This window comes from Pseudoxanthomonas sp. LjRoot127, assembly GCF_964253495.1.
Classification (GTDB): domain Bacteria; phylum Pseudomonadota; class Gammaproteobacteria; order Xanthomonadales; family Xanthomonadaceae; genus Pseudoxanthomonas_A.
Genome location: NZ_CAXUQR020000001.1, coordinates 678145 through 731565 on the forward strand (window position 1 = coordinate 678145; position 53421 = coordinate 731565).

At 68.5% G+C, this 53421-nt stretch carries 62 protein-coding genes (1 of these 62 only partly in view); 41 read left to right on the forward strand and 21 right to left on the reverse strand.

The window, feature by feature from the left end:
• Window positions 1–237: 237 nt before the first annotated feature.
• The gene (locus ACSQ19_RS03230) at window positions 238–1644 is read right to left on the reverse strand and encodes a mannose-1-phosphate guanylyltransferase/mannose-6-phosphate isomerase (protein WP_435999973.1); all 1407 of its coding nucleotides are present in this window, start codon (window positions 1642–1644) and stop codon (window positions 238–240) included.
• A gap of 71 nt (window positions 1645–1715) precedes the next feature.
• Between ACSQ19_RS03230 and ACSQ19_RS03235 the strand changes: the two genes are divergently transcribed.
• The 5 genes from ACSQ19_RS03235 to ACSQ19_RS03255 are packed head-to-tail and all read left to right on the forward strand — an operon-like array spanning window position 1716 to window position 5285.
• The gene (locus tag ACSQ19_RS03235; protein WP_435999975.1) at window positions 1716–2732 is read left to right on the forward strand and encodes an aminoglycoside phosphotransferase family protein; all 1017 of its coding nucleotides are present in this window, start codon (window positions 1716–1718) and stop codon (window positions 2730–2732) included.
• Window positions 2729–3436 (forward strand): N-acetylmuramate alpha-1-phosphate uridylyltransferase MurU, encoded by a 708-nt coding sequence (gene murU / locus ACSQ19_RS03240; RefSeq protein ID WP_435999977.1) that lies wholly within the window; start codon window positions 2729–2731, stop codon window positions 3434–3436. The genes ACSQ19_RS03235 and murU overlap by 4 nt, the downstream gene beginning before the upstream one ends.
• Before the next feature lie 41 nt (window positions 3437–3477).
• Window positions 3478–4026: an RNA polymerase sigma factor gene (locus tag ACSQ19_RS03245; protein WP_435999979.1), complete on the forward strand. Its 549-nt coding sequence runs from the start codon at window positions 3478–3480 to the stop codon at window positions 4024–4026.
• Entirely contained in the window at window positions 4016–4399 is a 384-nt protein-coding gene (locus ACSQ19_RS03250) for a hypothetical protein (protein WP_435999981.1), read from the forward strand. Before ACSQ19_RS03245 ends, ACSQ19_RS03250 begins: the two co-directional genes overlap by 11 nt.
• A gap of 10 nt (window positions 4400–4409) precedes the next feature.
• Window positions 4410–5285: a hypothetical protein gene (locus ACSQ19_RS03255; protein WP_435999983.1), complete on the forward strand. Its 876-nt coding sequence runs from the start codon at window positions 4410–4412 to the stop codon at window positions 5283–5285.
• Window position 5286: 1 nt separating this feature from the next.
• On the opposite strand, the gene hda is transcribed toward ACSQ19_RS03255, so the two are convergent.
• Genes hda through ACSQ19_RS03270 form a run of 3 tightly spaced genes read right to left on the reverse strand, consistent with a single transcriptional unit; the run spans window position 5287 to window position 8281 of the window.
• Window positions 5287–6021, reverse strand: a complete 735-nt coding sequence (gene hda / locus ACSQ19_RS03260; protein ID WP_299346126.1) for a DnaA regulatory inactivator Hda — start codon at window positions 6019–6021, stop codon at window positions 5287–5289.
• Window positions 6018–7181: an AI-2E family transporter gene (locus ACSQ19_RS03265; protein WP_299346124.1), complete on the reverse strand. Its 1164-nt coding sequence runs from the start codon at window positions 7179–7181 to the stop codon at window positions 6018–6020. Before ACSQ19_RS03265 ends, hda begins: the two co-directional genes overlap by 4 nt.
• A gap of 14 nt (window positions 7182–7195) precedes the next feature.
• Complete coding sequence (locus ACSQ19_RS03270) at window positions 7196–8281, reverse strand: DUF2066 domain-containing protein (RefSeq protein WP_435999986.1); 1086 nt, start codon at window positions 8279–8281, stop codon at window positions 7196–7198.
• Between the two features lie 170 nt (window positions 8282–8451).
• Between ACSQ19_RS03270 and purM the strand changes: the two genes are divergently transcribed.
• From purM to ACSQ19_RS03295, 5 genes are read left to right on the forward strand one after another with little or no spacing between them, the layout of a single operon-like run.
• Window positions 8452–9468, forward strand: a complete 1017-nt coding sequence (gene purM / locus ACSQ19_RS03275; RefSeq protein ID WP_436001076.1) for a phosphoribosylformylglycinamidine cyclo-ligase — start codon at window positions 8452–8454, stop codon at window positions 9466–9468.
• Window positions 9469–9475: 7 nt separating this feature from the next.
• Window positions 9476–10096, forward strand: a complete 621-nt coding sequence (locus ACSQ19_RS03280) for a DUF2238 domain-containing protein (RefSeq protein ID WP_435999988.1) — start codon at window positions 9476–9478, stop codon at window positions 10094–10096.
• Complete coding sequence (gene purN, locus ACSQ19_RS03285; RefSeq protein WP_435999990.1) at window positions 10093–10746, forward strand: phosphoribosylglycinamide formyltransferase; 654 nt, start codon at window positions 10093–10095, stop codon at window positions 10744–10746. Before ACSQ19_RS03280 ends, purN begins: the two co-directional genes overlap by 4 nt.
• 53 nt (window positions 10747–10799) lie before the next feature.
• Window positions 10800–11477 carry a DUF3108 domain-containing protein gene (locus ACSQ19_RS03290; RefSeq protein ID WP_436001078.1) on the forward strand — a complete coding sequence of 226 codons (678 nt, stop codon included), beginning with the start codon at window positions 10800–10802 and terminating at the stop codon, window positions 11475–11477.
• A 2-nt stretch (window positions 11478–11479) separates the two neighbouring features.
• On the forward strand, window positions 11480–12169 hold the full coding sequence (locus ACSQ19_RS03295) for a DUF3108 domain-containing protein (protein WP_435999992.1): 690 nt from the start codon (window positions 11480–11482) through the stop codon (window positions 12167–12169).
• 51 nt (window positions 12170–12220) lie between these two features.
• Here ACSQ19_RS03295 and ACSQ19_RS03300 read toward each other — a convergent pair whose 3' ends face one another.
• From ACSQ19_RS03300 to ACSQ19_RS03310, 3 genes are all read right to left on the reverse strand, one after another.
• A complete protein-coding gene (locus tag ACSQ19_RS03300) occupies window positions 12221–12556 on the reverse strand; it encodes an EF-hand domain-containing protein (protein WP_435999994.1) in 336 nt (111 codons plus the stop codon).
• Complete coding sequence (gene murA / locus ACSQ19_RS03305) at window positions 12553–13824, reverse strand: UDP-N-acetylglucosamine 1-carboxyvinyltransferase (RefSeq protein WP_435999996.1); 1272 nt, start codon at window positions 13822–13824, stop codon at window positions 12553–12555. Before murA ends, ACSQ19_RS03300 begins: the two co-directional genes overlap by 4 nt.
• A gap of 63 nt (window positions 13825–13887) precedes the next feature.
• Window positions 13888–14127: a BolA family protein gene (locus ACSQ19_RS03310; protein ID WP_296278398.1), complete on the reverse strand. Its 240-nt coding sequence runs from the start codon at window positions 14125–14127 to the stop codon at window positions 13888–13890.
• 53 nt (window positions 14128–14180) lie between these two features.
• Here ACSQ19_RS03310 and ACSQ19_RS03315 point away from each other — a divergent pair, with 53 nt between their 5' ends.
• From ACSQ19_RS03315 to ACSQ19_RS03400, 18 genes are all read left to right on the forward strand, one after another.
• Window positions 14181–15185 (forward strand): KpsF/GutQ family sugar-phosphate isomerase, encoded by a 1005-nt coding sequence (locus ACSQ19_RS03315; protein ID WP_435999998.1) that lies wholly within the window; start codon window positions 14181–14183, stop codon window positions 15183–15185.
• 46 nt (window positions 15186–15231) lie between these two features.
• The gene (locus ACSQ19_RS03320) at window positions 15232–15777 is read left to right on the forward strand and encodes a KdsC family phosphatase (protein WP_436000000.1); all 546 of its coding nucleotides are present in this window, start codon (window positions 15232–15234) and stop codon (window positions 15775–15777) included.
• Window positions 15774–16337, forward strand: coding sequence for an LPS export ABC transporter periplasmic protein LptC (lptC, locus tag ACSQ19_RS03325; protein WP_436000002.1), 564 nt, complete (start codon window positions 15774–15776; stop codon window positions 16335–16337). The genes ACSQ19_RS03320 and lptC overlap by 4 nt, the downstream gene beginning before the upstream one ends.
• A complete protein-coding gene (lptA, locus tag ACSQ19_RS03330) occupies window positions 16315–16824 on the forward strand; it encodes a lipopolysaccharide transport periplasmic protein LptA (RefSeq protein ID WP_296278402.1) in 510 nt (169 codons plus the stop codon). The genes lptC and lptA overlap by 23 nt, the downstream gene beginning before the upstream one ends.
• Entirely contained in the window at window positions 16824–17543 is a 720-nt protein-coding gene (gene lptB, locus ACSQ19_RS03335) for an LPS export ABC transporter ATP-binding protein (RefSeq protein ID WP_436000005.1), read from the forward strand. The genes lptA and lptB overlap by 1 nt, the downstream gene beginning before the upstream one ends.
• A 46-nt stretch (window positions 17544–17589) precedes the next feature.
• Window positions 17590–19026, forward strand: coding sequence for an RNA polymerase factor sigma-54 (locus ACSQ19_RS03340; RefSeq protein ID WP_436000007.1), 1437 nt, complete (start codon window positions 17590–17592; stop codon window positions 19024–19026).
• A gap of 258 nt (window positions 19027–19284) precedes the next feature.
• The gene (hpf, locus tag ACSQ19_RS03345) at window positions 19285–19605 is read left to right on the forward strand and encodes a ribosome hibernation-promoting factor, HPF/YfiA family (RefSeq protein ID WP_296278404.1); all 321 of its coding nucleotides are present in this window, start codon (window positions 19285–19287) and stop codon (window positions 19603–19605) included.
• Window positions 19606–19811: 206 nt separating this feature from the next.
• A complete protein-coding gene (gene hprK, locus ACSQ19_RS03350) occupies window positions 19812–20762 on the forward strand; it encodes an HPr(Ser) kinase/phosphatase (protein WP_296278563.1) in 951 nt (316 codons plus the stop codon).
• The gene (gene rapZ, locus ACSQ19_RS03355; RefSeq protein ID WP_296278405.1) at window positions 20759–21679 is read left to right on the forward strand and encodes an RNase adapter RapZ; all 921 of its coding nucleotides are present in this window, start codon (window positions 20759–20761) and stop codon (window positions 21677–21679) included. Before hprK ends, rapZ begins: the two co-directional genes overlap by 4 nt.
• Before the next feature lie 174 nt (window positions 21680–21853).
• Complete coding sequence (locus ACSQ19_RS03360) at window positions 21854–22246, forward strand: PTS sugar transporter subunit IIA (RefSeq protein ID WP_436000010.1); 393 nt, start codon at window positions 21854–21856, stop codon at window positions 22244–22246.
• Window positions 22239–22508, forward strand: coding sequence for an HPr family phosphocarrier protein (locus tag ACSQ19_RS03365; protein ID WP_436000012.1), 270 nt, complete (start codon window positions 22239–22241; stop codon window positions 22506–22508). Before ACSQ19_RS03360 ends, ACSQ19_RS03365 begins: the two co-directional genes overlap by 8 nt.
• 4 nt (window positions 22509–22512) lie before the next feature.
• Window positions 22513–24234, forward strand: coding sequence for a phosphoenolpyruvate--protein phosphotransferase (gene ptsP, locus ACSQ19_RS03370; protein ID WP_296278408.1), 1722 nt, complete (start codon window positions 22513–22515; stop codon window positions 24232–24234).
• A gap of 203 nt (window positions 24235–24437) precedes the next feature.
• Window positions 24438–25799: a magnesium transporter gene (mgtE, locus tag ACSQ19_RS03375; protein WP_296278409.1), complete on the forward strand. Its 1362-nt coding sequence runs from the start codon at window positions 24438–24440 to the stop codon at window positions 25797–25799.
• A gap of 9 nt (window positions 25800–25808) precedes the next feature.
• Window positions 25809–26420 carry a DUF1294 domain-containing protein gene (locus tag ACSQ19_RS03380; RefSeq protein WP_436000015.1) on the forward strand — a complete coding sequence of 204 codons (612 nt, stop codon included), beginning with the start codon at window positions 25809–25811 and terminating at the stop codon, window positions 26418–26420.
• Window positions 26421–26581: 161 nt separating this feature from the next.
• The gene (locus ACSQ19_RS03385; protein WP_436000017.1) at window positions 26582–27430 is read left to right on the forward strand and encodes a DNA ligase; all 849 of its coding nucleotides are present in this window, start codon (window positions 26582–26584) and stop codon (window positions 27428–27430) included.
• Between the two features lie 70 nt (window positions 27431–27500).
• Window positions 27501–28304, forward strand: a complete 804-nt coding sequence (locus tag ACSQ19_RS03390) for a prolyl oligopeptidase family serine peptidase (protein WP_436000019.1) — start codon at window positions 27501–27503, stop codon at window positions 28302–28304.
• Window positions 28305–28307: 3 nt separating this feature from the next.
• Complete coding sequence (locus ACSQ19_RS03395) at window positions 28308–28586, forward strand: hypothetical protein (protein WP_299346078.1); 279 nt, start codon at window positions 28308–28310, stop codon at window positions 28584–28586.
• A 140-nt stretch (window positions 28587–28726) separates the two neighbouring features.
• Entirely contained in the window at window positions 28727–30286 is a 1560-nt protein-coding gene (locus ACSQ19_RS03400; protein ID WP_436000021.1) for a diguanylate cyclase, read from the forward strand.
• Between the two features lie 154 nt (window positions 30287–30440).
• On the opposite strand, the gene ACSQ19_RS03405 is transcribed toward ACSQ19_RS03400, so the two are convergent.
• From ACSQ19_RS03405 to ACSQ19_RS03415, 3 genes are all read right to left on the reverse strand, one after another.
• Complete coding sequence (locus ACSQ19_RS03405) at window positions 30441–31385, reverse strand: aspartate carbamoyltransferase catalytic subunit (protein WP_296278415.1); 945 nt, start codon at window positions 31383–31385, stop codon at window positions 30441–30443.
• 20 nt (window positions 31386–31405) lie between these two features.
• Window positions 31406–31855 carry a Holliday junction resolvase RuvX gene (ruvX, locus tag ACSQ19_RS03410; RefSeq protein WP_296278416.1) on the reverse strand — a complete coding sequence of 150 codons (450 nt, stop codon included), beginning with the start codon at window positions 31853–31855 and terminating at the stop codon, window positions 31406–31408.
• An 81-nt stretch (window positions 31856–31936) separates the two neighbouring features.
• The gene (locus ACSQ19_RS03415) at window positions 31937–32503 is read right to left on the reverse strand and encodes a YqgE/AlgH family protein (protein ID WP_436000023.1); all 567 of its coding nucleotides are present in this window, start codon (window positions 32501–32503) and stop codon (window positions 31937–31939) included.
• Between the two features lie 100 nt (window positions 32504–32603).
• Between ACSQ19_RS03415 and ACSQ19_RS03420 the strand changes: the two genes are divergently transcribed.
• Together ACSQ19_RS03420 and ACSQ19_RS03425 are read left to right on the forward strand one after the other, a co-directional pair.
• Window positions 32604–33149, forward strand: coding sequence for a DNA-3-methyladenine glycosylase I (locus tag ACSQ19_RS03420; RefSeq protein WP_436000025.1), 546 nt, complete (start codon window positions 32604–32606; stop codon window positions 33147–33149).
• A gap of 73 nt (window positions 33150–33222) precedes the next feature.
• A complete protein-coding gene (locus tag ACSQ19_RS03425; protein ID WP_436000027.1) occupies window positions 33223–34749 on the forward strand; it encodes an acetyl-CoA hydrolase/transferase family protein in 1527 nt (508 codons plus the stop codon).
• A gap of 122 nt (window positions 34750–34871) precedes the next feature.
• On the opposite strand, the gene ACSQ19_RS03430 is transcribed toward ACSQ19_RS03425, so the two are convergent.
• The 6 genes from ACSQ19_RS03430 to ACSQ19_RS03455 form a co-directional block, all read right to left on the reverse strand.
• Window positions 34872–35288, reverse strand: coding sequence for a hypothetical protein (locus ACSQ19_RS03430; protein ID WP_436000029.1), 417 nt, complete (start codon window positions 35286–35288; stop codon window positions 34872–34874).
• Between the two features lie 98 nt (window positions 35289–35386).
• Window positions 35387–35896: a DUF6622 family protein gene (locus tag ACSQ19_RS03435; protein ID WP_296278420.1), complete on the reverse strand. Its 510-nt coding sequence runs from the start codon at window positions 35894–35896 to the stop codon at window positions 35387–35389.
• 37 nt (window positions 35897–35933) lie between these two features.
• Window positions 35934–36326 (reverse strand): hypothetical protein, encoded by a 393-nt coding sequence (locus ACSQ19_RS03440; protein WP_436000032.1) that lies wholly within the window; start codon window positions 36324–36326, stop codon window positions 35934–35936.
• A gap of 99 nt (window positions 36327–36425) precedes the next feature.
• On the reverse strand, window positions 36426–36965 hold the full coding sequence (locus tag ACSQ19_RS03445) for a hypothetical protein (protein ID WP_436000034.1): 540 nt from the start codon (window positions 36963–36965) through the stop codon (window positions 36426–36428).
• A 185-nt stretch (window positions 36966–37150) separates the two neighbouring features.
• A complete protein-coding gene (locus ACSQ19_RS03450) occupies window positions 37151–38281 on the reverse strand; it encodes a PilT/PilU family type 4a pilus ATPase (protein WP_296278423.1) in 1131 nt (376 codons plus the stop codon).
• 66 nt (window positions 38282–38347) lie between these two features.
• Window positions 38348–39385 carry a type IV pilus twitching motility protein PilT gene (locus ACSQ19_RS03455; RefSeq protein ID WP_062352229.1) on the reverse strand — a complete coding sequence of 346 codons (1038 nt, stop codon included), beginning with the start codon at window positions 39383–39385 and terminating at the stop codon, window positions 38348–38350.
• A gap of 93 nt (window positions 39386–39478) precedes the next feature.
• Here ACSQ19_RS03455 and ACSQ19_RS03460 point away from each other — a divergent pair, with 93 nt between their 5' ends.
• The 3 genes from ACSQ19_RS03460 to ACSQ19_RS03470 all read left to right on the forward strand — a co-directional run bounded on the left by ACSQ19_RS03460 (window position 39479) and on the right by ACSQ19_RS03470 (window position 41552).
• A complete protein-coding gene (locus ACSQ19_RS03460) occupies window positions 39479–40162 on the forward strand; it encodes a YggS family pyridoxal phosphate-dependent enzyme (protein WP_299346353.1) in 684 nt (227 codons plus the stop codon).
• Between the two features lie 30 nt (window positions 40163–40192).
• Window positions 40193–41035, forward strand: coding sequence for a pyrroline-5-carboxylate reductase (gene proC / locus ACSQ19_RS03465; RefSeq protein WP_436000037.1), 843 nt, complete (start codon window positions 40193–40195; stop codon window positions 41033–41035).
• 61 nt (window positions 41036–41096) lie between these two features.
• Window positions 41097–41552, forward strand: a complete 456-nt coding sequence (locus tag ACSQ19_RS03470; protein WP_436000039.1) for a DUF4426 domain-containing protein — start codon at window positions 41097–41099, stop codon at window positions 41550–41552.
• A gap of 167 nt (window positions 41553–41719) precedes the next feature.
• On the opposite strand, the gene ACSQ19_RS03475 is transcribed toward ACSQ19_RS03470, so the two are convergent.
• Together ACSQ19_RS03475 and pdxH are read right to left on the reverse strand one after the other, a co-directional pair.
• Window positions 41720–42517, reverse strand: a complete 798-nt coding sequence (locus tag ACSQ19_RS03475; protein ID WP_436000041.1) for a cobalamin-binding protein — start codon at window positions 42515–42517, stop codon at window positions 41720–41722.
• A gap of 101 nt (window positions 42518–42618) precedes the next feature.
• The gene (gene pdxH, locus ACSQ19_RS03480) at window positions 42619–43221 is read right to left on the reverse strand and encodes a pyridoxamine 5'-phosphate oxidase (RefSeq protein ID WP_436000043.1); all 603 of its coding nucleotides are present in this window, start codon (window positions 43219–43221) and stop codon (window positions 42619–42621) included.
• A 33-nt stretch (window positions 43222–43254) separates the two neighbouring features.
• Between pdxH and ACSQ19_RS03485 the strand changes: the two genes are divergently transcribed.
• Window positions 43255–44109 (forward strand): kinase, encoded by an 855-nt coding sequence (locus ACSQ19_RS03485; RefSeq protein WP_436000045.1) that lies wholly within the window; start codon window positions 43255–43257, stop codon window positions 44107–44109.
• A gap of 77 nt (window positions 44110–44186) precedes the next feature.
• Here ACSQ19_RS03485 and ACSQ19_RS03490 read toward each other — a convergent pair whose 3' ends face one another.
• Window positions 44187–44390 carry a dodecin family protein gene (locus ACSQ19_RS03490; RefSeq protein ID WP_436000047.1) on the reverse strand — a complete coding sequence of 68 codons (204 nt, stop codon included), beginning with the start codon at window positions 44388–44390 and terminating at the stop codon, window positions 44187–44189.
• A gap of 102 nt (window positions 44391–44492) precedes the next feature.
• Between ACSQ19_RS03490 and ACSQ19_RS03495 the strand changes: the two genes are divergently transcribed.
• The 6 genes from ACSQ19_RS03495 to ACSQ19_RS03520 are packed head-to-tail and all read left to right on the forward strand — an operon-like array spanning window position 44493 to window position 48645.
• On the forward strand, window positions 44493–45035 hold the full coding sequence (locus ACSQ19_RS03495; RefSeq protein WP_436000049.1) for a shikimate kinase: 543 nt from the start codon (window positions 44493–44495) through the stop codon (window positions 45033–45035).
• Window positions 45032–46135: a 3-dehydroquinate synthase gene (aroB, locus tag ACSQ19_RS03500; RefSeq protein ID WP_436000051.1), complete on the forward strand. Its 1104-nt coding sequence runs from the start codon at window positions 45032–45034 to the stop codon at window positions 46133–46135. Before ACSQ19_RS03495 ends, aroB begins: the two co-directional genes overlap by 4 nt.
• Window positions 46136–46144: 9 nt before the next feature.
• On the forward strand, window positions 46145–46399 hold the full coding sequence (locus tag ACSQ19_RS03505) for a WGR domain-containing protein (protein WP_093300856.1): 255 nt from the start codon (window positions 46145–46147) through the stop codon (window positions 46397–46399).
• 18 nt (window positions 46400–46417) lie between these two features.
• Entirely contained in the window at window positions 46418–47488 is a 1071-nt protein-coding gene (gene hemE / locus ACSQ19_RS03510) for a uroporphyrinogen decarboxylase (RefSeq protein WP_436000053.1), read from the forward strand.
• 31 nt (window positions 47489–47519) lie between these two features.
• A complete protein-coding gene (locus ACSQ19_RS03515) occupies window positions 47520–48158 on the forward strand; it encodes a hypothetical protein (RefSeq protein WP_436000055.1) in 639 nt (212 codons plus the stop codon).
• A 4-nt stretch (window positions 48159–48162) separates the two neighbouring features.
• On the forward strand, window positions 48163–48645 hold the full coding sequence (locus ACSQ19_RS03520; protein WP_436000057.1) for a hypothetical protein: 483 nt from the start codon (window positions 48163–48165) through the stop codon (window positions 48643–48645).
• A 6-nt stretch (window positions 48646–48651) separates the two neighbouring features.
• On the opposite strand, the gene ACSQ19_RS03525 is transcribed toward ACSQ19_RS03520, so the two are convergent.
• The gene (locus ACSQ19_RS03525; RefSeq protein WP_436000059.1) at window positions 48652–49614 is read right to left on the reverse strand and encodes a hypothetical protein; all 963 of its coding nucleotides are present in this window, start codon (window positions 49612–49614) and stop codon (window positions 48652–48654) included.
• Window positions 49611–53186, reverse strand: coding sequence for an ATP-binding protein (locus tag ACSQ19_RS03530; RefSeq protein WP_436000061.1), 3576 nt, complete (start codon window positions 53184–53186; stop codon window positions 49611–49613). The genes ACSQ19_RS03525 and ACSQ19_RS03530 overlap by 4 nt, the downstream gene beginning before the upstream one ends.
• Window positions 53187–53300: 114 nt before the next feature.
• Here ACSQ19_RS03530 and ACSQ19_RS03535 point away from each other — a divergent pair, with 114 nt between their 5' ends.
• Window positions 53301–53421: the start of a YceI family protein gene (locus tag ACSQ19_RS03535; protein WP_436000063.1), read on the forward strand. Its footprint extends 542 nt past the window's final position; only the first 121 of its 663 coding nucleotides appear in the window; the start codon lies at window positions 53301–53303; its stop codon lies off the right edge, out of view.

Here is a 53421-nt window from a genome sequence, read left to right on the forward strand (position 1 = left end):
GCTGCGGCAATCGTTAAGGGCGAGCCACAGGGTCAGCGGCAAGCCTCACCGCATCGCGCTTCGAGGTCGCGCGGGCCTGCTGTCCGTCAGCGTCGGCGAGAGCGATGCACGGGAGGACAACGTCAGTCTGGACCCGCGGGGCGCCAGAGCGTGGACGCGCTGCGGGGAGGGCAAGCGCCAGCGAACGCGAACGCGAAGCGTGCCGGCGAGTCCGTCGGGACTCGGCAACACGCCTGTTTACTGGCTGCGGCCGTAGACATCCTCGAAGCGCACGATGTCGTCTTCCCCCAGATAGCTGCCCGACTGCACTTCGATCAGTTCCAGCGGCACCTTGCCGGGATTCTCCAGCCGGTGCTTCACGCCGAGGGGAATGTAGGTGCTTTCGTTCTCCGAAAGCAGCAATGTCTCGTCGCCCCGCGTCACCTTGGCGGTACCGCTGACCACGATCCAGTGCTCGGCACGGTGATGGTGCATCTGCAGGCTCAGCGCGGCGCCTGGCTTCACCTTGATCCGCTTCACCTGGTGGCGACCGCCGTTGTCGACGGAATCGTAGCTGCCCCACGGCCGATGCACCTCACGATGGAGGATGGCCTGGCTGCGCTGCTCCTTCTTGAGCCGGGCGACGACCTGCTTGACGTCCTGCACCCGGTCCTTGCGAGCGACCAGTACCGCATCATCCGTTTCGACGACCACGATGTCGTCCACGCCCACCAGCGCGACCAACCGTTGCGCGTAGGCATAACTGTTGCGACTGTCCACGGCGATCACGTCACCGTGATGCGCGTTGCCGTGTTCATCGCGTTCGGCCACTTCCCACAGTGCCGACCAGCTGCCGACGTCGTTCCAGCCGATATCGACCGGCAGCACCATCGCATGTGCGGTCTTTTCGAAAACCGCGTAGTCGATGGAGTCGGAAGGACAGGCGGCGAAGGCGTCCCGGTCCAGGCGCACGAAGTCGCCGTCGTGCCGCGCGCCTGCATGGGCCGCACGCACCGCTTCCACGATATCCGGGCGGAAGCGCGCGAGCTCCTCGAGATAGCGGCTGGCGCGGAACAGGAACATGCCGCTGTTCCAGTAATAGCCGCCGGCATCGAGGTAGGACCGGGCGGTGGCGGCGTCGGGCTTCTCGACGAAGCGCGACACCTTGCGCAGGCCCTCGCCGGACTCCGCATGGATATAGCCGAAGCCGGTCTCGGGCGCATCGGGCACGATGCCGAACGTCACCAGCGCACCGGACTCCGCGGCCGCCGAGGCTTCGCGCACGGCGCGCTGGAAACCTGCCACGTCGCGGACCACATGGTCGGACGGCAGCACGAGCAGCAGCGGGTCGGAACCGCCCGACATGGCCTGCAACGCGGCGGCCGCAATCGCGGGCGCGGTGTTGCGGCCGACGGGCTCCAACAGGATCGACGGTACCGGCGCGCCGATCTGCCGCAGCTGTTCTGCGACCAGGAAACGGTGCTCCTCGTTCGCGACGACGATGGGCGCAAGTCCGGCGATGGCGTCCACGCGGCGCCACGTGGCCTGCACCATCGTGTCGTCGCCCGCCAGCGGCAGGAACTGCTTGGGATAGGCCTCGCGCGAGAGCGGCCACAGGCGCGTGCCGGAGCCGCCGGACAGCAGCACGGGTTGGAGAGGGGCCATGCAAGCCTCGCAAGTCGGTAGGGCGCCAGTTTACCCTGTAGCCCTTATCGCCTCTGCGTGGCCGCGACTGCATGAACCCAACGATTCAGGACCCCTCGGGGCGTGGCGCCCAGCGCCTGGACTGGGCGCGCGGCGCGCTCGGCGACCCGTATGCGCAACTCGAACGCGCTTCCATGGACGCGGGCTACCGCAGCTATTGGCGCAGCCTGGGCGATGGACCGGGACGGATCGTGATGGATTCCCCGCCCGGCCTGGAGGACGTGCGGCCCTGGTTGGCGATGCGCGAGCTGCTGGCCTCCGGCGATGTGCGCGTCCCCGAGGTGCTGGCCGTCGACACGGAACTCGGTTTCCTGCTGCTCGAGGACCTCGGCGGTCCGACGCTGGCGCACGTGATCAGCGACGACAACGCGGATACCTGGTTCGATGCGGCCATCGAACAGCTGCTGCGCCTGCAGGCCATCACGCCGCCGGAGGGCATGGGCGAGTTCGGTGAAGCGCTGCTGCAGCGCGATGCCGGGTTGTTCGACGAATGGTTCCTGCGTCGCCATCTCGGGCTGACGCTGGACTGCGGCGAGATCGACGGGTTGGAGCTGTCCCAGCGCCGGCTGATGGACAACGCGCTGGCGCAGGCACGTGTACTCACCCACCGCGACTTCATGCCGCGTAATCTGATGCCCGTGACGCCGGGTCCGGCGGTGATCGACTTCCAGGATTGCGTGCGCGGCCCTGTTGCCTACGACGCGATGAGCCTGTTCAAGGATGCGTTCCTGAGCTGGCCGATCGAGCGCGTCGACGGCTGGCTCGCGCGCTACCACGCGCGCGCCACGCGCGCCGGATTGCCGGTACCGGAGCTCAAGGTGTTCCTGCGCGACGCCGACTGGATGGGCATCCAGCGGCACCTGAAGATCCTCGGCATCTTCTCCCGACTGCACTATCGCGACGGGAAGACCCGCTACCTGCCCGATGTACCGCGCTTCATCCGCTATCTGGACGAGGTGCTGCCCCGTTATCCGGAACTGGCGGGACTGCAGGCGCTGCTCGACACGCGCATCAAACCCGTGCTGCACGCGCGCGGTGAAATCGCATGAAGGCGCTGGTGTTCGCAGCGGGACTCGGCGAGCGCATGCGCCCGCTGACCGACCACACGCCCAAGCCATTGATCGAGGCTTGCGGCAAGCCGCTGATCGTCTGGCACCTTGAGAAGCTGGCCGCCATCGGCGTGCAGGACGTGGTGGTCAACACCAGCTGGCTGGCCGATCGCTTCCCGGCGGTGCTGGGTGATGGTGCACGCTGGGGGATGCGTCTTCACTACCTCCACGAGGGCGACACGCCGCTCGAAACGGGTGGCGGCATGCTCAACGCACGGCCGTTGCTCGGCGAGGCGCCCTTCCTGCTGGTGAACGGCGACATCTGGACGGATTTCGACTTCGCTCGCTTGCCACGGGAGCCCTCGGGGCTTGCGCATCTGGTGATGGTGGATCCGCCCGCCTTCGCGCCGCGCGGCGACTTTGCCCTCGACGATGCGGGTCACCTGCACCGCGACGGCGGGCACCGGTTGACGTACGCCGGCCTGGGGATCTATCGCCCCGCCTTGCTGGATGACTGGCGGCAGCATGCCGCTGCGCAGATCCGCGAGACGCCCAGTGGAAAACCACGATTCCCGCTGTTGCCCCTGCTCCATGCCGGCATGGTGTCGGCATGCGTCACGGGTGAGCGGCTGCAGGGACGATGGACCGACGTCGGCACGCCGCAACGGCTCGCCGAACTGAACCACGAGCTCGCCGCGCGTTGACCATGTTGCGACGATAGGCGGTTCCGGCACGTATCGCCTACATGGACTCCCCCGTCACCCCGGAAGACGAACCGACCTTGGTCAGGAAGGCCCGCCGGGGGGATGCGTCCGCCTTCGCCACGCTGTATCACCGGCACGCCAGCGCAGTCCATACACTTGCCTATCGCGTGACGGGCAATACCGCGACCGCAGAGGACATCACGCAGGACACTTTTCTCCGCATGGTGCAGTTCCTCGGAGGCTTCCGCGACGGCGAGCCCTTACGGCCCTGGCTCAAGCGCGTCGCCGCGAACGCAGCCATCGATCACCTGCGACGCACCGGACGGCTGGTACAGGACGACGCCGTCGAGACCCGGCTCCACGCGGCGGGCCACCCGTCCGATCTCGCGGAGGCCGACGGCCTGCTGCGACGCCTCAGCGCTACCGAACGTACTGTCGTGTGGCTGCATGAAATGGAAGGCTGGTCGCACGAGGACCTGGGCCGCCGCTTCGGGCATACCACCAGTTGGTCCAAGTCGCTGCTCTCTCGCGCACTCGCGCGACTGCGTGCCGACCTGGAAAAGGAAGAGGCATCTACCCATGAAAGTTGAATTACTGCGCACCCACTTCGCCGAGTTGCCTGAGCCTGCCCTGCCGCCTGAGTTATGGCCAAGAATCGAGCGGGCACGCGTGCGCCAGCGTACGCGGCGCAGGCAGCTGCTCGCGACCTCGGTGATGGCGGCGGCGATGGCCGTCATCTCCCTGCCTCTTCTCCACGACCGCATTGCAACCGCCCCGGACATCATGGCCGGCGCGCCGCGCGCGCCGTTGCGCGAACACCCCTTGCGTACCCTAGACCGCGAGTTGCAGCGCGCGTACGAGCGCGGCGCCAGTGACCAGGAGCTGAAAAGGCTGTGGCAGCAGCGCGAAGCACTGGCACGCCAGGGTGCCGACACCGACATTCCCCGACCCGTCGAAATATGAGGCCATCGTTATGGACGCCCTTCGTAAATCCCTTCGCTCTGTGCTTGCCGTTGTCGTGACCGTCTGCGCCGCGGCGGACAGCCAAGCGCAATCGACCCGTGAACTGGATGCCGCGCTGCTCCAGATGTCGGAGCGCGGCGAGCTCAAGGACGCTGGCCGTCCCCAGGTCATCCAGAAGCCTGCGCAGGTCCGGTACGAGTTGGGCGCGGTCGTCGACGTGCGGTCGTCGCGAGGCGCTGGATTGCCCATCCTGGCCGTGACGCCGGAAGGCGCTGCGACCCGTATCGGCATGAAGGTGGGAGACCGGCTGGTCGCTTTGAACGGCGTGCGGCTCGATGGGACGGCAGCGCCAGCGCCGCTGTTGGAGCAGGCGATGCAAAGCGGCCAGGGTCGCATCACCGCAGCGGTGATGCGTGGCACCGCGACACAGACGCTGCAGGGCGATGCAGACGTCGTTGCGGTGCCGGCCTACCGGCTGGAAATCGGTCCCGATGCCAAGGGTGCGTGCGGATTCGTCACCGTACGGGCCGGAACCGTCCCAAAGACACGCAATATCTTCCGCGCCGAAATCACCACCATCGACGGGCGCAGTACGCCTCTGCAGTCGACCAACCGCCATCAGCTGGCGGCGGGGCGCCATGTCCTGGTCGTGCAGGAGTTGATAGACACGAATCGCCTGAGCCCTTCGCAGTTGGTGCAGATCGCCAAGATGAAGCGTTTCGCCATGGCCAGGGCGTACAAGCCACTGGTCATCGACATCAAGCCGAATACCAGCTACCGCATCGGCGCACGCCTCCTGCGCGACAAACTGGATGTCCAGAGCCTGCGCGACAATGCCTACTGGGAGCCGGTGGTGTGGGAGGAAGTCGCGGAACGCTGCCCGTGACTCAAGGAGCCGCCGTGTGACCGTGACCCAGCGCCTGCCGGAGGAAAGGCACGGTGACCCGTCGCTGCGCGGCGAGGGATGCGCGGTCCAGGCGGTCCAGCAGGGCGACGAGCGCACCCAGGTCGCGGTCGGTATGGGTGAGCAGCCAGTCCAGCGCGGCATCCTCCACGACCAGCCCGCGCCGTTGCGCACGATCGCGCAGTACGTCGCGACGGCCGTCGTCGTCGAGCGGGTGCAGCGCGACGCGCAGGCACTGCTGCAGGCGGGAGCGCAGGTCCGGCAGGACCAGGCCGATCTCGTCCGGAATGCCGCGCGCGGTGTACAGCACGTTGAGGCCGGACGTCCGGGCGCGGTTGTGGAAGTCGAACAGCGCCACTTCGTCCTCCCGCGTACCCGCGATCGCATCCACGCCATCCAGCGCGACCACGTCATGCCCTTCCAGCGCGTCCAGCGCATCGCGCAGGCGACCTGAGGCGGCCGCCATCGGCAGGTAGGCGGCACGTCGGCGTTGCTGCTCCGCCGCGGCACAGGCCGCAAGCGCGAGGTGGGTCTTCCCCGTCCTCGTCGCGCCGGACAGGTAGACCCAGTCGGCGTCCGGTTCGGCCGCCAGCGCCTGCAGTGCCGACACCGCGCCCTCGGGCGGAGCGATGAAACTCTCGAAGCGCTGGTCGGGCGGATAACGCAGTGCCAGCGGCAACTGCGGGCCGAGGCCGGTCGCCTGCGTTCCGCTGCTCACGGCAGCTCGATGTCGCGCACCGGCGCCTGTTCCACGCTGCCCTTGTCGATATACGAATCGAGCACGATGGAAGGGCGATCGCCCGCATACAGGCGACTCTGCGTGTAGCGCTCGTGCGCGAAGCGCAGCAGGACGTTCGCGATCGCCGCGACCGGCAAGGCAAGCAGCATGCCGAGAAAACCGAACAGCTGGCCGCCGGCCATGATGGCGAAGATGACCGCCACCGGATGCAGGCCGATCCGGTCGCCGACGATGCGTGGCGTCAGTACGTAGCCTTCCAGCATCTGGCCGACCACGAACACGCCCATCACCATTGCCACCAGCGACCAGTCGCCGCCGGACTGCACCAGCGCGGCGATCACGCCCAGCACGATGCCCGTGGCCGTGCCCAGGTAGGGCACGAAGCTGATCAGTCCGGCGATGATGCCGACCAGCAGGCCCACCTTCAGGCCGACCACCGACAGCCCGAGCGCATAGATCGCACCCAGCGCCAGCATCACCAGGAACTGGCCGCGCAGGAACGCGCCCAGTACCTCGTTGGATTCCAGCGCCAGGCGCGTCACCGTCGCGATGTGGTCGCGTGGCACCAGCGCGGCGATGCGCTCGACCAGCAGGTCCCAGTCGCGCAGGAAGTAGAACGTCAGGATCGGCAGCAGTACCAGGTTGGCGATCCACGCCATCACCGCGAAACCGGAGCGCGAGAAGTACCCGAACATCGTCGCTGCGACGCCGCCCGCCTGCTGCCAGTGGCCGCGGACCCAGTCCGTCAGCCGGTCCGGGTCGAGCCAGGCGACCAGTTCCAGCCCGGTTCGACGCTCGACCCACGGCAATGCGGTCTGCACGAACCAGTCCCGGTACGCCGGCATCGATTCGATGACGGTCACCACCTGCCGCTCGATCATCGGTACCAGGATCACCAGCGCCAGCACCAGCAGCAGCGTCATCAGGGTGAACACCAGCACCACCGCCGTGGTGCGCGAACGTCCCGAGCGCTCCAGCCGGTCCACCCACGGATCGCCCAGCCAGCCGAGCAGCGCGGCGCACACGAAGGGCGTGAGCACCGGTGCCAGCAGCCAGATCAGCCAACCCACGATCAGCGCGATCAGCAACCATTGCCAGCGACGGGCCAGCGTGCCGGCAGGCGTTGAAGAGAGGTCCATGCAGCGTCCTTGTGTCAGCGCATCTGGTAGGCCGGCGGCTCGCCTTCGCCACCGGTGAACGGAGCGTCGTCGCCCATGGTGCGCCGGAAGCCGGCCAGGCCGGAGACCAGCTCCAGGTCGAATTCCAGCACGTCGCCACTTGCGCGCACGGGCGTGATGCGGCGGACCACGGCCATCTTCTGCAGGTGACCGGTCAGGCGCAGGTAGTCATCGGTGTTGCGGATGCCGGTGAACAGCACGCGGTAGGTACCGGCCGGACCCGCACTGCCGCGCTTGCCATAGCGCTTGACCAGCGCGTCGGCCGTACCGTCGGCACCGGAGGCCATCGCGCGGCGCGCATCGGCATCGGTCACCGACCACTTCGCCAGCACCTTGCCGGCGTCGACGAACACCCAGTCCGCCGTCCAGCCGCCCTTGGCGTTGCGGTAGAGCTTGCCGATCAGCTGCATCGGCGGGCTGTAGCGGGCCGAGGCACGCGCCACGGCAGCGGTATCCTGGCGCCAGATGGCACCGACCAGCGCCTGCTCCGCCGCGCCGCCCGCCGGCAGGCCGAGGCCATACCCCCGCTCGATGGCGCGGTTCAGCAGCGGTCGCGCGGCATTGGACTGCGGCAGCCCGACCAGGCGCGGCCCGCTGCCATCGTTGATCGCCAGCCACACCACCGGCTTGGGACGGGGCTGCGGCCACACGGGCAGGCCCAGCGCGCCGGCCAGACCGTTGACCTGGTCGGCATCGAAACGCACCACCAGCGTCGTGCGGAAGGTGGGCGCACCGGTGGCCGACGTGCCCTGGTCCTGGCGGTAGTCATACCCCTCCACGTAATCCTTGGCGTTGCGCAGTTCGGCGCCCACGCCCGGGCGCGACATCGCGCCACGGTCGCCCGACAGCTTGCCCAGCACGTTGCCCAGCGCGCGCGCGAAGCCGCCCTGGCGCTCCGCCTCGCCCTGCCCGTTGACCGGCACCTCCGCCTGGTACAGCCCGCGTGCGGAGACCGCGTCGCCTTCCGTGCGCAGGCCGGACTGCGCCTGCACGGGGGGCGTCGTGGTCAGTGCCGCCAGCAGCAATGCCGTGGCGAGTGCGATACCTGGGATCCGGCGCATCGAGCGTCCTTGAGCTCTACAGACCCGGTGGATTGTTGCCCGAATGACCCTGTACCGCCAACGGCACCCGTTCAGGACGGCCGCTCGACGCACCGATTCCTTTAAAATCACGCCTCTTGCCCCACCGACGACGACCCGTGACCCAGCCGACGCCTTCCAGCCCCACCCCGATGACCTATCGCGACGCGGGTGTCGACATCGACGCCGGCAACGAGCTGGTCGAGCGCATCAAGCCGCTGGTGAAGCGCACCTTCCGGCCGGAGGTGATGGGCGGCCTGGGCGGCTTCGGCGCGCTGTTCGACCTGTCGGGCAAGTATCGCGAGCCGGTGCTGGTCTCGGGCACCGATGGCGTGGGCACCAAGCTGAAGCTGGCCCAGCAACTGGGTCGCCACGACACCATCGGCATCGACCTGGTCGCCATGTGCGTGAACGACGTACTGGTGCAGGGCGCCGAGCCGCTGTTCTTCCTCGACTACTTCGCCACCGGCAAGCTGGATGTCGACACCACGGTGGCCGTGGTCGGCGGTATCGCCCGCGGCTGCGAACTGTCCGGTTGCGCACTGATCGGGGGCGAGACCGCCGAAATGCCCGACATGTACGGCCCGGGCGAATACGACCTGGCCGGCTTCTGCGTGGCGGCGGTGGAGAAATCGCGACTGTTGGATGGCGCCAAGGTGCGTGACGGCGATGTGCTGGTCGGCATCGCCTCCAGCGGCCCCCATTCCAACGGCTACTCGCTGGTCCGTCGCATCTACGACCGCGCGGGCCGCCCGGCCGACATCGACGTCGGCGGCGTGAAACTCGCGGACGCATTGATGGCGCCCACGACCCTCTATGTGAAGCCGATCCTTGAACTGCTGCAGGCGCACGACCTGCACGGCATGGCGCACATCACGGGCGGCGGCCTGACCGAGAACATCATCCGCGTGGTTCCCGAGGGGCTGGGCCTGGAGATCGATGCCAGCGCCTGGGCGCTGCCGCCCGTGTTCGACTGGCTGCAGCGCGAGGGCGCGGTCGAGAACAGCGAAATGTGGCGCACCTTCAACTGCGGCATCGGCTTCGTGCTGGTGGTCGCACCGGACCAGCTGTCCGCGGTACAGGCCGACCTCGCCCGCTTGCAGTTGACCCACTGGCAGATCGGCGAAGTCGTCGCTGCCGGCAGCGGCGAACGCGTCCACATCGGTTGAGCGCGGCATGCCGCGTAACAAGGCGATCGCCTTCGGGCTGACACTGGCGGTGTTCGCCGCCAGTTGGATCGCACCGCGCTGGCCGGTCGAACAGGCGATGCACAGCAGCCTCACCGTGCTCGGCCTGGCGTGGCTGTGGCGGCATGACCGGCGCTGGCCGCTGCGGCCTTCGCACTTCGCGCTGATCTGCGCCTTCATCGTCGCCCACTGCATCGGCGCGCGCTGGCTGTATTCGTACGTGCCCTACGACGCCTGGATGCAGTCCGCGCTCGGCTGGTCGCCCGCGGACGCCTTCGGCTTGCAACGCAACCACTTCGACCGCTTCATCCACCTGATGTACGGCGTCTGCTTCACCCCGGCCGCATGGCACTGGCTGCGCCAGCGGTGGCCGCGGTTGTCGGTCGGACAGGCCTTTGGCCTGGCGGTGATGCTGATCATGTGCACCAGCCTGGCGTACGAGTGGCTGGAGTGGGGCATCGCGCTGACGATGTCCCCCGAAGCGGCCGAGTCCTACAACGGCCAGCAGGGCGACGTGTGGGATGCGCACGCAGACATGCTGCTGGCGACGCTCGGCGCCCTGGTCGTCTGGCCGCTGGCCTCCGCGGAACGCAAGGGAGCGCCGGCGTGACCACACGCATTGCCGTCCTGGCGTCGGGTCGCGGCAGCAACCTGCGCGCGATCCTGCAAGCCATCGATGCCGGCTCCCTGGATGCCGAGGTCGTGGGCGTGTTCTCAGACAAGCCGAACGCCCCCGCCCTGCGGCAGGTACCCCGCGATCGCCGCTGGAGCGCGCGTCCCGCGTCCTTCCCGCATCGCCCGGCGTATGAAACCGCCCTGGCGGAGGCCGTCGGCGCGAGCCAGCCGGACTGGGTCGTGTGCGCGGGCTACATGCGCATCCTGGGCGACGCCTTCATCGCCCGCTTCCGTGGGCGCCTGCTGAACATCCACCCGTCGCTGCTGCCCAAGTACCGGGGCCTGCACACCCATGCCCGCGCGATCGAAGCGGGCGACCCGGAGCACGGTGCCAGCGTCCACTTCGTCATTCCTGAACTGGATGCCGGCGCCGTCATCGCCCAGGCGAAGGTACCGATCCTGGAAGGCGATACGCCGGAGACACTGGCAGCGCGCCTGCTCCCCCGCGAACACGCCTTGCTGGTGGCGGTACTGCGGCTAGCGGCCGCAGGCGCACTGGCTGAACAGGGCGACATCACGCTCTGTCACGGTCAGCCGCTATTAAATGCCCTGTCCCTAGATTCAGCCGACCGTTTGCTGCCCTGAGCCTCGCTCTTCCGATGTTCCGCTCCCTCCGCCCTCTGCTGTTCGGCCTGGCAATGGCCGGCGCCGCTGCCCCCGCGCTGGCGCTGGAGCCGTTCGTGGCCAGCTACCAGGCCTACAACGAGGGCAAGCTGGCCGGCAGCGCGAGCATGAAGGTGGTACCCAAGGCGGGTAGCCAGTGGGAGATCGACCTGAACGTGAAAGGGACGCGCGGGTTCGCGCGTCTGGCGGGACTGAACATCGAACAGAGCACCGTCTTCGATACCGCTGGTGGCCAGTTCCGCCCCCTCAGCCAGGCCACCGTCCGCCATGCGTTGCTCATGGGCAAGAAAATGGTGGGCACCTACGATTGGAACGCCAGAACCGCGCAGTGGCAGGGTGACATCAAGAAGAGCCGGCGCGCGCCGTTGCCGTTGCAGCCGGGCGACGTGAGCGCGCTGCTGATGAACCTCGCGGTGATCCGCGATGCTGCTCCCGGCAGGCAACTCGATTACCGGGTCGTGGACAATGGCCGCATCCGCGACTACCAGTACGTGGTGTCGCCCGAGCCGGAAAACGTGACCGTCGAAGACCTCAGCTACAGCGCCCTGCGCGTCAGCCGGGCCAACGGCGGCGATGACGAAACGATTTTCTGGGTCGCCGATGGCGTGCCCACCCCCGTGCGCATCCTGCAGCGGGAAAACGGACAGGACGGCGTGGATCTCCGCCTGGTCGAATACCAAGGAGCACCGTGAACATGACGAAGAATTCACTCCCGTATCCGCGCGCCCTGTTGGCCGCCATGTTGCTGGCCGGCGCCAGCGCGCCCGCCTGGGCCGTCGAGGCGTTCACCGCGCAATACAGCGCCAGCGCGCTGGGCATGGTGGGCGAAGGACAGATGTCGGTGACGCCGCAGCCGGGCAACCGCTGGCAGTACGCGTTGACCGTGCGCAACCAAGCCGTCGACCTGAGCCAGAAGACCGTCTTCGACGTGCAGGAGGGCCGCATGCGTCCCTTGAGCAGCAGCGACAGTTCGCGCCTGCTCATCAAGAAGAAGAACGTCAACACGGTCTACGACTGGGGGAAAGCGCAGGCTACCTGGAACGGTGACGTGAAGCCCGATCGCGCCGGTCCGGTGAAACTGGTCGCCGGCGACATGGATGCGCTGCTGGTCAACCTGGCCATCGTGCGCGACGTCGCCGCCGGCAAGCCGTTGACCTACCGCATGGTGGAAAACGGCCGCGCCAAGCCGATGAACTACCAGATCGCGGGCAAGGAGCGGATCACCATCGGGGGCAAGCCGCAGGACGCGACGAAGGTCGTTCGCACCGATGGGGACAAGCAGACCATCGTCTGGGTGGTCGCCGACGCTCCGGTGCCGGCACGCATCCTGCAGCGCGAGAACGGGCAGGACACGATCGACCTGACGCTGAAGTCCTGGCGCTGACGCAGCACGTTGCCGAGAACAAGAAAGCCCGGCGTTGCCGGGCTTTTTTCATTACTTGGTTGCTGCGTCGGCCTGGAACACGGTCTTGCAGTCCATCCGGATCGTGCCGGCGCCACTGCGCCAGGCGAAGGTGTTGCACTGGCGGTTGCCATCCTGCTTCTGCTCCACCACGACCGAGAAGATCGCCTGCGCGATTTCGCCCTGCGTGACCGTGCCGTCAGCGTTCCAGTCCATGTCGCGCGTGGTGATGCCGTGCGTCGCGGCGGATCCGGTGTAGTGCAACCCGGCGACCAGCGCGAGCGACCCCACCACGATGCCCAGCAGGATCTTCCGGCGCAGCGGGAAGCGCGGCCGGATGCCCGACAACGAGGGATCGGGCCGGCTCACGACACGCGCCTGATCTTCGCGCCCAAGCCACCGAGCTTCTCCTCGATGTTCTCGTAGCCGCGGTCGAGGTGATAGATGCGGTCGATGGTGGTTTCTCCCCCGGCGACCAGGCCGGCCAGGATCAGCGACGCCGACGCGCGCAGGTCGGTGGCCATCACGGGCGCGCCGCCGAGCTGCTGCACGCCACGCACGATGGCGGTATGGCCTTCCACGCGGATGTCGGCGCCCAGGCGCAGGAGTTCGTTGACGTGCATGAAGCGGTTTTCGAAGATCGTCTCGTTGATCACGCCCACGCCATCGGCCACGCAGTTCAGCGCCATGAACTGCGCCTGCATGTCGGTAGGGAAGGCCGGGTACGGCGCGGTGGTCAGATCGACCGCCTTCGGTCGCTTGCCCTGCATGTCGAGGGTGATGCTGTCGGCGGTCGTGTCGATCTTCGCACCGGCTTCGGTCAGCTTGTCGAGCACGGCTTCGAGCGTGTCGGGACGCGCATTGCGCGCAGTGACCCTGCCGCCGGTCATCGCCGCCGCGACCAGGAAGGTACCCGTCTCGATGCGGTCCGGTACTACCGAGTGGCGCCCGCCGCCGAGGCGCTCGACGCCGTGGATGGTGATGCGCGACGTCCCCGCGCCCTCGATCTTCGCGCCCAGCGCATTGAGGCATTCGGCAAGGTCGGTGACTTCCGGCTCCATCGCTGCGTTTTCCAGCACCGTGGTGCCTTCGGCCAGGGTGGCGGCGGCCATGACGTTCTCGGTGCCGGTCACGGTGACCATGTCGAACACGAAGCGGGCACCCTTCAGGCGCGCCGCACGCGCCTTGATGTAGCCGTTCTCGACGGTGATCTCGGCACCCAGCGCCTGCAGACCCTTGATGTGCTGGTCGACCGGGCGCGAGCCGATCGCGCAACCTCCCGGCAGCGACACGACCGCGGCACCGTGGCGCGCGACCAGCGGGCCGAGCACGAGGATCGACGCGCGCATGGTCTTCACCAACTCATACGGTGCGACGAAGCGGCTGACCGTGGTGGGATCGACGGTGATGCCACGCCCCTTCGCCAGCGTGCCCTCGTCGATGGTGATGCCGGCACCCAGTTCGCCCAGCAGCTTGATGGTGGTCACCACGTCGTGCAGGTGCGGCACGTTGGTGATCTCCACCGGCGCATCCGCCAGCAGCGTCGCGCACAGGATGGGGAGCACGGCGTTCTTGGCGCCGGAGATGGTGACTTCGCCGTTGAGCGTGTTGCCACCGGTGACGATGATCTTCTGCATGGAAATCCGGAAAGGAAACTGCGGGTGGGAATCGGGATCGCCGGGATCGCCGGCGGGTTCGCGTCAGCGGGCGGCACCAGCCTCATCGGGCGTTACGGTCCTGAGCTGCAAGGCATGGATCGCACCGCCCATCAGGTCGCCGAGGGTGGCGTAGACCATGCGGTGCCGCGCCAGCGGCAGCTTGCCGCGGAAGGCGTCGGCCACCACGGTCGCCTCGAAATGGACGCCATCGTCGCCCTGTACGTCGGCACGGGCACCGGGCAGGCCGGATTCGATCAGTTTACGGATGGTTTCGGCGTCCAACGGGCTTTCCTAATAAAATACCCGGCCATTCTACCCGCCGGCGCCCCGTCCGCATGTCCCAGCCGCTGCCCCCGACCCCGTCCGTTTCCGCTGCCAGCCTGGCGGCGAGCGGGCGTCGCGTGGTCGAGATCGAGGCCAGGGCGCTGGACGCATTGGCGGCCCGCATCGACGGCGCTTTCTCGTCCGCTTGCCAGGCCATCCTGGCCGGCCATGGCCGGGTGGTGTGCACCGGCATGGGCAAGTCGGGGCACGTGGCCCGCAAGATCGCCGCGACCCTGGCATCGACCGGCACGCCGGCGTTCTACGTGCACCCGGGTGAGGCCGGGCATGGCGACCTGGGCATGATCACCGATGCCGACGTGGTGCTGGCACTGTCGTATTCCGGGGAATCGGACGAAGTGTTGATGCTGCTGCCCGTGCTCAAGCGTCAGGGCAATCTGGTCATCGGCATGACCGGCCGGCCCCAGTCCACGCTGGCGCGGGAAAGCGATGTCCACCTGGACGTGAGCGTGCCGGCCGAGGCCTGCCCGCTTGATCTGGCCCCGACCAGCAGCACCACCGCGTCGCTGGCGATGGGCGATGCATTGGCCGTCGCATTGCTGGACGCGCGGGGCTTCACTGCCGACGACTTCGCCCGTTCCCATCCCGCCGGCAGCCTGGGCCGCCGCCTGCTGCTGCACATCACCGACGTGATGCATGCGGGCGAGGATGTTCCCCTCGTGGATGTGGGTGCGACGCTGAGCGACGCCTTGATGGAAATGAGCCGCAAGCGCCTGGGCATGACGGCCGTGGTCGACGCGGACGGTCGCCTGGCCGGACTGTTCACCGACGGCGACCTGCGCCGCACACTGGACAATCCGGCGCTGGACGTCCGCAGCGCGCGCATCGCCGACCTGATGACGCGCGCGCCCAAGACCATCGGTGCGGACCAGCTGGCGGTGGAGGCGGCACGCCTGATGGAAACCCACAAGATCAGCGGTCTCATCGTCGTGGACGAGGCGCTGCGTCCGGTCGGCGCACTCAACATTCACGACCTGTTGCGTGCCCGCGTGGTGTAAACCACAAGGTTGCACGCTTTTCCTCCCACGATTCCTCCGCCTGCCCATGCCCCTCCGCCACCTCCATGACCTGACCGATGACGTGCTGGCCCGCGCCGCGCGCATCCGCCTGGCGTGCTTCGATGTGGATGGCACCCTCACCGACGGCCGACTGTTCCTCGACAGCGAGGGCCGCGAACAGAAGGCCTTCCATGTGCAGGATGGCCAGGGTCTCGTGCTGCTGAAGCGCGCGGGGATCGAGGTCGCCTTCATCACGGCTCGCGGCGGTACCGTCGCCGTGGCGCGTGGCCGCGAGTTGGGTGTGCAGGTGTTCACCGGGATCAAGGACAAGCTCGCCACCGTCCGCGAATTGGGCGCCGGCCTCGGCATCGGCCTGGACCAGGTCGCCTTCATGGGTGACGACCTGCCGGATGTGCCCCCGTTCCGTGCCGTCGGACTGGCCATCGCACCCGCCGACGCACATCCGTGGACCGCCCAGCATGCGCACTGGCGTACCCGCCGCGCGGGTGGCCAGGGCGCCGCGCGCGAAGCCTGCGACCTGCTGCTGGGCACGCAGGGCCATGCGCCTTCGTTCGAGGGAGGCACGGCATGAGCTGGCGGGTCGCGCTGGGCCTGGTGTTGCTGGTCGCCGCCATCGTGAGCGGCTGGTCCGCCTGGAAGAACCGCGATGTGCCCCCGCCCAACCGTGTGGTCGCGGACCGTTCGGACTACGTGATGCGCGACTTCGAGATGATCGCGCTCAACGGCGAGGGCAAGGAGGCCGTCGCCGTGCGCGCGCCGGAGATGGCGCGCAACCCGCAGGACCAGACCTACACCATCACCACGCCGCTTTTCCTGCTGCCCGAAGAGGACGGTCGCTCGTGGGAGCTGCGGTCGAAGACCGGCTGGCTCAGCGCGAAGGGCGAAGAACTGCGCCTGAAGGGTGACGTGCACGGTACGTCACCCGAGGGCGGTGCGCGTCCGGCCGAATTCCGTACCGACACGCTCAATGTCTTCCCCGACCGCGACCTGGCCCAGACCGAGGACGTGGTGACGGTGGTCCAGCCTGGCTCTAGACTGAGCGGGCGCGGTTTTGAGACCAATCTCAAGACCAAGGAATACACATTCAAATCCCAGGTGAGATCGATCTATGAACCGCGTTCTGCTCGCTAGCGCTGCGCTGCTGCTCCTGCTGCCCGCCGCGGGCGCCATGGCCAAGGCCAGCGACCGCAACCAGGCCATGACCATCGACTCCGGCAGCCAGAGCGGCAACATGGAAGGCAGCGGCAAGACCGTGCTGGGCGGCGGCGTGGTAGTGACCCAGGGCACGCTGGAGATCCGCTCGGCCGCTGCCGAGATCTACATGGCCGACGGCGAGGTATCGCGATCGGTCTTCACCGGCAAGCAGGTGAAGATGAAGCAGCAGATGGACGACGGCACGTGGATGGACGCACAGGCTGATCGCGTCGAGTACGACATGAAGACCGAGACCATCACGTTCATCGGCAACTACACGGTCAAGTCGGAGCGCGGATCCAACAGCGGCCAGCGCATGGTGTACAACACCAAGAGCGGCAACATGCAGAGCGGCGGCGACGGTACCCGCGTGCGCACCGTGATCCAGCCTAAGTCCGCTGCGCCCGCGCAGGGCAAGAACTGATGCTCACCGCCAAGGGCCTGCGCAAGCGCTACAAGCAGCGCGAAGTCGTCGCCGACTTCGGCCTGACCCTGCAGCCGGGCGAAGTCGTCGGCCTGCTGGGTCCGAATGGCGCCGGCAAGACCACCTGCTTCTACATGATCGTCGGCCTCGTGGCCGCCGATGCCGGCAGCATCGAGCTGGACGGCCAGGACATCACCGCCCAGCCAATGTACCAGCGCGCCAAGCTCGGCGTCGGCTACCTGCCGCAGGAACCCTCGGTGTTCCGCAAGCTCAGCGTGGCCGACAACATCCGGCTGGTGCTGGAACTGCGCGAAGACCTCGACGGCGCCAGCATCGAGCGAGAACTGGCCTCGCTGCTCGACGAACTGCAGGTCACCCACGTGGCCGACCAGTTGGGCGCGAGCCTCTCCGGCGGCGAGCGCCGTCGCGTGGAAATCGCCCGCGCCCTTGCCGCCCGCCCGCGCCTGATGCTGCTGGACGAACCCTTCGCCGGCGTCGACCCCATCTCGGTCGGCGAGATCCAGCGCATCGTCAAACACCTGAAGGACCGCGGTATCGGCGTGCTCATCACCGACCACAACGTGCGCGAAACCTTGGGAATCTGCGACCGGGCGTATATCCTCAATGCCGGTAGCGTTCTGGCGCAGGGGGCCCCGGACGCATTGCTGGCCAATCCGGACGTACGCCGGGTCTATCTGGGCGAAACCTTCCGCCTGTGATCCCGTCGGCGGCCGTGGGCCGCCTCACGGGTTTCCAAGGTCGGGAATGAAGCCACGCCTGCAGACATCGCTGGGACAACAGCTGGTCATGACGCCGCAGTTGCGTCAGGCCATCCGGCTGCTGCAGATGTCCACCGTCGAGCTCGAGATCGAACTGACCGAAGCGGTGGAGACCAACCCGCTGCTCGACTGGAGCGAGCCGGAAGAAGAACCCGCGCAGCTCCGCGGCAACGACGACGACCAGCCACCCGCCGAACCGGCGCCCGAAGCCGCACGCGAGACCGCCGAGGACCGCGACGACTGGTCGCCGGACGAAGGCCCCTGGACGACGTCCGGCAGCGGCGGCTCGTTCGACGACGATGAGGACGGCAGCCCGGCCGAACGCGTCGCGGAGGCCGACTCGCTGCATGACCACCTGCTGTGGCAGCTGCACCTCTCGCATCTTTCCCTTCGCGACCGTCGCATCGGCGCGACCCTGATCGATGCGCTCGAGGACGACGGCTACCTGCGGGAGCCGCTGTCCGGCATCGTGCAGGCGCTGCGCCCCGACATCGAGGCCGACGAGGACGAGGTGCTGGTGGTGTTGCGACAGATTCAGCGCTTCGATCCCGTCGGCGTCGCCGCGCGCACCCTGGGCGAATGCCTGCACCTCCAGTTGGCGGTCCTGAGCGACGACACGCCCGGCAAGGCGTTGGCGCTGCGGATCGCCGATACCGCGCTCGAGCGCCTGCCCCGCAGCGGCGTGGCGGGCATCGCGCAGGAGCTCAAGCGGCCGGTCGCCGAGGTCGAGGAAGCCGTGCACCTGCTCCGCACCCTTGATCCCAAACCCGGCGCGCAAGTGGGCGAGCTGTCGCACGACACCTACGTGGTTCCCGACTGCGTGGTGTGGCGCCAACGCGGCGTCTGGCGCGCCGCCCTGTCCGGCAACACGCTGCCGCGCATCACCATCCATCGCGGGTACGAACAGATGATCCGGCAGTGCGGCGACAGCGACGCCGGATACCTCAAGGCCCAGTTGCAGGAAGCGCGCTGGCTGCTCAAGAGCGTCGAGGCCCGCGGCGACACGCTGCTGAAGGTGATGCGGTGCCTGCTCCACCAGCAGGCCGGCTTCCTCGAATTCGGGGAACAGGCCCTTCGCCCGCTGACCTTGCGCGACGTGGCCGACGAAGTCGGCCTGCACGAATCCACGGTGTCGCGCGCGATCGCCCGCAAGTATGTCCGCACCCCGCGCGGCACGCTGCCGATGCGCGCCTTCTTCGCCTCCGGCATCGACACGGACGGCGGCGGCGAAGCGTCGAGCACGGCGATCCAGGCGATGATCAGGCGGCTGGTCGACGCCGAGAATCCGCGCAAGCCGCTGTCCGACGCGAAGCTGGCCGACCTGCTGAAAGCGTCCGGCATTCCGGTCGCCCGCAGGACGGTGGCCAAGTACCGCGAGGCGCTCAACATCCTGTCCTCGCACGAACGCGTGCGCATCGCCTGAACCACGCCGACCCGGCGCCGATTCCGTGATCGCGTTCCACCCGCGAAAAACGGTTTCCTAACACGCCGCACTGGGACTCGAAAAAGAAACCCGCAACGGTTGATAGTTGCCGCGGACGGGTCCATCTTTGTCGTGCAGGCGTCGCCCGCCATCGCCACCGGCACAGGAGCATCCACGGAACCCCAGACCCTGCCGCGTTGTCATTCCTGACACGCTCCGCGCCACACGCGCGGTTCTACCGACCTGAAGGAGGCATACATGCGTATCGAGACTTACGGCCATGAAATCGAAGTCACTCCCGCCCTGCGCGAATACGTCGAAACCAAGCTGAGGCGGTTGGAACGCCACTTCGAGCAACCCTGCGAAGTCCGTACGCAACTGGGCACCCGTAAACCCGATTACCTGGCCGAAGCCACGGTCAACGTTGCCGGCCGCCGGCTGCACGCCGATGCCGGCGCGCCGGACATGTACGCCGCCATCGACATCCTCGCCGACAAGCTCGACCGCCTGCTGGTCAAGCACAAGGAAAAGCGCACCGACGTCCAGCGCCACGGCGCGCGCGGCGAACTGATCGGCTGATCCCGTCCCCGACGGAGTCGCTCCGCCATGCGGAGCGGTTCCGTCTTGTCCTCCATCCATTCTCGACGTCGCGGCCTGCGGTCGCATGCCCACGCTCCGGCCTTTACACTCCCCATGCCACTACCGGAGCGGTCGGTATCGACGCATGTCGCGCTGCCTGCGCAGCGCCGGAGCGGCGTTCCCTTCCCGCCGGCTGCCTCCGCATGATGAATACCAGCATCACCGCCCGTGAACTGTTCGACCAGCAGAAAGACAAGCTGGCGCTGCGCTGGCTCGCGGGGCAGAAGGGCGAAAAGCGCGTGCTCGAATCCGGCGACACCGTCTCGCGGCGTCCCTCCCTGGCGGGTTATCTCAATGCCGTCTATCCCAACAAGGTCCAGATCCTCGGCACCGAGGAGCTGACCTGGCTCGATTCGCTCGACTCCCGTCAGCGCTGGGAAACGATCGAGAAGATCGTGCAGGCCAAGCCGCTGGCGCTGGTCATCAGCAAGAGCCAGTCCTGTCCCGAAGACCTGCGCGAAGCCGCCAACGAGAACGACACGCCGCTGTGGGGCTCGCCCAAGCGCGGGCACGAACTGCTCAACCACCTCTCCTACCACCTCGCACGCACGCTGGCGCCGCGTGTCACGCTGCATGGTGTCTTCATGGAGATTTACTCGATCGGCGTACTCATCACGGGCGAGGCGGGGTCGGGCAAGAGCGAACTGGCGCTGGAACTGTTGAGCCGCGGCCACCGCCTGGTCGCCGACGACGCGCCGGAGTTCACCCAGATCGCGCCGGACGTGCTGGACGGCACCTGCCCCGAACTGCTGCAGGACCTGCTGGAAGTGCGCGGCCTGGGCGTGCTCAACGTGCGCGAGATGTTCGGCGACACCGCCGTGAAGAAGAACAAGTACCTGCGCCTGATCGTGCACCTGACACGCCCGATGACCGAACCCAACCCGCACGGTTACGAGCGGCTGACCGGCGACTCCGGCACCCGCCACGTGCTGGACCTCGACGTGCCGCTGATCACCCTGCCCGTGATGCCGGGCCGCAACCTGGCCGTGCTGACCGAAGCCGCCACGCGCCTGCACATCCTGCGCACCAAGGGCATCGACCCGGCCGCGATGTTCATCGCCCGGCACAGCAACCTGCTCGAGCGCAGCACGCCATGACGCAGTTCGAACCGGCCTCCGACCTGCACGACGACACCGGCGCCGCGACGCCGGTGGCGCCGACGGTGGTGATCGTCAGCGGGCTGTCCGGCTCGGGCAAGTCGGTCGCGCTGAAGACCTTCGAGGACCTCGACTACTACTGCGTCGACAACCTGCCGGTCGACCTGCTGCCGTCGTTCGTGCGCAGCCTGGTGCGCGAGGACGAACTGCCGCCCAAGATCGCCGTAGGCATCGACGTTCGCAGCCGGCATAGCGACCTGTCGAAGCTGGCGCAGTGGCGCGCGGCCCTGGCGCAGCTTGGGCTGGAAGGCCGGCTGGTCTTCTTCGACGCCGACGACGACGTACTGCTGCGTCGCTACTCCGACACCCGCCGCCGCCATCCCCTCGGCCACGGCGGCCTGTCGCTGCAGGAAGCGATCCGCCAGGAACGCGCCATCATCCAGCCGCTGCGCGACGAAGCGGACGTGGTCATCGATACCGGCCAGCTCAACGTTCACCAGTTGCGTCGCCGGATCATCGCCGAGTTCGCCTTCAACAAGGGCACGCAGCTCTCGCTGCTGTTCGAATCCTTCGCCTACAAGCGCGGCGTGCCGGCGGACGCGGACTTCGTCTTCGATGCGCGCGTACTGCCGAACCCGCACTGGAATCCGGAACTGCGGCCCTATGCCGGCCGCGACCCGAAGGTGCGGGCATTCCTGGACGCGCAGCCGGAAGTGGCCGAATACGTCGGCCAGGTCAGCGGCTTCCTCGACACCTGGCTGCCCCGGCTGCGGGGCGAGACGCGCAGTTACGTGACCATCGCGTTCGGGTGCACGGGGGGCAAGCATCGCTCGGTCTATCTGGCGGAAACCCTGGCCCGGCACGCCCGCGAGCAGGGCTGGGAAGAAGTCGCGACCTTCCACCGCGAACTGGATTGACCCCGGATTCCGTAGCGCCGAGCTTGCTCGGCTGGCTGACGCTGTCCTGAGCCCCGGACAGAAAGGCAGCGGAGCAAGCTCCGCTCTACGTGACCGATCCACGGATAGCTGGGACCCTTACCGTTCCATCCGCGCCGCTTCCAGCCTGTCATGCCCGTCTGTTAACGTTCCTGCATGGCCTGTGGCATTCTCCTTGTGACTCATCCTGGCGTGGGCGTGTCGATCCTGACGGTCGCCACTGCGCTGCTGCGGCAACTGCCCCTGAAGGCGGAGGCCTTCGAGGTGCCGTTCGACGCGGACCTGGAGGCCCTGCTCCCGCAGGCGTCGGCCGCACTGCGGCGCGTCGACGGCGGCGAGGGTGTGCTGGTGCTGACCGACCTGTACGGGGCCAGCCCCAGCAACCTGGCGGGCAAGCTCGCCCGTCTGGGCACCCCGGTGCGCCGTGTGTCGGCGCTCAGCCTGCCGATGCTGCTGCGGGTGATGAACTATTCGGAACAGGGATTGGACGAACTGCCGGCCACGGCCGCGGCCGGCGCACGCAATGGAGTCATTCACGACGATGCTTGAACAAGAACTCACCATTTCCAACCGCCTCGGCCTGCATGCGCGCGCGACCGCCAAGCTGGTGCAGACGCTGTCCGGCTTCCGCTGCAACGCGACGCTGGCGGCCAAGGGCCGGGAGGTGAACGCGAAGAGCATCATGGGCGTCATGCTGCTCGCCGCCGGCCAGGGCACGCCGGTCACCGTGCGCATCGAGGGCGAGGACGAGGCCGCCGCGATGCGGGAAGTCGTCTCGCTGTTCGAGCGACGATTCGACGAGGAAGGCTGACCCGATGAGGGCGCTGCTGCCGGGCCATGGGGCATCGCGCGGCAGCGCGCTGGGACGTGCGCGTGTCCGCTTGCCGCATGTCCTGGATGTCGCCGAGCAGCAGATCCGTGCGGACCAGGTCGACGACGAGGTGGCCCGCCTCCATGAGGCCGTCGACGCCACCCGCCGCGAAATGCACAGCCTGCGCACACGCCTGCATGGCGCGCTGGCGAAGGAGGTCGGCGAGTTCCTCGACCTGCATGCACTGCTGCTGGACGACCCGGAACTGCTGCATGGCCTGGACGAACTGATCCGCACCGGACGCTATTCGGCCGACTATGCGCTCCGCCTGCAGCGCGACCGGCTCGCCGCCGTGTTCGACGGCATGGACGACGCCTACCTCAAGAGCCGCATGGACGACCTCGACCATGTGATCGGCCGCATCCATGCGCACCTGCACCAACGCGCGGCCGATGCCCCCGGCGTGGCCGGCGAGATCCTGGTCAGCGACAACGTGGCGCCGTCGGAACTGGCGGAGTTGCAGCAGCAGGGCGTCGTCGCCGTCATCACGGCCGCCGGCAGCACGCTGTCGCACAGCGCCATCCTCGCGCGCAGCCTGCACCTGCCGCTGGTGGTGGGCAACGCGCAGGCCCTGCAGAAGATCAACGACGGCGACGTACTGCTGGTGGATGGCGGCACCGGCGAAGTCGTGGTCAATCCCGACCCGGGCGACCTGCGCCGCTACCGCGAGCGCCTGCGCGATGCCGCGCGCGAGGCCCGCGAACTGGGACGCCTGCGGTCCAAGCCCAGCCGCACGCGCGACGGCGCCACCATCGCACTGTGGGCCAACGCCGAGTCGATGCAGGACGTGGCGAGCGCCCACGCCCTGGGCGCGTCGGGCGTCGGCCTGTATCGCACCGAGTTCCTGTTCCTGCAGCGCCGCGAACTGCCCAGCGAGGACGAACAGTTCCAGGTCTACCGCGACCTCGTGCTGGGCATGAGCGGTCGCCCGGTGACCATCCGCACCCTCGACCTGGGTGCAGACAAGGCCGATCGGACCGGACTGGTCGTCGGCGATGAAGAGAATCCCGCCCTCGGCCTGCGCGGCGTGCGCCTGTCGCTCGCCCATGGCGGCGTCTTCGACACGCAACTGCGCGCCATCCTGCGCGCGTCGGCCTACGGACCCGTGCGCATCCTCGTGCCGATGGTGAGCAGCCGCGAGGAGATCCTCGACGTCCGCCGCCGCCTGCGCCGCGTGTCCCTTCAGCTGCGCAAGCAGGGGCATGAGATGGCCGGGCAGGTCGAACTCGGCGCGATGATCGAAGTGCCCGCCGCCGCGATCGCCTTCCATTGTTTCGTAGACGTGGTCGACTTCGTCTCGATCGGTACCAACGACCTGGTGCAGTACCTGCTGGCGGCCGATCGCAACAACGAGGCCCTGGGCGAACTCTATTCCCCCCTGCACCCCGGCGTGCTGCGCCTGCTCCGGCACGTCATCGGCATCGGTGCCGAACACAAGGTCCCGGTGGCCATGTGCGGCGAGATTGCCGGCGACGCCGCCCTCGCGCCGATGCTGCTCGCGCTGGGACTGCGGGAGTTCAGCCTGCATCCGGCGACGTTGCTGGAACTGCGCAAGACGATCCGCGACAGCGACCTGACGGATTTGCAGGCACGCGCGCCCAAGCTGCTGCAGGCGCGGGACCGTGCCGGGATCGAGCGCTGGCTCAAGGCTGCCACCGCAACCTGATCCTTGCATTGTGGGAGCGACGTCAGTCGCGATCGACCACCGCAGGTGCCTCATCGCGACTGACGTCGCTCCCAACCCCACGCTTCGTTTCGGCCGATCCTGCAGGGTGTCCATAAATCGCAGGCCGGGCGATAATGGCGCGATGAACGCCTGATGCCCCGGTCGCATCCGCCTGACGGATCGGCCCCATTCCGGAGTACCGAATGGTCGAGACCATCCGCCACGACAAGACCGCACGCCAGTTGCGCCTGCTCTCCGACGCGCTGGACAGCGGTCGGCTGGGGCCCGTGCGTCGGTTGGTCAACACCTTGTCGCCCGCGGAGATCGGCAACCTGCTGGAATCGCTGCCGCCGGGCAAGCGCGAAGTCGTCTGGGGCCTGGTCGATCCGGAAGACGACGGCGAGGTGCTGGTGCACGTCGGCGACGAGGTGCGCGAAAGCCTGCTGGCGGACATGGACACCGACGAGATCGTCGCCGCGGTCGAGGACCTCGACATCGACGACCTCGCGGACCTGGTCGAGGACCTGCCCGACACCGTCATCGACGAAGTCCTCAAGTCGATGGACCGCGAGAACCGCGAGCGCCTGGAGCAGGTGCTGTCGTACGCGGAGGACACGGCCGGCCGCCTGATGAACCCGGACGTGGTCACCGTGCGCGCCGACGTCAACGTCGACGTGGTGCTGCGCTACCTGCGCCTGCGCGGCGAACTGCCCGACCACACCGACCACCTGTACGTGGTCAGCCGTCGCCACCAGTACCTCGGCCGCGTGCCGTTGGCCGCGCTGGTCACCCACGAGGACACAACGCCCATCAACCGGCTGATCGACGACGAGCAGCCGGCCATCGACGTGGGCGAGAGCGCGCAGGAAGTGGCGCGCCAGTTCTCCGACCATGACTGGGTGTCGGCGCCGGTCGTGGACGACAACAACATCCTGCTCGGCCGCATCACCATCGACGACGTGGTCGACATCATCCGTGAGCAGGCCGAGCACCAGGCGCTGGGCGCCGCCGGCCTGGACGAGGACGAGGACCTGTTCTCGCCGGTCACGCGTGCCGTGCGTGGTCGCGTGGTATGGCTGGGCATCAATCTGTTCACCGCGTTCATGGCGGCGACGGTCATCAAGGAGTTCGATGCCACGCTGGAGAAGATCGTCGCGCTTGCCGTGTTGATGCCCATCGTCGCCGGCATCGGCGGCAACGCGGCGGTGCAGGTGCTGACGCTGATGGTGCGAGGCCTGGCGCTGGGCCAGGTGGGCGCGAGCAACGCGCGGATCCTGTGGTGGAAGGAACTGCGCGTGGCGCTGATCAACGGCGTGCTGATCGGTGGCATCGTCGGTGTGATCGCCTTCCTGTGGTTCCGCAGCCCGATGCTGTCGCTGGTGATCGCGATGGCGCTGGTGCTGAACTTCTGCGCCGCCGCCACCGCCGGCGTACTGCTGCCGCTATTGCTCAAGCGGATGAACATCGACCCCGCCGTCGCCGGCACCGTCGTCGTCACCGCCGTGACCGACGTCATGGGCTTCTTCTGTTTCCTCGGCCTGGCGACGCTGATCCTGCTGCACTGAGGCCTGCGCATGGAGCGACTCGGCAAGGTCAGCGAATGGAACGACGACCGCGGCTTCGGTTTCCTCGCCCCGCTCGATGGCGAGCCCGCGCTCGTGTTCTTCCACGTCCGCGACTACCGGCTCGACGGTCGTCGTCCCGAAGTCGGTGAGCTGGTGAAATTCACCGCGCAGCGCCAGCCCGACGGCAAGTGGCGCGCACGGGCGGTACGGCGGACGGTGCCCGTCGCGCGCCATGCCAAGCCCGCCGCACGCGCCGCCGCTGCGCCCCGCCCCGCGTCCCCCCTCGCCGGTGCGACGGCGGTGGTGCTGTACGCGCTCTTCATCGGTTGGGCGATCCGCGGCAACCGGCTTCCGGTCGAAGCGATATTCGTGGCGCTCGCCGTGTCGGCCATCACCTTCGTCGTCTACGCGCTCGACAAGCATGCCGCGCAGACTGGCCGGTGGCGCACGCCGGAGTCCACGCTGCACCTGCTCGAACTCGCCGGCGGCTGGCCCGGCGCATGGATCGCGCAGCAGTGGCTGCGGCACAAGTCGCGCAAGCCCGGGTATCGCGTCGTCTTCTGGACGATGGTGGTGCTGCACGTGGTTGCGCTGGTCGCGTGGTGCTGGACGCGGGCGTGATCCCGATCCCACGGTCTGCCCTGGCGTGGCATCGCTGACCCGGCCATCCGGGCGGAGTTTCCACGGGACACTTTCCTACCGACTGATGCGGGTTGCCCCGATGCCCATGCGCGGGCGACGCGCGCGATGCTGGCGCATCATCCGTTCCGGTCACCGCCGCCATGCGCCTGCTCCTGACCCTCCTGCTTTGCGTACTGGCCTGGCCGGTCCTGTCGGCATCCCCCGAGCCGATGCTGGCGACGGCCTACCGCGATGGCGTGCCGGTCGATGCCTTCCTCGTCAGCGAGAAACTCGACGGCGTGCGGGCGCGCTGGGACGGACGCGCACTCTGGACGCGGGGCGGCTCGCGCATCGCGGCCCCAGCGGCGTTCACCCGGGGCTGGCCCGGCGAGCCCATGGACGGGGAACTGTGGATCGCACGTGGCCGCTTCGACTACATCAGCGCCCTCGTCCGCCGCGCGGCCACCAACCCGCAGGCGTGGCGCGATGTCCGTTTCATGGTATTCGACCTGCCCTCACAGCCGGGACCGTTCGCGGAACGCGTCGTGCGGATGCGCCGCCTGGTGTCGACGGCGCGCAGTGCGCACCTGGCAATGATCCCGCAGCACCCCATTGCCACCCGCGCCGCACTGGACGCGGAACTGGCCCGCGTTGTCGCGGCCGGCGGGGAAGGACTGATGCTGCATCGACGCGACGCGCGCTATCGTGCTGGACGCAGCGACGACCTGCTCAAGTACAAACCCCACGAGGACGCCGAGGCGCAGGTGGTCGCGCACCTGCCCGGCAAGGGAAAGTACGAGGGCATGATGGGCGCGCTGCAGGTGCGCACGCGGGACGGGCGCCTGTTCCGCCTCGGGACCGGATTCACTGATGCCCAGCGCGCCAGCCCGCCCCCGCTGGGTGCGTGGCTGACCTATCGGTACACGGGCGTGACATCGACCGGGTTGCCGCGGTTCGCCCGCTTCCTTCGGCTGCGGGACGACATGCCGCCGGCGGATCCGACGCGCTGACGAAGCGACGCGATCCGACGCCCATTCCCGCGGGTTATGCTGCGACCGTTACCCTTCGATCACGACCGTCATGCGCCTTTTCGCCACCGCCTGTATGGGCTTGCTGCTGATCCTTATGACCGCCTGTACCACCACGTCCCCGATGAACCAGACGGGCGAGTTCGTCTCGCGCGAGGTCGCGCTTGCGGGCAAGACCTACCGCTACCAGGTCTTCGTGCCGGCCGCGCGCTTCCGCAAGGCCAAGCCGCCGGTGGTGCTGTTCCTCAATGGCTCGGGCGAGCGCGGCAGCGATGGCGTGAAGCAGACCATGGCGGGATTGGGACCGTACGTGCGGCAGCATGCCGATACCTTTCCGGCGCTGGTGGTGTTCCCGCAGGCACCCGACGACACCGAGTGGACCCAATCCGCCGGCCCCATCGCATTCGCGACCCTCGATGCCGCCATGCGGGAATTCAACGGGGACCCCGACCGCGTCTCCCTGACCGGCATGTCGATGGGCGGCTACGGCACGTGGGAACTGGCGCTGCAGCAGCCGACGCGTTTTGCCGCGCTGGTGCCCGTGTGCGGCGGCATCACCGTCGACTGGGGACGTGACCGTTCCAGCATGAACGTCCACAGCGTGGCGGGCGAGGCGGACCCGTTCGCCGCCGCCGCGCAGCGCCTGAAGGACGTGCCCGTGTGGATTTTCCATGGCGGCGAGGACGACGTCGTACCGCCGTCGCAATCGCGCCGCATGGAGGCGGCACTGGACAAGGCCGGCGCACGCGATGCGCGATACACCGAGTTCCCCGATGCCAACCACAACAGCTGGGACGCGACGTACGCCCATGCCCCTTTGTGGGACTGGCTGTTCGCCCAGCGGCGCGGGCGCTGAGCCGTGGCCGAACTCGTCCCCGACTACTTCAGTGCCGGCTGGCGCGAACGTTCCCTGGCCTGCCCCTGCGACTGGGCGGGCGACAGTCGCGCCATGGCGATGGAGTTGCACGACGCCGTCACCGACTATGCCTGCCCGCAGTGCGGCAACCTGCTGCTGATCGTCTCGCACCCCAGTCTCGAGCAGGTCCGCGCCGCCGCCGCGGAGGGCAACGAAGAAGCCAGGACCCACCTCGGCATCATCGAAGAAGCCCACGCCCGGCTGTCCCCGGCCAGCAACTGACGCCCGCGCCGGCGTCACGCTTTCGGCCACCTCCCGTCCGACACGTCCTGCCTGCCCTCAACCTGCGCCCGCCGCGGCCGATAACCCGGCATCCCCTGGTGGTCATCGGGCATCTGCCCCTGGCCGTGCGAGCGACTTGAATGGCTGACGTGGCCGACGAAAATTCGGGTATCGCGGGCGGTTTCCGCCGGCTCTGGTCGCGTCGCCGCGAGGCGGGCGCACCCGCCTCGCGCGAGTTGGCCACGACAACAACGGCCAGACCGCGGAACGCCATCAGCAGCGCGCAGCTGCAGGCGCTGTTCGCCCACGCGGAAGAACCCGGCGCCCTGCTGTCCGCGTTCGCCGACGGCGTCGCCGGCCTACCGGGTGAACTGCACGGCATGGGCGAGCGGCTGCAATCCGCGCAGGCCGACAAGGACTGGCCGCGCTATGGCCGCGCGCTTCGCCAACTCATCGACAAGTACATCCGCACGATCCAGGACGAACCGCTCGCCGGCGAGGCCGAACAGCTGCGCGACCTGCTGTACCAGCTACTGGTCGGCGGCGTGGAGCAGTTGCTGCGCGACGACGGCGCCCTCTTGCCGCAGGCGCATGCGCTGGCGGACCGCGTGCGCCAGTGGCAGGCCAACCAGCCGCTGGGCGAGCTCGGCGCGGACCTCCGCGACCTCTGCCAGCAGGTGAGCCAGCGGTCGCACGAGGTGGACGACGCGCAGGAGCTGATGCGCAGCCTGTTCGACCTGCTGCTGGAGAACGTCGGCGAGCTGATCGAAGACGGCAGCTGGCTGCAGGACCAGATCGGTGCGGTACGCCAGTTGCTCGCGGGCCCGCTCGACCGAACCGCGCTGGAGCAGACGCGCGCCGGGCTGCGCGAGGTGATCTACAAGCAAGGCCTGCTCAAGCAGGGGCTGGCCGAATCGAAGGCGTCGATGAAGGAGATGATGGTCACCTTCGTCGAACGCCTGGACGGCATGGCCAGCAGCACCGGCGAGTACCATGACCGCATCAGCTTCCACGCGCAGGCCGTGCGCGAGAGCCGCAGCATCGCCGAACTGGGCAAGCGGATGGAGGACATCCTGGAGGACACCGCGCAGGTGCAGGCGCAGGCCCTGCGCGCGCGCGACAGCCTGATGGAAGCGCGACGCGAAGTGGAAGACGCCGAGCGGCGCGTGATGGACCTCGAGCAGGAACTGCAGTCCGTGTCCGAACTGGTGCGCGTCGACCAGCTCACCGATGCGCTGAACCGGCGCGGCTTCGACGAGCTGTTCAAGCGCGAGTCCGTGCGGGCCCTGCGCAGCGGCCAGACGCTGACGCTGGCGATGCTGGACCTGGACGACTTCCGCCACATCAACGCCGCGCACGGACACCTGGGGGGCGATGCGGCGCTGTGCCATGTCGTGACGCTCGCGCGTGCCACCCTGCGCGCCACGGATGCCGTCGCCCGCTTCGGCGGCGAGGAGTTCGTGCTGCTGCTGCCGGAGACCAGCTTCCTCGAAGCGATGGGAACGCTGGAGCGCCTGCGCGACCGGCTCGCGCACAAGCCGCTGGTGTACGAAGGCCGCGGCATCCTGGCGACCTTCAGCGCGGGCGTCGCGCGCTGGGTGCCGGGGGAATCGCAGGACGATCTGCTGGCACGCGCGGACCGCGCCATGTACCAAGCCAAGCAGGCCGGCAAGAACCGGGTGGTCGCGGCGCCGGAGTGAGTGCGGCGCGCGAAGGCCGGCTGGCAAGCATGGATCGACGCCCTGCGACCCCGCCATCGTCATTACGGCGAACGCAGGGATGACGGCAGCGTCCGGGTTGCACGTGCGGAAATTCGCGGCCGTATCGCGAATCGCAACGGCAGACCGCTGGAACTCACCCCAGCAGCGTCTCCAGCACCGCCATGCGGATGGCGACTCCGTTGCTCACCTGCCGCAGGACCAGCGACTGCGGCCCATCGGCGACCTCGTCGGTGATCTCGACGCCACGGTTGATCGGGCCGGGATGCAGCACCACCGCATCCCTGGCGGCCAGCGCCAGCCGCGTCGCGGTCAGGCCGTAATCGCGGTGGTAGTCCTCCAGCGACGACACCAGCCCCTCTTCCATGCGTTCGCGCTGCAGGCGCAGCATCATCACCACGTCGACGCCCTCGAGCATCTCGCCGAAATCCTGCCCCACGTCGCACCCCGACAGCGTGCCGTCGTCCGGCAACAGGGACGCCGGGCCGCACACGCGGATCCGGCCCGCGCCCAGCGTACGCAGCGCATGCAGGTCCGAGCGCGCCACGCGCGAATGCTTTACGTCGCCCACCATCAGCACGTTCAGGCGGGAGAAATCCGCACCCTTCGCCTGGCGGATCGTCAGCATGTCCAGCAATCCCTGGGTGGGATGGGCGCTGCGGCCATCGCCCGCATTGATGAGCGCGGTGCCCTCGCCGGCTTCGGCCGCCAAGGCCTCGACCGCACCGTCCTCGGCATGGCGCACGACGAACCCGCGCACGCCCATGGCTTCCAGGTTGCGCAGCGTGTCGCGCGCCGTCTCGCCCTTCCGGGTCGACGAGGTCGAGGCGTCCACGTTCAGCACGTCCGCGCCCAGCCGCTGCGCGGCGATATGGAACGAACTGCGGGTGCGAGTGGACGGCTCGAAGAACAGCGTGCAGAGGGTGGTGCCGTCCAGCGCCTGCCGCCGCGGCGTGCGGCCCAGCGCCGCGTCGCGGATCTGGCCCGCGCGGTCCATCAGGCGGCACAGGGTGTCGCGCGGCAAGCCGTCGAGGGTCAGCAGGTGGCGCAGGCGTCCATCGGAATCGAGTTGTGGGGTCATGGTGTGGAGTGGGCGAAGAGTCAGGTCAGTTGGGTCGCGTCATGGGGCGCGGCCAGCCAGCGCTCGATGATGACCGCAGCGGCGACGGCGTCGAGCGCGGCGGCATCGCGGCGGCGCTTGCGGCCTTCGGCACGATCCAGGGCAAAGCGTTCAGCGGCCTCGACGGAGCTGGTGCGTTCGTCCACCAGCACCACCGGCAGCTGGTAGCGTGCGCGCAGTTCGCGCGCGAAGGCATGGGCACGCTTGCGGATGGGCTGGTCGCCCCCGTCCAGGGTCATCGGATCGCCGACCACCAGGCCATCGGGCTTCCATTCTGCGTGCAGCTTGTCGATCGCCGGCCAGTCGGGACCATGGCCATGCACGTCGATTACCGCCAGCGCGCGGGCGCCGGTGCCGAACGCGCTTCCCACGGCCACGCCGATGCGGCGCGCGCCCACGTCGAATCCCAGTACGGTGCCATCCAGCTTCATGCCTGCTGCCTCCGTTCGATCACGCGTGAACCATCCTGCGCGGTGCGTCGTGGACACGACTCTGCGGGCGCAGGCGCCATGTCATGCGTGCCCGCTGTAGTCCGTCATGCACGTCATGTCCACGCCGATCCGTTGTCCTGCCGTTTGCCAGCGCTGCTCCAGCGGCACGCCGAACAGCAGCTCCGCATCGGCGGGCACCGTCAGCCAGCTGTTTTCGCCGAGCTCGTATTCCAGTTGGCCGGCACCCCAGCCCGCGCAGCCCAGGGCCATCACGGCGTTCGCCGGACCTTCGCCGATCGCCATCGCCTCGAGGATGTCGCGCGACGTGGTCAGGTAGAGGCCGGTCGCGACCTCCAGCGTCGATTCCCAGGCGTGCGCGCTGTCGTGCAGCACGAAACCCCGCTCCGGGTGCACGGGCCCGCCCGCCAGCACGATCTGGTCGTCCAGCCGCGGATCGTGGGATGCCAGGTTCATCTGCCGCAAGACGTCACCGAGGGTGTATTCGGAAGCACGATTCACGACCACGCCCATGGCGCCGTCGTCGTCGTGCTGGCAGATCAGCGTCACGCTGCGGGCGAAATTCGGGTCCGCGAGCGCCGGCAGGGCGATCAGCAACTGGTTGGCCAAGGGCGTGGCGGCGTCTTGCATGACGCCATTCTAGCCCGGCCCCGCGCACGACGCGCCGGCGAGGGCGGCCCTTGTCCGCGATACGCCCTAGAATCCCGACTTCACTTCAGGACCCGCCCCCATGTCTGGCTACTGCGACATCGCGCCCGGCCATCCCCTGCACGGCCCCTACCACGACCACGAATACGGCTTCCCGCAGCACGAGGAATCGGTGCTGTTCGAGCGCCTGCTGCTGGAGATCAACCAGGCCGGCCTGAGCTGGGAGACCATGCTGAAGAAGCGCGAGGGGTTTCGCGCGGCGTACAGCGGCTTCGAGGTCGAGAAGGTCGCCCGCTACGGCGAGAAGGATCGCGCCCGGCTGCTGGCCGATCCCGGCATCATCCGCAACCGGCTGAAGGTGGAGGCCGCCATCCACAACGCCCAGGTGATCCTGGACTTGCGCGCCACGCACGGCGGTTTCGCCGCATGGCTCGATGCGCACCATCCGCTGTCGAAGGCCGAGTGGATCAAGCTGTTCAAGAAGACGTTCCGCTTCACCGGCGGCGAGATCACCAACGAGTTCCTGATGAGCCTAGGCTACCTGCCCGGCGCGCACCGGGAGGATTGCCCGGCATTCCGGCGTGCGGCAAAGCGCCACCCACCGTGGATGGCCGCGGCGGGGCATTGATCCGGCGCAACCGCCGCGTGACCCGATGGCTTTATCCTGCGGCGCAACGTCCCAACGATGTCGTCGTGACTCAATGCTTCCACCGATAGGCGAAGAACGCATCCGCCACGCCGGGCTGCGCGGGCGCGTGATCAGCGCCGAGCACGCCGCCAGCCTCATCCAGCCCGGTGAAACCGTTGCGATGAGCGGTTTCACGGGCTCGGGCTATCCCAAGGCCGTGCCGCTGGCGCTGGCGGCGCGCATCGAACGCGCGCACGCCGCCGGCGTGCCGTTCCAGATCAAGCTGATGACCGGCGCCTCCACCGCGCCGGAACTCGACGGCGCACTCGCGAAGGCCGATGCCATCGCGCTGCGCATGCCGTTCCAGAGCGACCCGGACGCGCGCAAGCGGATCAACGACGGCACCCTGGACTACATCGACATCCACCTCAGCCACGTCGCCCAGCATGTGTGGTTCGGCTTCTACGGCCCCATCGATATGGCCGTGGTGGAAGTCTCGGCGATCCGCGAAGACGGCACGCTGGTGCCGTCGACCTCGGTCGGCAACAACAAGACCTGGCTGGACCTGGCGAAGAAGGTGATCGTCGAGGTCAACGACTGGCAGCCGGCCGGCCTGGAGGGCATGCACGACATCTACTACGGCACCGCCCTGCCGCCGCACCGCAAGCCGATCCCGCTGGAACACGTGCAGGACCGCATCGGCGATACCGCGCTGCATTGCGACCCGGACAAGATCGTCGCCGTCGTGCGCACGCACGGCCCCGACCGCAACAGCCCTTTCAGTCCGATCGACGCGACCAGCGAGCGCATCGCTGCGCACCTGATCGCGTTCCTCAAGCACGAAGTCGCGCAGGGCCGCCTGCCGGCGAACCTGCTGCCGCTGCAGTCGGGCGTGGGCAACATTCCCAACGCCGTGCTGGCGGGGCTGGCGAAGAGCGGTTTCCGCGGGCTCACGGCGTTCACCGAGGTCATCCAGGACGGCATGCTCGACCTGCTGCGCGATGGCGTGCTCGATGTCGCCTCGTGCACCGGCTTCGCGCTGAGCCCGGAGGCGAACGAGGTGTTCAAGCGCGATATCGCCTTCTACCGCGAGCGCATCATCCTGCGCACGCAGGAGATGTCGAACCACCCGGAACTGGTCCGCCGGCTCGGCTGCATCGGCATGAACGGCATGATCGAGGGCGACCTCTACGGCAACGTCAATTCCACCCACGTGATGGGCAGCCGCATCCAGAACGGCATCGGCGGCTCGGGCGACTTCGCCCGCAACGGTTTCATGTCGGTGTTCCTCAGCCCCAGCACTGCGAAAGGCGGCAGCATCTCCGCGCTGGTGCCGATGGTCAGCCACGTGGACCACACCGAACACGACGTCTCGGTGATCGTCACCGAACAGGGCCTAGCCGACCTGCGCGGCCTCACCCCCAAGCAGCGCGCCCGCACGCTGATCGCGAACTGCGCCCATCCCGACTATCGCGATGCACTGCAGGACTACTTCGACCGCGCCCTGCACCACAGCTACGGCAAGCACACCCCGCACCTGCTGCCCGAGGCGCTGTCATGGCACCAGCGGTGGTTGGAGACGGGGAGCATGAAGGAATAGGCGCCTTCACGCGTTCGCCACTCCGCGAGGTTGGGGTGAACGAAATCGCCCCAACGTACGTCATCCGCGGCGGCTATGTCAGGGTTCGCAAGATCACCCCAACCGATAGCCCTGCCGCTTCGTCAGGCCTCGCCAGCAGTGGCATCCGAAATCTCAAGAAACCATCGACGCCTTTCACTCGGCTGATCCAGCCTGTCGTAGTCCCGCGTGAAAGCATCCAGCAGCGCCGATGTAGGCGACTCATACTTCCAAAGCTTCTTCGCAAGCAGATGTTGAAGGACCTCCAGTTGGGACAGCACCTCGTCATCCCCTTCGGTTGCCAGGGCGGCGTCGGCAAAACGGCGATACAAGTCCGCCAGCATGTCGCTGCCCTCGCGGGAAGAAAGCGCTTCATAGAGGTAGCGCTGGTCCACCACAGGATCGACCGATCCCGCATGTACGCCATGCTCCGAGAGGAAGCCTTCCATCAGTTCCGACCGGCACGCGATCTCGGCCGCCAGAAGCCTGTAAACCCCGGCGAACGCTTCGACCGCTGTCATGGGTGATCCTTTCTCCTGCACGTGGACCTCTGTGTCCACGACGAGTGGGGGGCTGGATCGAGCCGTCATCGTCCCCCCCCCATCCTACCCGTTCGCCGTCAGGCGTTCTGCTCCACCAAGCGCGGCGATTTCATCACCCCCAGCACCCGCAGCGCGCGTGCCATGAACAGGCCGCTGAAGAGGCCGTAGGTGCCGGCCACCACCACGACGGCCGTCGTCGTCTCGAGGAGGCCCGGCGTCATGGCATGGACCACCGCCACGGCGTACTTGAAGAAGAAGATGCCCATCATCAGCGCGAGCGGTAGCCAGCTGCCGGGGACGGTGAACTGCTTCGTCGATGCGTCGTAGGCCACGCGGCGCGACGGTGCGCGTAGCATCGCGATGGCCACCACGGCGACCCATGCGCAGGCCCAAGCGGTCAGCGCGGTAAGGTGGGCGTCGAACGTCGACCAGACCGAGTACAGCGACCACGCCAGCATGGCGACCGGCAGCACGATCAGGCGGCCGCGCGAGACCTGGCGCGTCCTGCTCTGCAGGCAACCCAGGTAGACCAGGCCGAAGAACAGGCCGAAGACCCAGAGGGGGGTGTGGGTGAGGATCTGCATCATGGGGCGAGGGTCCGGGAGGGGCCGACACCGCGTCGGCTCATGCACATCCTCGGACCCGCCCGCCTTGCCGTGAGGTGCCGGAAGTCAACACTTTCAGGTGCCGGAGGTCGTGGGGCCTCCCCGCGGGTCCGGTCGGCTCGGCGATGAGGCTTGCCGTCACCGTCGCAGGGCTTTCCTGTGCCATGACGAGGAAAATATCGTCGATGGCGAACCTATCTGGTGCGTCGCCGTCGTTCTTAAGTGCCATGACAAGGAAAATTTCTTTCGACGTCGAAGCATGGAGGTGCCATGACGATGAAATTTTCATCGATGGCGAAGTTCTTTTGTGCCATGACGAAGAAAATCGCAACGACGCCGCTGTTCTTTCTTGTGCCATGACAATGAAAATATCTTCGGCATCGACGCTCCATGGTGCGATGACCGGGAACATTTCTCCGATGGCGCCCCTCTCTGGTGCGGCATCGAAGAAAAAAGCATCGCCATCGATGAAATTTTCATCGCTTCCGGTATTTCCGGCCTCGGCAGCCGATCAGAGTGCACAGCCGCGGCGGCTCATCGAAGCCTGGATCGTGTTCGCGCTGGAGGGGCTGTTGCGCATGGCGCGGCGAAGTTCTTCACAGGTCACGTTCTTGAGGAACTGCTGGTAACGGCCAACGAACGAGCTGTCGTGGAGGATCACGTTGAGCCGTGACGGTGCCTCGAACGCGCGCTTGTCCTGGCGGACGAAGAGATCACGCTCGCCTGCGCTCAGCGGCGCGGCCGGCAGCGAGAGCACCAGCGGCCCCGTGTCCTGCGATGGCAGCGGCGGCGCGTCGTGCGGTGCCGTCTCCGGAGGCGTCGCCGACATGCGCGGCGCGGGTCGCGGGCGTGCAGGCAGCGACGGCAGGTTCGGGCGCGAAGCCACGGTGCGTGGAACGACGGTCGGGCGCGCGATGAAGCGCAGGCGCAGGCGATCGCTGTCCTCCGCCATCCGTCCCTGCCCCGACGGGCGGGAGACCAGCAGCACAACGCCGACACATGCATGCACCAGCACGACCACGACGACGGCGACGATCCTGTCCCTGCGCATGCGTTCCATCCTGGCGGCGAGCGAGTGTGCGAATGGCTCGCCACCCTACCTGCACGACCGCCGCGCCACGCATCGCAGCGCGAACACGTTCAGAACGAAGTCAGCCCCATGTAAGGGATGGGTTAAACGCCTACAAAAAAAGGGGCGGTCGCCCGCCCCTCTCCGTGCGTCGCGTCGGGCGGAGGTCAGCGAACCTCCGCGATCTCCACGCCATCCAGGCCCTGCGCCAGTGTGCGGGCGTCGCCGCCCTGGGCCAGCTTGATGCGCAGGCGCACCTCGTTCTGCGAGTCGGCGAAGCGCAGCGCATCCTCGTAGCTGATCTCGCCGGCCTGGTACAGCTCGAACAGGGCCTGGTCGAAGGTCTTCATGCCGAGGTTGGTGGATTCCTTCATCACTTCCTTCAGCTTGTGGACCTCGCCCTCGCGGATGTAGTCCTGCACCAGCGGGGTGCCGAGCAGGATTTCCATCGCCACGCGGCGCGCCTTGCCGTCCGGCGTGGGGATCAGCTGCTGCGCCACCACGCCCTTCAGGTTCAGCGAAAGATCCATCAGCAGCTGCTGCCGGCGGTCTTCCGGGAAGAAGTTGATGATGCGGTCCATCGCCTGGTTGGCGTTGTTGGCATGCAGCGTGCACAGCACCAGGTGGCCGGTTTCGGCGAAGGCGATGGCGTGGTCCATGCCCTCGCGGGTACGCACCTCGCCGATCATGATCACGTCCGGCGCCTGGCGCAGCGTGTTCTTCAGCGCGGCTTCCCAGCTGTCCGTATCGATGCCGACCTCGCGCTGGGTGATGATGCAGCCTTCATGCTTGTGCACGAACTCGATCGGGTCCTCGATCGTGATGATGTGGCCGGTCGAATTCTGGTTGCGGTAGCCGATCATCGCCGCCAGCGAGGTCGACTTGCCGGTACCGGTGGCACCGACGAACAGGATGATGCCGCGCTTGGTCATCGAGAGCGTCTTGATGACGGGCGGCAGGTTCAGCTCTTCGATGGTCGGGATGCGCGTCTCGATGCGGCGCAACACCATGCCGACCTGGTTGCGCTGGTAGAAGCAGCTCACGCGGAAGCGTCCCACCCCCGCCACGCCGATGGCGAAGTTGCACTCGTGGGTCTTCTCGAACTCCTCGCGCTGCGCCGGCGTCATCACGTTCAGCACCAGGTCGCGCGACTGCTGCGAGGTCAGCGGCGTCTGCGTGATCGGCGAGATCTTGCCGTGCACCTTGATGGACGGCGGCATGCCGGACGTGATGAACAGGTCCGACGCCTTCTGGTGCGCCATCAGCTTGAGGAACGAGGTGAAATCGATGGTGCTCATGGCGATGCTCCGTAAGACGGAAGAAGCCGCGGGACGGCGGCCGCCGGTGGCGGCGCCGCGCGGCCGTTACTCGAACAACCGCTTTTCCTTGGCGTATTCCTTGGCCTGCTGGCGCGTGATCAGGCTGCGCTTCACCAGATCCTGCAGGTGCTGATCGAGCGTCATCATTCCGTAGTTCTGGCCGGTCTGGATGGCCGAGTACATCTGCGCCACCTTGTCCTCGCGGATCAGGTTGCGGATGGCCGGAGTGCCGACCATGATTTCCCAGGCCGCCGTGCGGCCGCCGCCGATCTTCTTCAGCAGCGCCTGCGAAATGACCGCGCGCAGCGACTCGGACAGCATCGAGCGCACCATTGGCTTCTCGCCAGCGGGGAACACGTCGATGATGCGGTCGATGGTCTTGGCCGCCGAGCTGGTGTGCAGGGTGGCGAACACCAGGTGGCCGGTTTCCGCGGCGGTCAGCGCCAGGCGGATGGTTTCCAGGTCGCGCAACTCGCCGACCAGGATGTAGTCGGGGTCTTCACGCAGCGCCGAACGCAACGCCTCGTTGAAGCCGTGCGTGTCGCGATGCACTTCGCGCTGGTTGATCAGGCACTTCTGCGAGGTGTGCACGAACTCGATCGGGTCCTCGACGCTGAGGATGTGCCCGTACTCGTTCTTGTTGATGTGGTCGATCATCGCCGCCAGCGTGGTCGACTTGCCCGAACCGGTCGGGCCGGTGACCAGGATCAGGCCCTGCGGCTGCTGGATCAGTTCGCGGAACAGCGGCGGGCAGCCCAGGTCTTCCAGGGTCAGGACTTCCGACGGAATCGTGCGGAAGACGGCGCCGGCGCCACGGTTCTGGTTGAAGGCATTGACGCGGAAGCGCGCCAGCGACGGAATCTCGAACGAGAAGTCGACCTCGAGAAATTCTTCGAAGTCGCGCCGCTGCTTGTCCGACATGATGTCGTAGACCAGCGCGTGCACCTGCTTGTGGTCCAGCGCCGGGATGTTGATGCGGCGTACGTCGCCATCCACGCGGATCATCGGCGGCAGGCCGGCCGACAGGTGGAGGTCGGATGCTTTGTTCTTTACCGAGAACGCCAACAGTTCGGCGATATCCATGACGCTGCTTCCCCAAGTTGCTGCGAACTGGAACCTTGATTCCCCGGAGGGCAGTATAGCGCCCTCGCCGTTCCCGCCAATGGTTGGATGAACATGCTCGCCGACACCCTCAGCGAGACCCTGCAACACCTTGAAAACGCAGCGAAAGCCGCGCATCGGCCAACCCCTGCGTTGCTGGCCGTGTCCAAGCTGCAGCCGGCGTCGGCCGTCGCCGAACTGGCCCGCGCGGGCCAGCGCGCGTTCGGCGAGAACTACGTGCAGGAAGCCCAGGCGAAGATCGGGGAACTGGCAGGCATGGGCCTGGAATGGCACCTCATCGGCCACCTGCAATCGAACAAGGCCGAACTCGCGGCGCAGCTGTTCGATTGGGTGCAGACGGTAGACCGTCACAAATTGGTTGGCGCTCTGTCACGCTATCGCCCTTCCGATCGTGCGCCGCTCAACGCGCTGGTGCAGGTGAACATCGACGATGAAGCCAGCAAGCATGGCTGCCAACCCGACGAGGTCGCCGCCCTCGCCGATGCCATCGCCGCCGAGCCGCGGCTGCGCCTGCGCGGGCTGATGGCGATTCCCGCGCCCCACCCCGACACCGCCCGGCGCATCGACGCCTTCCGCCGCATGCAGGCATTGCAGGATCAACTGGCGGCGAAACACCCCGGCGTGGATACCCTGTCGATGGGCATGAGCGAGGACTACGCGCTCGCAGTCGCGCACGGGGCCACGATGGTCCGCATCGGCACCGCCCTGTTCGGCGCGCGCCCGCCGCGACCCGCCTGACTCCTTTCGACTTTCCCGAGGCCTGACACCATGACTCCTTCCACGTCGCGCGTGCTGACGCATCCTCTGGCCTTCATCGGCGGCGGCAACATGGCGCGCAGCCTGATCGGCGGCCTGCTCAAGCGTGGTGCGGACCCCTCGCGCATCCGCGTGGCCGAGCCCAACGAACCGCTGCGCGCCGCGCTGGCGGCCGACTTCGGCGTGCAGGTGTTCACCGAGGCCGGGGAAGCGGCCTATGGCGCGGACACCTGGCTGTTCGCGGTGAAGCCGCAGGTCATGCGCACGGTGTGCGAATCGCTCGCGCCGATGGCGCAGGCGCAGCGCCCGCTGGCCGTCTCCATCGCCGCCGGCATCACCGTCGCGCAGATGCAGCGCTGGCTGGGCGGTGGCGTGCCGGTGGTGCGCAGCATGCCCAACACGCCCGCCCTGCTCGGCGCCGGCGTCACCGGCCTGCATGCGAGCGGCGAGGTCGACGCGACAGGCCGTGAGCGCGCGGAACTGCTGCTCTCCGCCGCGGGCCCGACGGTCTGGATCGATGCCGAAGCGAAGATGGATGCCGTCACCGGCGTGTCGGGCAGCGGCCCGGCCTACGTCTTCCTGCTGGCCGAGGCGATGGAATCGGCTGCCGTGGCCGAAGGCCTGTCGGCCGACGCCGCACGCACCTTGGTGCTGCAGACCGTCCTGGGGGCGGCGCGCATGCTGACCGAGAGCGGCGAGACGCCGGCCGAATTGCGCCGCCGCGTGACCTCGCCCAATGGCACGACCCAGGCGGCGATCGAGACCTTCCAGGCCGGTGGCTTCGAAGCCTTGGTCGCGCGGGCCGTGCGCGCGGCGACCGCACGGGGCGGCGAACTGTCCGCGGCGAACGATTGACTTCGCATCCGGCCCGCTCGGAACCTCGTAACGTACCTACAGCACACAGGCACCCACGCCGATGAAACGCCTGATCGCCCTGCTGATTCTCGCCCTGTCCCTGGTCGCCTGCTCCGGCAGCGAGACGCCGCGTGTCGCCGAATTCGTTCCACCGGCGCCCGCCGAAACCGACTTCGGCAGCCTGCGCGTGCGCTACAACGCGCTGCCCACGCTGGCGCTGAGCGCGCCCGTCGCGAAGCAGTACGGCGTGCAGCGCGACGCCGGTACCGCGCTGGTGCTGGTCGCCCTGCGCGAGGTTAAAGGCGCCGAGGAAATCGATGCGGATGGCGAGGTCAGGGTGACCGCGCACGATCTCTCCGGCACGCGCCAGGCGATCGAACTGCGCAAAGTCGAAGCCGGGGGATACACCGACCTGATCGGTACCGCCCGCCTCTCGCCGCGCAATTCCTATCGCTTCGAGATCGTGGTGCAGGCCGGTGGCCGCACGGAAACGGTGACGTTCCAGCGGAATTTTTGAGGTCCGCGGGACCCGATGTAGGAGCGACGTAAGTCGCGACCGCACGCCGTCCCTATCGAACTGGCCGTTGCAGAACACCGTGATGATGACGCACCCGCCCTATCGAACGAGCGGATGGCGTCCGGTCCGCGGTCGCGACTTACGTCGCTCCTACAGAAGCGTCAACCTCAGGACTGGCGAGCCGCCCAAGCCCGCACGATCGCCGCGATGGCTCGCACGCCGTCGGTCAGCGCCGCTGGCCCCGGCTGCAGGATCAGCGGCGACTTGATCTCGTGCAGCTCACCGTCGCACACGGCGGGGATCGCGTCCCAGCCCGGACGTGCCGCCACGCGCTCGGGCCGGAACTTCTTGCCGCACCATGAGCCCAGGATGAGGTCGGGTGCGCGCCGCACCACCTCGCTGCCGTCGGCGAGGATGCGGTGCTTGGCCAGCGACTCGCGCGCCATCTCCGGGAACACATCGTCGCCCCCGGCGATGCCGATCAGCTCGGACACCCAGCGGATGCCGGTGATCTGCGGTTCGTCCCACTCCTCGAAGTAGACCGTCGGCCGGCGCGGCAGCCGCGCCGCCTGCGCGCGGACATCGTCCAGTCCACGCGCGAGCGTGTCGGCGTACGTGTTGGCGCGCGTCGCGGCACCGACCAGCGCGCCCAGCCGCCGCACGTAGTCGATGATGCCGTCCACGCTGCGATGGTTGCTGATCCACACTTCCACGCCCCGCCGCACAAGTTCGGCGGCGATGTCGGCCTGGATGTCGGAAAAACCGATGGCGAGATCCGGCTGCAACGACAGGATGTCGTCGATCTTCGCGCTGGTGAACGCGCTGACCTTCGGCTTTTCCTTGCGGGCTTGCGGCGGACGCACGGTGAACCCGCTGATGCCGACGATGCGGTCCTGCTCGCCCAGCGCGTACAGCGTCTCGGTCGGCTCTTCGGTCAGGCAGACGATGCGCTGTGGGCCGGTCATCGCAGTATCTGTGCTTTGGGAGCGACGTGAGTCCGCGAGCTGCTGGCATGCCGGGACAAGCTCGCGACTCACGTCGCTCCCACAACGACGCTCAATAGCCATCACGGAAACAGCATCCGCTTGCTCCACGCGCCCGCGGCATCGCATTCGTAACGCCAGCGCTCGTGCAGTCGGAACTGCGCGCCGTACCAGAACTCGATGGCGTCGGGCGCCACGCGATAGCCGCTCCAGCCTTCGGGACGCGGCACGTCGCCGCCGGCGAAGCGCGCTTCGACGTCGGCCATGCGGTTCTCGAAGGCCTCGCGCGAGTCCAGCGTCTCGGACTGGATCGATGCCCAGGCACCGAGCTGGCTCTGGCGTGGACGCGAGGCGAAGTATGCTTCGGCCTCTGCGTCGTCGACCGGCGTCACCCCGCCCTCCACGCGCACCTGGATGCCGGCCTCGCGCAGGCTGCGCCACAGGAACAACAGCGCGGCGCGCGGATTGTCGTGCAGTTCGCGGCCCTTCTGGCTGTGCGTGTGCGTGTAGAAGACGAAGCCGCGTTCGTCGAACGCCTTCAGCAACACCGTGCGCGCGGACGGGCGGCCGTCCGGCGTGGCGGTGGCCACCGTCATCGCATTGGGTTCGACTTCGGTGCCTGCGGTTTTCGCTTCGCCGAACAGCGTGGTGAACGTGGACAGGGCCTCGGCGTACAGATCGGTCATGGCATCGCAACAGGCAGCGCCCGCATCCCGGGCATGCGCTATTGTCGCGCGATGACGACACCCGTGCATCCCGAGGGTTTTCCCGCGCTGCTCGTCGAGGACGCGCTGCGGACGGCATGCGCATCGCCAGCGAGCCCTCCGGTGTTCGCCATCACCGGTCTGCAGGGCAGCGGCAAGTCGACGCTGGCGGAGCAGGTCGCGGCCCGGGCGCGCGGCGAAGGCCTGCGGGTGGCGGTGCTGTCGCTGGACGACCTGTACCTGACCCGCGCGCAGCGACGGCGGCTCGCCGCCGAGGCGCATCCCCTGCTCGCCACGCGTGGCCCGCCCGGCACCCACGATGTGGCACTGGGGTGTCGCGTCCTGGATGCGTTGCGCCATGGCGAAGGGGTGATCCTGCCACGCTTCGACAAGCTGGCCGACGATCGTGCGCCCGACGACGCCTGGATACGGATCGACGGCCGCGTCGACCTGGTGCTGTTCGAAGGCTGGTGCCTGAAGGCGGCGCCCGAGGACGACGCGGTGCTGGCCACGCCGATCAATGCGCTGGAGCGCGACGAGGACGCGGACGGCCGCTGGCGCCGCCATTGCAACGATGCCTTGCGCAACGATTACCCGGCGCTGTGGTCACGCATCGATGCGCTGTGGTTCCTGCAGCCGCCCGGCTTCGAGATCGTGCGGACCTGGCGCTGGGAACAGGAGCAGGCCCTCGTTGCGCGCGACCCGCAGCGGACCGGCATGGACCGCGCGCAACTGGACCGCTTCATCCAGCACTACGAACGCACCAGCCGGCACCTGCTGGCGATGCTGCCGGCGATCGCCGAACGCACGATCGCGCTGGACGAAAGCCGCCACCCGATTCCCGTGCAGGGCCCTGTGGGAGCGACGTAAGTCGCGATGGGGGCACCACGATGCGTCATCGCGACTTACGTCGCTCCCACGGCAATGCTTTTTTCCAGCCGACCCCGTCACTGCACCACGAAGCTGATCCGCAGGTTCACGCGCCACTCGGTGACGTTGCCGCCGTCATCGGTGACGACCTTGATCTCGTTCACCCAGGCGCCCTTTATGTTCTTCACGGTCTCGGAGGTCTTCTTCAGGCCTACCTTGACCGCGTCTTCCATGCTGGTCTTCGATGATGCGTTGACTTCGATGACCTTGACGACGGACATGGCTTGCTCCTCGATGGCCGGCACGGTGCCGGAGGGCCACCCTAGTCCCGGCCGTGTTAAGTCCACGCCACGTGTGCGGGCGGTGCTAGCATCTGGGGCATCATGAATCCGGCCCCCAACCTGATCCTGGTCGGCCCCACGGGGGCCGGCAAGACGTCCATCGGCAAGCGCGTCGCCGAGCGCTTCGGGCTGGTGTTCGTGGATGCCGACCAGGCCATCGTCGAACGCACCGGCGCCAGCATCGCGACGCTGTTTGAGCATGTCGGTGAGGCCGGCTTCCGCGAGCGAGAGAAAGCCACGTTGCATGAACTGCTGGCGGGCCACGGCCAGCTGGTGTCCACCGGCGGCGGTGCCGTGCTGGACGCCGACAATCGGGCGCTGATGAAAAAGCGCGGCTATGTGGTCTACCTGCAGGTCAGCGTGGACGCCCAGCTGAAGCGCCTCGGCCGCTGCGCGAACCGTCCGCTGCTGCAGCGCCCGGACCGCGAGCAGGTGCTGCAGGAGATGGCCACCCTGCGCGAACCGCTGTACCGCGAGATCGCCGACCTGGCCCTGGACACCGACGGGCTGACCCCGCCGGACGCCACCGCCCGCCTGACCCAGCTGCTGGCGCACCGCTGGCAGCCCATCGAAGAGAACGCATGAACCACGCACGCACCGTCGATGTCGGCGGCGAGATCCCCTACACCATCACCATCGGGCCGGGCCTGCTGGGCGACGGCGCCGCGCTCGCGCGCCATGTGCGCGGCCGCCACGTGCTGCTGGTCAGCGATTCGGTGGTGGCGCCGCTGTACGCGGGCGCCGTGCGCGAGGCGCTGCATGCCGCGCGTCCGGACCTGGCCATCGGCACCTTCATCCTGCCGGCGGGCGAAGAGTCGAAGACGCTGGCCCACTTCGGCCATGCCATCGAGGCGCTGGCGACGCTGGGCGCGACGCGCGACGCGTGTGTGGTGGCGCTGGGCGGCGGCGTGGTCGGCGATCTGGCCGGGTTCGCGGCAGCGTGCTGGATGCGCGGCGTGGATTGCGTGCAGGTGCCCACGACGCTGCTGTCGATGGTGGATTCGTCGGTGGGCGGCAAGACCGCGGTCGACATCCCGCAGGGCAAGAACCTGGTGGGCGCGTTCCACCCGCCGCGCGCGGTGTTCGCCGATACCGCGGCGCTGGCCACCTTGCCCCCGCGCGAACTGCGCGCTGGCCTGGCCGAAGTGATCAAGTACGGCGCGATCCGCGATGCGCGCTTCTTCCAGTGGCTGGAACAGGAACGCGCAGCGCTGCTGGCGATGGACGGAGAAGCGCTGGCCCTGGCGATCGCGGCCAGCTGCGAGCACAAGGCTGAGATCGTGGCCCGCGACCCGCTGGAGAAGGGCGAGCGCGCCCTGCTGAATTTCGGCCACACCTTCGGCCATGCCATCGAAACCGAGCAGGGCTACGGCGGGCTGGGCAACGACAACCTCAACCATGGCGAGGCGGTGGCGGTGGGCATGGTGCTCGCGGCGCGGCTGTCCGCGGAGCTGGGCCTGGCGCCCGCCGCGGACACGGACCGCCTGGAAGCCTTGCTGGCGGCGTACGGCCTGCCGGTCCGGATGCCGGCCGGCGTGACGCCCGAAGCCCTGCTGGCCCGCATGCGCCTGGACAAGAAGAACCTCGCCGGCCGCCTGCGGCTGGTGCTGTGGCGCGGGCTCGGCCAGGCCGAGGTGGTGCCGGACGTGGACGAAAACCGGGTGTTGGGCGTGCTGTCCGGCTAAAATGCCGCCATGCGCGTCTTCCTCCAGCAACGCCCCGACGCGGGCGAAGCGCCCCGCTACGTCCAGCTGACCCTCCAGCCCGATTTGTTCGGGGGATGGGAGCTGTTGCGCGAAACGGGGCAGATCGGCGGTCGCGCCACGCTCAAGCGCGAGCAATACCTGCTGCAGGACGAGGCGAATGCGGCCTTCGAGAAGGCGCGCGACAGCCACCTCAAGCGCGGCTTCCAGCTGATGTTCGCCCGCGGCGCCGACGCGCCCAAGTAACCTTTTCCCGGAACCACGATGACCGCTCTGAAGAACGATCGCTTCCTGCGCGCGCTGCGCCGCGAACCCGTGGACTGCACGCCCGTCTGGCTGATGCGCCAGGCCGGCCGCTACCTGCCGGAATACCGCGCCACGCGCAAGGAAGCGGGCAGCTTCCTGGGCATGGCGAAGAACCCGCAGATCGCCTGCGAGGTGACGCTGCAGCCGCTGCGCCGCTACGACCTGGATGCGGCGATCCTGTTCTCGGACATCCTGACCGTGCCGGACGCGATGGGCCTGGGCCTGTACTTCGTCGAGGGCGAGGGCCCGAAGTTCGAGCGCACCGTGCGCAGCGCCGCCGACGCCGCCAAGCTCGGTGTGCCGGACATGGAAACCGAACTGCGCTACGTGATGGATGCCGTGCGCGTCATCCGCCGCGAGCTGGACGGCAAGGTGCCGCTGATCGGATTCTCCGGCAGTCCGTGGACGCTGGCCTGCTACATGGTGGAAGGCGGCGGCAGCAAGGACTTCGCCCGCATCAAGGCGATGGCGCTGAACGAACCGGCCGCGCTGCACCGCCTGCTGTCGGTCAACACCGATGCCGTGATCGCCTACCTGGCCGCGCAACGCGCTGCCGGCGCGCAGGCGCTGCAGGTGTTCGACACCTGGGGCGGCGTGCTGAGCCCGGCGATGTACCGCGAGTTCTCCCTGCCCTACCTTCAGCGCATCGCGCATGAACTCGACCGTGGCGAAGGCGCGGAGCGCACCCCGCTGATTCTGTTCGGCAAGGGCACCGCGGCCTACCTGGAAGACCTGGCCGCCACCGGCGCCGAAGGCGTGGGCGTGGACTGGCTGGTCGAACTCGGCGATGCGGCGCGCCGCACCGGCGGCAAGGTCGCGCTGCAGGGCAACCTGGACCCGGCCACGCTGTATGGCTCGCCCGAGGCGATCCGCCACGAGGTCCGCCGCGCGCTGGACAGCTACCGCGACGGCAACGGCGGTTCGCGCGACGGTCACGTCTTCAACCTCGGTCACGGCATGTCGCCGGACATGAACCCCGACCACGTCGCTGTGCTGGTGGACGAAGTCCACGCCTACAGCGCTCGCTGACGCCGTCCTGCCCCACCCGCGGAGTGACGCAATGGAGTGCCGCCCCCTGCTCGCCCTCACCACCAGCCTGTTGCTGGCGGCCAGCGCGCACGCCCATACGGACGAAAGCGGCGCGGCGCGCGTCCTGCACGTCGCCGGTGGCGACTTCCCTGCCCTGGTGATGGTGGTGCCGCCGGACCAGCACGCCGCGCACAGCGTGGCGGACGCCATGCCCGGCTGCGACCGCATCCGCGCCCGCCGCCTCGACGAACTTGCGCCGGGATGGCGGCAGCGGGTGGCACGGATCGACCTGGACTGCGAAGACACCCTGGCCGACGACGCGCAGGACATGCTGACCGCCGTGGCCGCGCGCGCGCTGCTGCATCCCGGACGCGTGCAACTCGCCGGCCAGCCGGTGGTGGAGGTCCGGCTGATGGATTCGCAGCGTTGGGGCGACCACCAGTATGTGGTCGCGTCGACCTACACCGAGGCCGCCCCGGTGCTGAAGGCCTTCGTGGAGGACGCCTGTCGTGCGCGTGTGCTCGCGGAGGAAGCGGCTCCGGCTACCTGCACCATGCTGCAGGCCGACGACGGGTACTTCCTGCCTGCCGGCGATGCCGGCGGCATCTGGATCCATGCCGACAGCGACGACGCCACGCGCACGCTGTACGTCGAAGCCTGGGCGGACTGATCCGGTGCGCCGCCTCTTGCTGCTGGCGCTGTCGGCGTGCCCCGCCATCGTGATCGCGGGGGATGCGGATCGCTTTGCCGGTGACTACGGTCATGACGCCACCGCCACGGCGGATGAGGTCGTGTGGACGGTGGTCGCGGTCGGCGACCAGTGGCGGATCGTGCGCACGGCCGATGGCGAGGCACAGGCGGCGCACCGCCTGCAGGCGCGTGGGCGCGCGACGTTCTGGGACCGCATGGGGTGGCCCGCGGACACGGCCACCGACGCGGACTGCCTGAGCTGGGGGGAGAAGCCGGCATCGCTGGCCGACCTGCTGGCCGACCCGCCCACCTCGGCGACGGCATCCGGCGACGAGGCCGGACTCGGCGTGCTCTGCCACGTGCCGCCCGCGAGCCGGGCGCGCATCGACTGGCTGGCCAGCCATGCGGGCGACTGGTTCTATTACGACCCTGTCGCGGGGGTCATGGACGTTCGCCGCCTGCGCTGAACGCCCTCACCCCAGACCCGACCGCGGACTCCGCAGGCGCGGCGTGGTGCCGTCGGTACGTTCGGCCGGCAGGCGGTATTCGAAGCGGATCTCGCGCATGCCGTCGGGCACGGTGATCTCCATCGCGTCGGGCGCCACGCAGCGGCCGCGCAACAGGTCGCGGACCGCTTGTGCTTCCTGCCGCAGCGTCTCCGCCTGGTCCTTCCGCGCGATGACGGCCGGACGCAGGTAGACCGCATCGTCGGCGATCCACATCTCGTCCTCGCGCCCCTCATGGGTGCTGGCCAGGACGGTATCGAGCCGGGCGTCGCCACTCGGCATGCCGCGCACCTGCAGCACCTGTCGGCAGCGCCCCGTATTGAGCACGCGGACGTCCGCCGCGAAGCCGGCGAGGAACGCCTCGGCCTGGCGCTGGACCTCGTCGTCCGACGTACTGTCGGCTTCGACGCTGTAGCGCACCTTGATGAAGTAGAGGTCGCGGACGGTCATCGCGAGCGCCGAGCGATAGCGCTTCTCGCGCATCGGGACTTCCATCGCGAACGAGCGCGCCTTCACCGCCATGGCGCCGAGCATGTCCTGTCCCCCCACCGGCGCGGTTTCGAAGGTACGGCTTTCGCCGAGCCGCACCTCACCCGCGTTGCGACCCCGCGCGATCTGCACGATCTCGTCGACCCCCTGCTGGAACGCACGCTCGAACACCGGATCGAACACAACGCCGGCGGGATACAGGTACAGATCCATCCAGCGGTCCGGCTGGCGCGAGTCCTGGTAGCGCACCGACACGCCCAGTTCCTGCTGCTCGTACCGCTTCTCGCCGATCGCCTCCCAGCCCTGCACGCGCAGCGGATACAACGCGCGGGTCGCGGTGATGTAGTCGCCCAGCAATGGCGGTTCGGGCGTTTCCGCACGCGCCGTCGCGGCCAGCAGGCCGAACGCGAGCACACCCAGGCAGCGGCTGAACGCCCTCACGGCATGTCCTCCCGTACTCCGGATGCCCCGCGCGCGACCTGCGCCGCGATCACGGCAGCCAGCATGTCGCCGGTGACGGGCTTGCGCACGAAATCGTCGAACCCGGCCTGTCGCGCCAGCGGCTCGGCTTCCGCATCGGTGCGTGCGGTCAGGGCGATCAAGGGCGTGGTCATGCCGTGCAGCCGCAACTGGCGGGCCAGCGCCATGCCGTCCAGGCCCGGCAGGTCCAGATCGAGGAAGGCCACGTCGAATACCGTGGTCACCACCTCCGTCAGCGCGGCCAATCCATGCGGCGCATGCGTCACGCGGTGGCCGCGCGCGCGCAGCAGCCCCGCCACCACCTCGGACACGGTCACATCGTCTTCGACCAGCAGGATGTCCAGCGTGCCGACATCGACCGGGGCCGATACCGCTTCGGCCGGCGTCGCGTCCCCGGCCGGGTCGGTCGCGAGCGGCTGCAGCGCGGGCAGGTCGACCGAGAAGCGCGTGCCCTTGCCCGGAGCGCTGTCCACGTCGATGCGCCCCCCCATGGCGACCGCCAGTTCCTGGCAGATCGCCAGGCCCAGCCCGCTGCCGCCGTAACGCGCCGTGGTCTGCGCGCCTTCCGCCTGTTCGAACCGACGGAACAGCCGCGCCTGCTGTTCGGCGTTGATGCCGGGGCCGGTATCGCCCACCGTCAGCCGCACCCCGTGCGGCGACAGCGGCACCGCGTGCAGGGACACATGGCCGGCCTCGGTGAACTTGATCGCATTGCCCAGCAGGTTGAGCAGAATCTGCCGCAGCCGCAGCGGATCGCCACGCACCAGCCTCGGCACGCCCGCGGCGACGCCGTCATGGAACGCGAGCCCGCGCTTGCCCGCCACCGACCCCATCAGCGCGACCACGTCGGCGAGGAGCGCATGCAGGTCGAACTCCACCTGCTGCAGCTCCAGCTTGCCCGCTTCGATCTTCGCCAGGTCCAGCGCATCGTTGACCAGCCGCAGCAGGTGCGTGCCCGCCCGCTGGATTGCATCGGCATAGCCGCGCTGGCGTTCGTCCAGCGGCGTGGCCTGCAGCAGCTCGGTCATGCCCAGCACGCCCGTCATCGGCGTGCGGATCTCGTGGCCCAGCGTGGCGAGGAAGCGGGTCTTGGCCAGCGAGGCCTGTTCGGCCAGTTCGCGCTTGTGTTCGGCCAGCTGCCACGCACTGCGGCGACGCACGCGCCGGCGATACGCCGCCGCGGCGAAAAGCAGCAGCAGCACGCCGACCACGGCAAACATCGCCATGCCCCACGCACTGCGCCACCACGGCGGCAGTACGTGCAGGGACAGCACCAGTTCGCGCGACGCATTGCCGGCGGCGTCGTAGGCCTGGACGCGCAGCCGGTAGCGGCCGGGCGTCAGCGCGGAGAACACGCGCTCGCCGCTCGCGCCCTGGTCCATCCAGCCGCTGTCGAAGCCTTCCAGCAGCGAACGGTAGCGGTTGCCCAGCGGATTCTCGTAGCTCAGCAGTCTCGTGCCGACGAGCAGTTCGTGGTCTTCGGGCTGCAGTTCCAGGGGCTGGTCTATCCGCAGGTGGACCACGTCGTCGCCGCGGCTCACCTGCAGGCTGTCCAGCACCAGGTTGGGAGTCACCGGTTTCGGATCCGGCAGCTGCGTGTCCAGCAGCGCGACCGAACCGTCCGCTGCGGTGGTGGCCAACAGGCCGTCGGCGGTCATCAGCAGGCCGCGGTCGTTGAGCTCCTGGCTCAGCAGCCCTTCGCGCACGCCGAAGTTGCGCAGCAGCGCGCGCGATCCCTGCAGGTTGGGATCGATGCGGAACAGGCCACGCCGGGTGCCCAGCCAGACCCGTCGCTGCGGATCCACGGCCAGTCCCGTCGACTCGACCGCCGGCAATCCCTGTTCGGCCCCGATCAGCCGTTCGCGTACCCAGCGGCCGCCCTCGCGGCGCCACGCCTCCACGCCCGAGAGGCGATGCAGCCACAGCCGGTCGGCATGCTCGAACGCGAATGCGTACACCCGCTCGCGACCCATCGCGCCCTGCGCGACAAACCGGCCTGCCGCCGCATCCCAGACCATCATGCCGGCGGCGCCACCGAGCCAGACGTGGCCGTCGGGCGCCACAGCAATGCCTTCGATGTCCGGCAATCCGCCGCCGTCCTCCTGCTTGGCGACCGTGCGAAGCACGCGACCGCTGGCGATGTCGCGCTGCTGCACGCTGCCCATCTGCGAGACCAGCCACAGCGTGTCGTCCGGTGCCTCGACCAGCCAGTCGATCGAGGTATTGTCGGGAACGGCGTCCTCGCCCTCCTGCCCCCACTGCCGCGAGGCGCCGGTGCGGGGATCGATCCGGATCAGGCCGCTGCGATGGCCGATCCACAGATGCCCCCGTCGATCCTGCCGCAACGAGGTGAGCCGCAGTTCCCCCAGTGCCGCGGCATGGTGCGGCAACGGCACGACATGGCCGCTGCGCGTGTCCAGGCGTTCGACCTTGCCCGTGCTGCTGGCGATCCAGAGGCCGTCGGCGCCCGCCTGCGACAGGCCGCGGTAGAGTCCGCCGCCCAGTCCCTGCGCCGACGAGAAGGCCGCGATGCGTCGCCAGTCCGAACGCAGGTAAGCCAGCCCGCGCGTGGGTACCGGCACCCACAGTCCACCGTCCGGCAACGCCAGCACGGTCTGCAGCACGCGGCCGATGCCCACGTTCTGCGCGTCGTAGTTCACCGGCGCCGGCGCACGATCGCCTTCGGTGCGCCACAGGCCGCCCTGGCTGGCCAGCCAGTACTCGCCCTGGCCGTCGCTGGTCATCGCGATCAGCGCATTGGGGCGCGCGAACATGGGCGACCACGGCGGCGACACCCAGCGCCCGTCAGGCGTCCAGCGATGCACGCCGTCGGCCGCGCCGACCCACATCGCACCGCCGTCGGCGGTCACCGAGTAGATGATCAGGCCCTCGCCGCCCGGCAGCGCCAACCGGCGCAGCCGGCCACCTTCAAGACGGGCCAGGCCGCCCATGGTGCCGACCCACAGCGTGCCCCGCGCGTCGAAGGCCAGCGACAGCACGTTGTCGGACGGCAGGCCATCGCTTCCCTCGGCCGCCGCCGCGAAGCGGGTGATGCGACCGTCGGCGGCGAGCCGGTGCAGGCCGCCGCCGAACGTGCCGAACCAGAGTTCGGCGCCGCGGCTGGTGATGGCGAACACGTCATCGCTGCCCATCTGCGGGTACTGCGCCTGGCGGTAATGGCGGAACCCGCGACGGTCGACATCCATCATGCTGAGTCCGCCGTTCTCGGTCGCCACCCAGATGCGGTCCGCGGCGTCGATGTGCAGCGCCTGCACCACGTTGCCGGGCAGCGATGCCGGATCGGCGGGATCATGCCGCCAGACCTTGAAGCTGACGCCGTCGTAGCGCGCCAGGCCATCCCACGTGGCGACCCACAGGTGGCCCGCGCGATCGCGGGCAAGCGCCGGAATGGTGGTGGACGGCAGGCCATCGCCCGCACCCAACAGGCGGAAGCGGGGAATCTCGGGTACCGCAGCCGGCGCGAGCGCGGGCGCGCACAACAGGCAGAACAGCAGCCACCAGCACGCACGCATCGCCATTCCTGCCCGCCCCTCGTTCCCTGGTCACCCCTGCCGGGCATCGTCGCAACGGACCGTTGCAGGCGCAAGCGGGGTATCTTCATGGGCCGGCCCCTAGAATCCGTCCCCATGCCCGGATCGACCCCCCGCCGCCTGCTGGTGCGCAGCCTCTGCCTGCTGGCGCTGCTGCCCGCACTGGCCTCCGCGCGCGACGCGCGCGCGGAATACCGGCTGGACCCGGTGCACACGC

Excerpts from the sequence above, each read along its gene's own strand:
- ACSQ19_RS03230 (WP_435999973.1), bottom strand. The coding sequence starts at position 1,644 with ATGGCCCCTCTCCAACCCGTGCTGCTGTCCGGCGGCTCCGGCACGCGC.
- ACSQ19_RS03235 (WP_435999975.1), top strand. The coding sequence starts at position 1,716 with ATGAACCCAACGATTCAGGACCCCTCGGGGCGTGGCGCCCAGCGCCTG.
- murU (WP_435999977.1), top strand. The coding sequence starts at position 2,729 with ATGAAGGCGCTGGTGTTCGCAGCGGGACTCGGCGAGCGCATGCGCCCG.
- ACSQ19_RS03245 (WP_435999979.1), top strand. The coding sequence starts at position 3,478 with ATGGACTCCCCCGTCACCCCGGAAGACGAACCGACCTTGGTCAGGAAG.
- ACSQ19_RS03250 (WP_435999981.1), top strand. The coding sequence starts at position 4,016 with ATGAAAGTTGAATTACTGCGCACCCACTTCGCCGAGTTGCCTGAGCCT.
- ACSQ19_RS03255 (WP_435999983.1), top strand. The coding sequence starts at position 4,410 with ATGGACGCCCTTCGTAAATCCCTTCGCTCTGTGCTTGCCGTTGTCGTG.
- ACSQ19_RS03265 (WP_299346124.1), bottom strand. The coding sequence starts at position 7,181 with ATGGACCTCTCTTCAACGCCTGCCGGCACGCTGGCCCGTCGCTGGCAA.
- ACSQ19_RS03270 (WP_435999986.1), bottom strand. The coding sequence starts at position 8,281 with ATGCGCCGGATCCCAGGTATCGCACTCGCCACGGCATTGCTGCTGGCG.
- purM (WP_436001076.1), top strand. The coding sequence starts at position 8,452 with ATGACCTATCGCGACGCGGGTGTCGACATCGACGCCGGCAACGAGCTG.
- ACSQ19_RS03280 (WP_435999988.1), top strand. The coding sequence starts at position 9,476 with ATGCCGCGTAACAAGGCGATCGCCTTCGGGCTGACACTGGCGGTGTTC.
- ACSQ19_RS03290 (WP_436001078.1), top strand. The coding sequence starts at position 10,800 with ATGGCCGGCGCCGCTGCCCCCGCGCTGGCGCTGGAGCCGTTCGTGGCC.
- ACSQ19_RS03295 (WP_435999992.1), top strand. The coding sequence starts at position 11,480 with ATGACGAAGAATTCACTCCCGTATCCGCGCGCCCTGTTGGCCGCCATG.
- murA (WP_435999996.1), bottom strand. The coding sequence starts at position 13,824 with ATGCAGAAGATCATCGTCACCGGTGGCAACACGCTCAACGGCGAAGTC.
- ACSQ19_RS03315 (WP_435999998.1), top strand. The coding sequence starts at position 14,181 with ATGTCCCAGCCGCTGCCCCCGACCCCGTCCGTTTCCGCTGCCAGCCTG.
- ACSQ19_RS03320 (WP_436000000.1), top strand. The coding sequence starts at position 15,232 with ATGCCCCTCCGCCACCTCCATGACCTGACCGATGACGTGCTGGCCCGC.
- lptC (WP_436000002.1), top strand. The coding sequence starts at position 15,774 with ATGAGCTGGCGGGTCGCGCTGGGCCTGGTGTTGCTGGTCGCCGCCATC.
- lptA (WP_296278402.1), top strand. The coding sequence starts at position 16,315 with ATGAACCGCGTTCTGCTCGCTAGCGCTGCGCTGCTGCTCCTGCTGCCC.
- lptB (WP_436000005.1), top strand. The coding sequence starts at position 16,824 with ATGCTCACCGCCAAGGGCCTGCGCAAGCGCTACAAGCAGCGCGAAGTC.
- ACSQ19_RS03340 (WP_436000007.1), top strand. The coding sequence starts at position 17,590 with ATGAAGCCACGCCTGCAGACATCGCTGGGACAACAGCTGGTCATGACG.
- hpf (WP_296278404.1), top strand. The coding sequence starts at position 19,285 with ATGCGTATCGAGACTTACGGCCATGAAATCGAAGTCACTCCCGCCCTG.
- hprK (WP_296278563.1), top strand. The coding sequence starts at position 19,812 with ATGAATACCAGCATCACCGCCCGTGAACTGTTCGACCAGCAGAAAGAC.
- rapZ (WP_296278405.1), top strand. The coding sequence starts at position 20,759 with ATGACGCAGTTCGAACCGGCCTCCGACCTGCACGACGACACCGGCGCC.
- ACSQ19_RS03360 (WP_436000010.1), top strand. The coding sequence starts at position 21,854 with ATGGCCTGTGGCATTCTCCTTGTGACTCATCCTGGCGTGGGCGTGTCG.
- ACSQ19_RS03365 (WP_436000012.1), top strand. The coding sequence starts at position 22,239 with ATGCTTGAACAAGAACTCACCATTTCCAACCGCCTCGGCCTGCATGCG.
- ptsP (WP_296278408.1), top strand. The coding sequence starts at position 22,513 with ATGAGGGCGCTGCTGCCGGGCCATGGGGCATCGCGCGGCAGCGCGCTG.
- mgtE (WP_296278409.1), top strand. The coding sequence starts at position 24,438 with ATGGTCGAGACCATCCGCCACGACAAGACCGCACGCCAGTTGCGCCTG.
- ACSQ19_RS03380 (WP_436000015.1), top strand. The coding sequence starts at position 25,809 with ATGGAGCGACTCGGCAAGGTCAGCGAATGGAACGACGACCGCGGCTTC.
- ACSQ19_RS03385 (WP_436000017.1), top strand. The coding sequence starts at position 26,582 with ATGCGCCTGCTCCTGACCCTCCTGCTTTGCGTACTGGCCTGGCCGGTC.
- ACSQ19_RS03390 (WP_436000019.1), top strand. The coding sequence starts at position 27,501 with ATGCGCCTTTTCGCCACCGCCTGTATGGGCTTGCTGCTGATCCTTATG.
- ACSQ19_RS03400 (WP_436000021.1), top strand. The coding sequence starts at position 28,727 with ATGGCTGACGTGGCCGACGAAAATTCGGGTATCGCGGGCGGTTTCCGC.
- ACSQ19_RS03405 (WP_296278415.1), bottom strand. The coding sequence starts at position 31,385 with ATGACCCCACAACTCGATTCCGATGGACGCCTGCGCCACCTGCTGACC.
- ruvX (WP_296278416.1), bottom strand. The coding sequence starts at position 31,855 with ATGAAGCTGGATGGCACCGTACTGGGATTCGACGTGGGCGCGCGCCGC.
- ACSQ19_RS03415 (WP_436000023.1), bottom strand. The coding sequence starts at position 32,503 with ATGCAAGACGCCGCCACGCCCTTGGCCAACCAGTTGCTGATCGCCCTG.
- ACSQ19_RS03420 (WP_436000025.1), top strand. The coding sequence starts at position 32,604 with ATGTCTGGCTACTGCGACATCGCGCCCGGCCATCCCCTGCACGGCCCC.
- ACSQ19_RS03425 (WP_436000027.1), top strand. The coding sequence starts at position 33,223 with ATGCTTCCACCGATAGGCGAAGAACGCATCCGCCACGCCGGGCTGCGC.
- ACSQ19_RS03430 (WP_436000029.1), bottom strand. The coding sequence starts at position 35,288 with ATGACAGCGGTCGAAGCGTTCGCCGGGGTTTACAGGCTTCTGGCGGCC.
- ACSQ19_RS03435 (WP_296278420.1), bottom strand. The coding sequence starts at position 35,896 with ATGATGCAGATCCTCACCCACACCCCCCTCTGGGTCTTCGGCCTGTTC.
- ACSQ19_RS03440 (WP_436000032.1), bottom strand. The coding sequence starts at position 36,326 with ATGTTCCCGGTCATCGCACCATGGAGCGTCGATGCCGAAGATATTTTC.
- ACSQ19_RS03445 (WP_436000034.1), bottom strand. The coding sequence starts at position 36,965 with ATGCGCAGGGACAGGATCGTCGCCGTCGTCGTGGTCGTGCTGGTGCAT.
- ACSQ19_RS03450 (WP_296278423.1), bottom strand. The coding sequence starts at position 38,281 with ATGAGCACCATCGATTTCACCTCGTTCCTCAAGCTGATGGCGCACCAG.
- ACSQ19_RS03455 (WP_062352229.1), bottom strand. The coding sequence starts at position 39,385 with ATGGATATCGCCGAACTGTTGGCGTTCTCGGTAAAGAACAAAGCATCC.
- ACSQ19_RS03460 (WP_299346353.1), top strand. The coding sequence starts at position 39,479 with ATGCTCGCCGACACCCTCAGCGAGACCCTGCAACACCTTGAAAACGCA.
- proC (WP_436000037.1), top strand. The coding sequence starts at position 40,193 with ATGACTCCTTCCACGTCGCGCGTGCTGACGCATCCTCTGGCCTTCATC.
- ACSQ19_RS03470 (WP_436000039.1), top strand. The coding sequence starts at position 41,097 with ATGAAACGCCTGATCGCCCTGCTGATTCTCGCCCTGTCCCTGGTCGCC.
- ACSQ19_RS03475 (WP_436000041.1), bottom strand. The coding sequence starts at position 42,517 with ATGACCGGCCCACAGCGCATCGTCTGCCTGACCGAAGAGCCGACCGAG.
- pdxH (WP_436000043.1), bottom strand. The coding sequence starts at position 43,221 with ATGACCGATCTGTACGCCGAGGCCCTGTCCACGTTCACCACGCTGTTC.
- ACSQ19_RS03485 (WP_436000045.1), top strand. The coding sequence starts at position 43,255 with ATGCGCTATTGTCGCGCGATGACGACACCCGTGCATCCCGAGGGTTTT.
- ACSQ19_RS03490 (WP_436000047.1), bottom strand. The coding sequence starts at position 44,390 with ATGTCCGTCGTCAAGGTCATCGAAGTCAACGCATCATCGAAGACCAGC.
- ACSQ19_RS03495 (WP_436000049.1), top strand. The coding sequence starts at position 44,493 with ATGAATCCGGCCCCCAACCTGATCCTGGTCGGCCCCACGGGGGCCGGC.
- aroB (WP_436000051.1), top strand. The coding sequence starts at position 45,032 with ATGAACCACGCACGCACCGTCGATGTCGGCGGCGAGATCCCCTACACC.
- ACSQ19_RS03505 (WP_093300856.1), top strand. The coding sequence starts at position 46,145 with ATGCGCGTCTTCCTCCAGCAACGCCCCGACGCGGGCGAAGCGCCCCGC.
- hemE (WP_436000053.1), top strand. The coding sequence starts at position 46,418 with ATGACCGCTCTGAAGAACGATCGCTTCCTGCGCGCGCTGCGCCGCGAA.
- ACSQ19_RS03515 (WP_436000055.1), top strand. The coding sequence starts at position 47,520 with ATGGAGTGCCGCCCCCTGCTCGCCCTCACCACCAGCCTGTTGCTGGCG.
- ACSQ19_RS03530 (WP_436000061.1), bottom strand. The coding sequence starts at position 53,186 with ATGCGTGCGTGCTGGTGGCTGCTGTTCTGCCTGTTGTGCGCGCCCGCG.